The organism is Coprobacillus sp., from assembly GCF_984815275.1.
The window spans coordinates 1-43,253 of record NZ_CFJNYH010000032.1; the positions used below are offsets into that span (position 1 = coordinate 1).

Sequence of the window (43,253 nt, forward strand, 5' to 3'; positions counted from 1 at the left end):
ATATTTACCCTCATAGTGTCCTAAATAAATATCACCTTGATCATATAATTTCTTAAATATCTTTTGGACTTGCTTAATATGATACTCATCTGTTGTTCTCATAAATTTATCATATGATGAATCCATTAAATCCCAAATATTTTTAACAACCGCTGCTTTTTCATCAACAAATTGTTTAGGAGGGATTCCTGCTTCTTGCGCTTTCAATTCAATCTTCTGGCCATGTTCATCAGTTCCAGTTTGAAAATAAACATTATATCCTTCTTGTCTTTTACTTCTTGCAATAGCATCTGCTAATATAATTTCATATGTATTCCCAATATGTGGTTTTCCTGAAGTATAAGTAATTGCTGTTGTTAAATAATAATCTTTTGGATTTTTCATGTTTGTTCTCTCCTTCCAAATAAAAAAACGCCCCTATAAAAGGACGTTAAATACGCGGTACCACCTTTTTTACACCGAAGTGTCTCTCATTACTTTAACGCAGTTAACGTTTATCTCTAACTATTCAAGATAACAGCTCCCAGACCATTCTCATAAAATTTCTGTCCTGATTTTCACCAACCATCAGTTCTCTAAAACATCCTTTTAATCTCTTCTGTTCTTTGCTTTTTCTATCTTTAACCTTAACAAATATCACTTTTATTGTCAATATCATCTCATATATTTTTAACGCTTTTTTATCTTTTAGACAATTTATTAATTCTATTCAAGATATAAATGAATACCTTCTATTGAGAAACTGTATTTATCTTTGTACTTTGTTTTATATGCTTCATAATTGAAGATTTCATCATCAAGTCTTGTTGATAAGTCCTCAATTCTTATGTACAAAATCTTATCTCCTTTCAATAAACATTTTAACCTTGTTTCATCACCACGTTGTGGCGACAATATGATATCACTTATTTCATTTTGCATAAGTGTAGGAACATCTTTGAATCCTTCAGCGAATTGTTTTAGTAATTTTTCCTCTTTAAATTCACTGACATAAGGTAATGATTTTAATAAACTTATTCTATCTTGATCAGTCGTTTTAATAATATTTCCAATATTATTAATTTCATATATATCTTTATTTATTTTTGCATATGCAATTGGCTGTGCTTCTTGCACTTCAATCTTTATATTCCCTACCCAGTCACATTGAACTGTAGCTTCTTTAATAGCCGGTAATAGTTTTATTTGCTTTTCTATTTTATGAGTATTCATAAACATATAGTATGATGATTGACTGATTGTAATATGTTCAAGTATTTCTTCTTTCTCAGTAAGAGAATTACCACTTATATGTATAGATTTTACTTTTGAATAATCACTTATTAAATAAAATGCAAGTATGATCAAAAGACATAATACTAATAAGATTTTGACTTTTCTTTTCAGTTTCTTTTTCTTTCTTTGTTTTAATGTTTTACGAACTGGATTTTCGTCATATTCATGATATACTGCATTCATTCTTGTTTCACCCTTTCCTGTTGTTTTATTCTAACACAAATCGTTTTGAAAGACTATGCGAATTACGCTATAATGAAAATAACTATTAATAGGAGGAATATTATGGATATTACACAGTTAGTTGATTCCCAACGTCAATATTTTATGACACATGATACGAAAAATATTCAAATGCGTATAAAAACAATTCAGAACATAAAACAATGGATAACTCAAAATGAAGATAAGATTATAATAGCTTTAAAGAAAGACCTCAATAAGCATGCTACTGAATCTTATATGGCTGAAATTGGATTGGTTTTAAGTGAAATAAATTATCAATTAAAACATATAAAAAGATGGTCGAAAAATAAAAAAGTATGGACTCCCTTGGCTCAGTTTTATGGAGTTAGTTATGAAACTTATGAACCTTATGGCGTTACACTTGTTATGAGTCCCTGGAATTATCCTTTTATGTTATCAATCGAACCTGCTATTGGTGCTATTGCAGCTGGAAACACTGTTATTATTAAACCAAGCGCCTATGCACCTCATGTCTCTCATATTATTAAACAAATGATTCATGAAACTTGTCATGAGAAATATGTAGCTGTTGTTGAGGGTGGTCGAGAAGAAAATATAGCATTACTTGAGCAACGTTTTGATTATATCTTTTTTACTGGAAGTGTTGAAGTTGGTAAACAAGTGATGGCTAAAGCTAGTCGCTATTTAACTCCAGTGACATTGGAACTTGGTGGAAAGAGTCCTTGTATTGTTGATGATGCTCATAGTTTAAAATTAGCTGCCAAGAGAATTGCCTTTGGTAAGTTTTTAAATGCTGGACAAACATGTGTCGCGCCAGATTATTTGTTAGTGAGAGAGAACTTAAAAAAGCCGTTTATAGACTATATAAAACAATATATTTTAGAATTCTTTGGTGATAACCCACTTGAAAATGATCAACTTGTTAAGATTATTAACCAAAAACATTTTGAAAGACTCACCCACCTTCTTGAAAATCAAGATATTATTATTGGAGGAAAAGGAAATCTACAAACTTTGAAGATTGAACCTACACTTGTTGATCATATTGATAGTGATAATCCCTTAATGAAAGAAGAAATCTTTGGACCAATTCTTCCTATTATCACATATCATTCAATTGATGAAGTCATAGATTTCATCAACAAAAGAGAAAGACCTCTTGCCTTCTATATATTCTCAAGTCATAAAGATGTTCAAAACAAACTTTTAAACTCTTGTAGTTTTGGAGGTGGATGTATTAATGATACCATTATCCATCTTGCAACAAGCCAACTTGGATTTGGTGGTGTTGGACATAGTGGCATGGGTTCATATCATGGCAAAAAGAGTTTTGAAACCTTCTCTCATACGAGAAGTCTTGTTAAGAAAGCAACATGGATTGATCTCCCATTTAGATATTACCCTTATACGACATTTAAAGAAAAAATGATTCGTCTATTTGAAAAGTAAACGAAACCTTAAAAGCAGTTCAAAAATCTCTCAAATTGAACTGCTTTTTATATTAACTTACTTATTTAATTATTCACTTTATGATGTGGTGCATAGCTATTATCATCTATACCTTTAAAGGTATAACCTAACCCTTGATAATATTCAATAATCTTTGGTAAAGCCTGCACTGTTGTTGATTTTGCCTTTGTATCATGAGCAAGAATCATAATATTATGAGCATGACTTGATGTTGCTTCTTTGACCAATTTATGAACTGCAATATTGTTTCCATTGGCATCCCCTGTACTTGCATTCCAGTCATAATATTGATATCCTCTGTTTTGCACTTCTGACACAAGAACACTCATAATACCTGGTGTGTATTTTTTAGAAACCATGTTAGAACCTCCACCAGGAAATCTTATATACTTAGGAACAAAACCAATTAACCCCTTTACCATTTTTCCTACTTTATTCAAATCATTAAAATATGCATCAACTGAAGCATATACTTTAGAATAATTATGTGTATATGTATGTAGACCTATTGTATGCCCTTTATTATGTGCTTCTTTAATAAGGTTATTATACTTTTGTCCATTACCTGTCACAAAGGATGTTGCTTTGGCATTATATTTATCTAAAATATTTAATATTTGTGCTGTATTTTCAGATGGACCATCATCAAATGTCAGATAAACAACTTTATCTCCACTTTGACCATGATTTGCTACTGATTTCTGAGAAACAGTGACTTTTTTTGTATAAGAGTTGCTATTTCCTGAACGATCAGTAACTGTATATATAACATTATATACTCCTACCTGATTTGTATCAACCTGAGATGAGTTGACATCAATTTGAGGATGCGGATCACGATTATCTTTTGCTGTAACACCTGTTAAATAGTTAATTTTACCATTTTTAGTAACACTTATATCATGTAATCCGCTTAATGTTGGTTTTTCTTCATCTTTGACAATCTTTACATTCGCTGATTTTTCTGTCTTGTTACCACCTGCATCTTCAACAACCACAATGACTTCTTGTTCTCCTTCTTTACTAAAGTCATATGTTTCTTTAAAATATGATTTTGTTTCAGTTTGATCATTGATATTTTTAACAATATCTTCTACTGATACATTCCTACCAAGGTCTATATCCAATGAATTGACTTCAAACGTTGGAGCAACAGTATCTACAACTTCAACCTTTAAAATATATTCCTTATCATTTAATTTATAGATCAATTCATATGTACCTATCTTTTCTATATTGACTTGAGATTTATCAACATCTATATCATCAATATCATGACCTCTCACCTGAGAAATAAAACTTTTAGGATCATACTCCCCTTTAATCTCAATCTTTCCAATATCATCCTTAAATTCAACAACAGGCCTATCCATAAACATAAAAAAGATTACTGCTCCAATAATAGCTATAGCAATTCCTATGATGATATAAACCCTCTTTTTAATCTTCATAATATCCCAGCTTTCTTCATCTCTATTATACATAATTCGACAGTTAATGTATACTCATACATCCTTAATAAATTCCTATATCAACAATACTTTTTAAAATAAACTCAATCTTGTAAATGAAAAGAAGAAGTGCTAATTATGAACTTCTTCTTTTTACTCCATATCATTATTTTTAATCTCAAAACATCTTACCATAAGTATATCTACTTTTTATGAACTTGATCTACTATTCCTTTTGCAATAGCTTCACCTATCTGTTCTAATTTTTGATTATCACTCAAATAATTATAATCTTTTCCCTTAATATAACCTAATTCTACTAATATAGATGGGACAGTATTCGCTTTTAGAACAACCAAACTCTTTCCATCTTGAATACCCCTATTTTTAGAATAATTTAATTTTTCTATGTATGTACCAACAGAAGTTGCTAAAGCTGTACTTTCATCATTTTTAGTATAAACTTCAAACCCTGAAACATCAGTTGTTTTATCAAAATCATTAACATGTATAGATACAAAATACTTAGCTTGATTTGTTTTACTTATTGCTGCTCGCATTTCCAAGTCTGTTTTTTTATCATCATGTAACTCAATATCTTCTGTTCTTGTATAAATAACTTTAATATTTTGATTTTCTAAATATTTGCCAACTGCTTTAGCAGTTGTAAGCGTAATATCTTTTTCAAATAGATTTTTTGTATTTGCACCAGCATCATATCCTCCATGTCCTGGATCAATAACAACTGTTGCAATATATTCTTTCTCTTTTTGTTCAACTTGTACTGGCTTTTCTTTAGCAAAAAATCCAGAAACCTGATCTACTGCAAACATAATTCCTTTATATAGTCCAAAAAGGATTATTATTGCAATGATAGCAACCAAAATAACTCTGTCTATTCTTAATTTTAATTTCTTCTTTTTTGCCATTATCTCACATCCTCGCAAGTTTTATTCTAACATGTTTCGACACAATAACAAATCTTTTTTATATTTTGTTTAACAGATTATTGATTGTATTATCATCCTTTTGAGACTTATCCTGGTTTTTTTCTTATTTTCTTTCTCAATTTTTTAATAATCTCATACTCCTGTATTTTTCTAGATACTCTTTTTGTTCAGGATTCTCATGTTATATGACTTCTCATTGCAACATACTTACTTAACTTCTCTCTTCAATTTTCATCCTGCATAAACCTTATCTCTATATGTATCTCAGTTATTTCATTCTACCTAAATATCTGCAATATGTTCAATTATTTCCATAATCAGCTCATTTTCATTATAATGCAGGAAAGAAAAAAAGATTTGAACCAAATCAAATCTTAATTCCCATTTTTAACATGTATTCTAGTTATTGCTTTTCTCAAAGCCATTTCAGCTCTTAAAATATCGCCATCTTTATCTTGCAAACGTTTTTCTGCTCTACGTTTTGCTTCTTCAGCACGACGTAAATCAATTTCTTCTGGTGATTCTATTGCATTAGCAATAATTGTGGTTTCATCTTCATTGACATAAACAAAACCACCAGATAATGCAAATCTATTTCTTTGCCCATTCGCATCTTTATAGTCCATTTCTGCAATTTCAAGTCCACTTGCAAGAGGCAAGTGGTTTGCAAGAATACCAATTTGACCTGCTGTTGTTCTTAAGTTGAGTAACTCTACTTCTGTTTCTTTGTAGATTCCTCTTGGTGTCACTATCTTCAGCTTAAACGTTTTCATCAGTTAAAGTCTTTGCTTTCTCAATAGCTTCTTCAATCGAACCTACATTATGAAATGCTTGTTCAGGTAAATGGTCACATTTTCCTTCTAAGATTTCTTTAAATCCTCTGATAGTATCCTCAACACGAACATATTTTCCTTCCATTCCTGTAAATTGAGAAGCTACAGTAAATGGTTGTGATAAGTAATTACGGATACGTCTTGCACGAGCAACAGTTATCTTGTCTTCTTCACTTAATTCATCCATACCTAAAATAGCAATAATATCCTGTAATTCTTGGAATTTTTGGAGTATCTGTTGCACTCCATGCGCTACTTCATAATGAACTTGTCCTACAACTAAAGGATCAAGAGCTCGTGATGATGAGTTTAATGGGTCAACAGCTGGATATATTCCTAATGCTGCAATAGAACGATCCAATACAACTTTTGCATCTAGATGAGCAAAGGTTGTGGCTGGAGCAGGGTCAGTCAAGTCATCAGCAGGTACATAAACTGCTTGTACTGATGTAATTGAACCTTTTTTTGTTGATGTAATACGTTCTTGTAATTGTCCCATTTCTGTAGCCAGTGTTGGTTGATAACCAGCTTGTGAAGGAACACGTCCTAGTAAAGCTGATACTTCTGAACCAGCTTGTGTAAATCTAAAGATATTATCAATAAATAATAAGACATCCTGATTTTGTTCATCTCTAAAATACTCAGCCATTGTCAGTCCTGTTAATGCAACTCTTAAACGAGATCCTGGTGGTTCATTCATTTGTCCGAAGACAAGTGTTGTTTTATTTAAAACACCACTCTCTTTCATCTCATAATAAAGATCATTACCTTCTCTTGAACGTTCACCAACTCCTGCAAAGACAGATAATCCACCATGCTGAGTTGCAATATTATTAATCAATTCTTGGATTAATACTGTTTTCCCTACTCCAGCACCACCAAACAGCCCAATCTTACCACCCTTAATATAAGGACAAATTAAATCAATAACCTTGATTCCTGTTTCCAAGATTTCTGTTTCAGTTCTTTGTTGTGCATAAGTAGGTGCACTTCTATGTATTGGCATAGCCGTCACATGAGAATCCAACGGTTCTTTACCATCAATTGGATGACCTAAAACATTAAACATTCTTCCTAATGTTTCATTTCCTACAGGTACACTAATAGGTGCTCCTGTATCGATTGCATCAAGTCCTCTGATTAATCCATCAGTAGGCCCCATTGCAATACAACGTACGATATCGTCACCAATATGTTGTGCAACTTCCACTGTTAACGATTCACCCTGATTATCAATTTGAATCGCAGTATTTAAAGCTGGTAAAAAATCAGCATTAAATGCAATATCAACAACTGGTCCAACAGCACGTACGATTTTACCTATATTAGACATAAGGCACCTCCTTTTCTATTGAGCATTCGCTCCTGCAACGATTTCTGATATCTCATTTGTAATCGCTGTTTGTCTTGCCTGATTATATTTTAACAATAAGTCTTCAATTAATTCTTGAGCATTGTCAGTAGCATTTTCCATAGACACACGTCTTGATGCATTTTCACTTGTGACTGACTCTACTAAATAACCATATATTACTGACTGTAAATACATAGGTATCAAATGATTGAGTACATCACTTGGACTTGGTTCAAAGATAGTAAATTTCTTTGTGACCTCAATATCTGTAAAATCAGCGGTATCAACAGGCAATAGTGTGATAACTCTTGGTGTGAATGTAAGATTATTTACAAATTGAGTATAGATAATCTTAATTTTAGAAATCTCCTGATCTCTATACATTTGTGTTAATTCACCCACAAGTCTTACAATTTCTCTAAAATCCATAGTTGAATTTAAATGTAAATATTCATGATTAAATTCAATCTGTCTATGTGTTAAATATGCTGCTCCCTTAGAACCAATCATATAAACAAGATCATTATCATGAATCTCATTTGCAATCGTTTTTAAAACATTAGCATTATATCCACCACATAGCCCCAAACTTGATGTCATTGCAATATAAACAGTCTTTCCTTGAGTATTCTCTTTCAAATATGGATTATCAATTAAATTCTTATTACTGGCAAGAATCTCAGCAACTGTTTCTTGAACCATACTATAGTAAGGTTTGAGTTCTTCTAATTGTTTTCTAGTCTTTTGAAGTTTAGAAGTGGCAACAAGTTGCATTGCTTTAGTGATTTTTTTTGTAGATTCAACGGACTTTATACGTCTTTTAATAGACTGCATATTACTAGCCATTGTTCTATCCTTCCTTATTCACTTTTAGAAATTTTTCTACAAACTCACTCATGACTTCTTTTAATTGTTTTGTAAGTTCTTCACTAATTGCTTTTTCAATACGAATATCTTCAATCATATCTGCATGATTTAACTTCATTTCTTCATATAATTCACTAACAAACTGTGATACTTTTGTCACTGGGATTGTTTTTGTAAATCCATATTTTAATGCAAACAATGAAATCACCTGTTCTTCTACAGAACGAGGGGAATATTGAGCCTGTTTCAAGACTTCACGAACTTTTTCACCATGATCCAATGTTGCCTTTGTTGCTGCATCTAAATCACTACCAAATTGAGCAAACGCCTGCATTTCAGCAAATTGTGCCAATTCTAGTTTTAATGATCCTGAGACTTGCTTCATTGCTTTAATTTGAGCAGAAGAACCTACACGGCTTACTGATAATCCAGTATCAATGGCAGGTCTAAATCCAGCATTAAATAAATCCTGCTGTAGGAAGATTTGCCCATCTGTAATTGAAATAACATTTGTTGGGATATATGCTGAGATATCTCCCGCCTGTGTCTCAATAATTGGTAAAGCTGTAATTGAGCCTCCACCATTTTCTTCATTTAAACGACATGCTCTTTCCAGTAAACGAGAATGTAAATAGAAAACATCTCCTGGATAAGCTTCACGTCCTGGTGGTCTCTTCAATAAGAGAGAGACAGTACGATAAGCAACGGCATGTTTAGATAAATCATCATAAACAATTAATACATCTTTTCCTTGTGCTAACCACTCTTCTGCCATTGCACTCCCTGCATATGGCGCAATATATTGAACTGGAGCAAGTTCACTTGCACCTGCTGAAACAATCGTTGTATATTCCATTGCTCCACCCTTACGTAATTTCTCTACGATTTGAGCAACAGTAGAATTCTTCTGTCCAATTGCAACATACACACAATAAATATTTTGACCTTTTTGATTTAAAATTGTATCAATAGCAATAGCTGTTTTTCCTGTTTGTCTATCACCAATGATTAACTCACGCTGTCCTCTACCAATTGGAATAATAGCATCAATAGATGTAATTCCCGTTTGCAAAGGCTGGTCTACAGACTTTCTTGTCATAACTCCACTCGCAACTCTTTCAATTGGTCTTGTTTTAGAAGAAACGATTTCTCCCTGACCATCTATTGGTTGCCCTAATGGATTCACAACACGCCCTAATAAACCATCACCAACAGGAACTTCAATAATTTTTCCTGTTCGTTTCACTTCATCGCCTTCCTTAATAGTTCCTTCACTACCAAGTAATACAGCACCAACACTATCCTCTTCAAGATTCATAACCATTCCATAAACATCATCAGGGAACAACAACAATTCTCCAAGCATAGCATTATCTAAGCCATGAACAAGTGAAACACCATCACCAATCGTCATAACTGTTCCAATATCTTTAGATTCAATCTGATCATTAAAATGCTTAATCTGTTCTTTAATTAATGCACTAATTTCATCTGGTCTTAGATCCACTACCTTCACCTACCTTCTCAATAACTCTTGTTTCAGTGATTCTAATTTATAAGAAAGTGAATCATCATAAACATGATTATCAATTTCTACTTTAATTCCACCGATTAAACGTTCATCAATAACCACACGTAACTTAACTTTCTTTCCTTCTTTTCTACCAATAGCGTGTTCAATCTTTTGAACTTGCTTATCATCTAAAGGATAAGCGCTGACTACCTTACCAACTTTAATGCCAAAATAATCATTACATAAAGATTGGAACTGCTGACAAATCTCTCTTATATATTTGATTCTTCTTTTCTTAATGAGTAACAATAAGAAATTATAGACATATAAAGAGACTTGTCCTTCAAAACTCTTTTTCAAGACATCAACTTTGATTTCATCTTGTAATGCAACATGGCTAAAGAACTTCACAATCTCTTCATTATCAAAAACTTCTTGAATTTTTGTGATATCTTTTTGATAAGTCTCAATGGTCTTTTCATCTTTTGCTAAATCAAATAATGATTCAGCATATCTCATTGCAATAATGTCCATTAATTGACAACCTTTTCAACAAAGTCTTCAACCATTTGTTGATTTTCTTTGGTATTCATTTCTTTACTTAGAACTTTTGCAGCAACTTCTATTGCAATACCAACCATTTCTTCTTTCATTTCTTCTTTAGCTTGTTGTTTTTCTGCTTCAATTTCTCTTTCAGCCTGTTGTAATTTATTAGCAGCTTCTTTTTTCGCATCTGCTACAATATCATCACGGACTTTTAAAGCATCGGCTTTTGCTCTTTCAACAATTCCACGATATTCTTTAGCAGATTCACGTGCCTGTTCTTCGCTTTCTACCATAAATGTCTTTGCTTTTTCATTCATTTCCTTTGCTTCATTGATTGTTGATTCAATGAAATTAGCTCTTTTTTCAAAATAAGCCTGCATAGGAGTCCAAAGAAATTTCTTGAAAAAGAATAGCATTATTCCTGTTGAACACAATTGAATAATAACTGTTGTTATATTGGGAAATAACTTTCCAGCAATATCAATATTCATTTCTTGTTCCTCCTTCTTTATCTACTCATTCTCCAACTTTTATCCAATAAAGCTTGGGAAAACGAACATTAATAAGAAAGAAATTAATAAACCATAAATAGCAACTGTTTCAGATAAAGCAATACCTAAAATCATCATTGTACGAATTTTTCCTTCAGCTTCTGGATTTCTACCTACAGCCTCAACTGCTTTACTCGCTGCAATCCCTTCACCAATTCCTGTTCCTAAACCTGCACATACAGCGATACCTGCTGCAATTGCAATTAAACCATAATCTGTCATTTTTTTATTCCTCCAAATAATTTTTTGTTTTTTTATTCTTCACCAGTTATTCTGCTTCTATTGATATCAGAATACTAGATAAAGTCACAAATACTAATGTTTGAATACATCCTGCAAAAACATCAAAATAAGCATGTAATACAGGTGCTAAAATAGGACCCAAAATATTGACTGGTAAGATAAAACTTGATAACCAGCCAGTAAATTGATAAACCAGTCCCATTAAAATTGTTCCACTCAATATATTACCAAACAAACGCATTGATAACGATATTAATGGTGATACTGCTCCAAGTATATTGGTAGGTGGCCATATTAATTCTTTAACATATGTTAATCCACCTTTTTTCTTTAACGCATTATACTGAATTAATGTAAATGTAATTAATGTCATTGCCAAAGTAATCGAAAAATTTGATGTTGGTGCATCAAAACCAATCAAACCACTTAAATTAGCAACAATTAAATAAACAAACAACATCGCAAAATAAGGATAATAACGTTTCTCAAATCGTGATGGCATGATTGATTTCATATAGTTATAAACCATCTCTATACCTGTTTCACATACTAACACAATACCTTTTGGCTTCTCTAACGGATCAGCTGCCATAACCTTTTTCCCAGCAAATACAAAGAATAGAATTAACGCTGACATTATAATTAAAGAGAATACCAGTTCAACTTGTAATTGAATATGTACTGTAGAAAGTATTGTCGCACTAAGCATCAACTTCACCTCCTTTATGAATAAATCCTTCTACATATATTGTTACCTTGGTAACCATATATCCTAAAAATACACCGAGTAAATGAAACCATGGTGATTTTACAGATATATAAAACCCTAATGCATATAAAGCTAACTTTGCCAGAAACATAACTGCAATAATTGCAGTAGACATTGAAAACTTTAATATTCCTTCAGACATTTTCATAATCATTAAAAAGACAATGATATTTATAATATACCCCAAAATAAACCCTAATATATAAGATATATTTTGAATACATAAGCTTAGTAATCCGAGCCCTAAACATCCAACAAGAAAGACATAAATAGAACTTTTTAATACAGTTTTCTCATTCATGTTTACCCACTCCTAACAATAATCTTATAACATAGACAAAAGCCAATAATAGACATATTAATAATATAATTGGCTGACTATGAAAATACTGATCAAGTTTAACACCTACGAATGAACATATAATGAACGTTCCTATAACTCTTAAACCTAATTCTAATGCATAGACCAAGTCTTTTAACATCGTTTTTTATTCATCTGTTCCAAAAAGACGATCACCAGCATCCCCTAAACCTGGAACAATATAACCTTTTTCATTTAATTTTTCATCTAAAGCCGCAACAACTAAATCAACATCAGGATGATCGCGTTCGATAACTGCAATACCTTCTGGTGCAGCAACCAAACATGCCAGTTTAATATACTTTGCCCCACGTTTTTTAATATTGACAATAGCAGCAGATGCACTTCCACCAGTTGCTAACATTGGGTCAACGACAATAACATCAGCAGTATCTAAACATGATGGAAATTTAGCATAATATTCCTCTGGTTCTAAAGTTGATTCATTTCTAGCCATTCCAATATGACCGACTTTTGCAGTTGGTATAATTGTTTTGAAACCATCGACTAAACCAAGACCAGCTCTTAAAATAGGAACAAGAATAATTGGTCTTACAAGTTCTTTTCCTGTCATTTGACATATTGGTGTGACGACTTCGATATTTTTGGTTGGTAATCCTTTTGTCACTTCATAAGCCATTAACATAGCAATTTCATCTAAGTTCTGTCTAAATTCTTTTGTTCCTGTATCTTTATTTCTCATAATTGTTAATTTATGATCAATTAAAGGATGATTTAATATTGTTGTTGCCATAATTTGTCCTTCTTTCTATTTGATATAAGTGAAGTCATGATACATAGTCACTTTATCAGTTAATGCTTTCACTCTTTTTATACACTCTTCTTTAATTTCGTCAGTTTCTTCATTCTTTAAACGATAAGCTATAATTTTTCCAACTTCTTTGAAATCTTCTTCTTTAAAACCTTTTGTTGTCATAGCTGGTGTTCCAACACGAATACCACTTGCTTTAAATGGTTTTTCTGTGTCAAAAGGTATAGCATTCTTATTTGCAGTAATGTTAATTTCATCAAGTAATCTTTCAGCTTTTTTTCCACTCATTCCACAACTTGCTTTCACATCAATTAATAACAAATGATTATCAGTTCCATCTGCAACCAATCTAAATCCCTCTTCTTTTAAAGAGTCTTCAAAAGCCTTCGCATTTTTAATAACTTGAGTTGCATAGTCTTTAAATTCAGGTTGTAATGCTTCATAGAAACATGCAGCTTTAGCTGCGATAATGTGCATTAATGGACCCCCTTGCATACCAGGAAAAACAGCACGATCTATATCAGCAGCTAATTCCTCTTTACACATAATGACCCCACCACGTGGTCCTCTTAATGTTTTATGAGTTGTTGTTGTGACAATATCAGCATGTGGGAATGGAGATGGATGTAATCCAGCAGCAACCAAACCAGCAATATGCGCCATATCAACCATAAACAATGCTCCATTTTCATGAGCAATACGAGCCATAAATTCAAAATCAATTGTTCTTGAATAAGCACTTGCCCCTGCTACAACTAACTTTGGCTTGATATCTTCAACTTTTCTCTTAAAATCATCATAATCAATTGTTTCAGTTTCTTTTGTGACTCCATAACTATGAAATTCATAATTTATTCCTGAATAGTTTAATGGATGTCCATGCGTTAAATGTCCGCCATCAGCAAGAGACATTCCTAGAACTTTATCACCATGTTTTAAAACAGCTAAATAAACCGCTGTATTTGCCTGTGCCCCAGAATGAGGCTGCACATTTGCATGCTCACATCCAAATAATTCTTTTAAACGATTTCTTGCTAAATCTTCTACTTCATCAACAAATTGACATCCACCATAGTATCTCTTTCCAGGATAACCTTCAGCATATTTATTTGTTAAAACAGTTCCAGCTAATTCTAAAATTTGTTCAGAAACAAAGTTTTCAGAAGCAATTAATTCAATATTATTTCTTTGTCTGTTTAATTCTCTCTCAACACTTTCAAAAACTTCAGTATCTCTCATTGTTTTATTCCTCCTCTAAAGCCATAACTTTTTGAATTCTTGCATCATGTCTACCACCTTCATAATCAGTACTTAACCATGCATTTAAAATTTCCAAAGCTAATCCTTCTCCAATAACTCTTTGCCCCATTGCAATCATATTAGAATCATTATGAGCTCTTGTCGCTTTAGCACTAAATACATCATGTACCAATGCACAACGAATTCCATTGACCTTATTACATGTAATAGAAACACCAATGCCAGTTCCACATACAACAACACCTTTTTCACATTCCCCCAACGCTACTGCTTTTGCAGCTTTTGAAGCATAATCAGGATAATCACAACTTTCCTCATTATAAGTTCCAAAATCAACAACTTCATATCCTTGTTTCTTCATCTCTTCAACAAGAACATTTTTTAATCGTAATCCTCCATGATCACATGCAACTGCTATTTTCATTTCAATACCTCCTGTATATCCTCTTTTGTTATTTTACCCTCACGTAATATTTTGATTTCATTTCCACTTACATCCACAACAGTACTTGCAACATTGTCATTTGTATGTCCATCTACTACCAAGTCAATACGACCATCCAATTGATCTAAAACTTCCTTTGTTGATGTAGTATTGGGGTGATTTGATAAGTTTGCACTTGTCACTAGCATAGGTCCAGCTTTCTGTAGCAAAGTCAATACATATTGATTATCTGGTATACGAATTCCAATTGTCTCTTTTCCATTCGTCATAATCGAATCAACATTGCCTTTTTTCTTAAAAACAAGTGTAATCATGCCTGGCATAAAAGCCTGAATAATCTTTCTTGCATCATCACTCACATAAGCATATTTTTCGATATCTTTTTTATCTGCTACCATCAATGTAATGGCCTTAGAATAATCTCTATTCTTAGCCTCCATTAACTTATCTAATGCTGTTTTTGAGCCAAACTTCACACCAACTCCATAGACTGTTTCTGTTGGAAATGCGACCACACCATTACATTCAACAATATTACAAACTTCTTCAATCTCATCAATTGATACAACCTTTGTCATCACACATCACCCTCTGTGAGATATTCTACCATAAAACGGTTAAAAATTATAGAAATATAGGTAGAAAACAAGAAAATTCAAAATATAAAAAGAAAGACACAAAATTTTGTGTCTCCTTCTCTAAATTCGTATTCTACAATCATAACTCCACATTGTACCACTTGTCATTTCTCTAACATTAAATGAGACCTTTACACTGTCTCCAGTTATTTTTTTACCAACAGCAGGGTCAGATTTGACTCCACCAATTGTTAAAAAAGGATAAGCTATTGAAAAATGAGGCTCACATGTTGCTGATATGACAGTGAAGCTTGAATCTAGCGAACTATATTCAACAACAACTTTACAAGTCACATATCCCATATTAATACCATTCTTACTTAAACCAACATCTTCCTTAACTGTATATCTTTCTATAACTGCATATGGAGTTGTTTTATTATCTAAAGCTCTAACTCGATTTGTTGTGACTAAAGATATTATACAAATAAACATACAAACTAAACAAAGCAATATTTTTTTTAATGTTATTCTTCTCATGTTTTTTCCTTCTTTCTTTATTTTAATAAAATCTCTGGTGTATACCGCTTAAGAAATAAAATATAAATAATGAGATTAATAATTAATAGAATGGCTGCATTTATCAAAATAACCACAATAAAGATTGGTAGCATCTCTAATAATTGAGATGCGAACAAGAGTGTTAGAACTGTAGATAAACTAAAGGCAATCAAACTCATAGTTAATAATAGGATGCTTTCCTCAAATATTTTCATATTTACTAATTGAGAATGATTAACACCTAAGGTTTGAAGTAATGCAATATTGCGCTTATCTCCAATGACATTATATATTTTATATATACTCAAAATAACAATCATAAATATCCATATAAATACAAGATAAATTGAACCAAATACTTGAATAAATTGTGATTGAGTAGATATATCTAAAGAAGTTGTAAAAATATAAGAATTAGATAGATTCTTTAAAATATCATGATAATCTTCCAAAGAATTTAATTCTACTATCATTTTTATAACAGGTACGTTTCCTAATTCAACACCCTTGTTTGCTAATTTGTCCTTTAACATATTATAAGGAACATATATAGATTTCTCTTGATCATAATTGGGTTTCAATACACCTTTTACGTCAACTTTTTCAAAATCTTCTATATTGAATGTTTTAAATATTCTTTCTTTATAATAATGATAGATTTCATAACTTACATATATAGAACTATTAGTCATATGATTGTTTTTAAGAAGAATATCACTTTCTTGAATAGATTGTGGATAATATGCTTTCATTTCGACATTATTTAAATATATATTATCAATTAATAAATGGCATTGAATTGTTGTATAAGGATATATTTGATAAGAATTAAATTGTTGTTTTATTCTTGCCTGTTCTGTCACGTTTATATATTTATTGTCTTTTCTAACTATTTGACCTTGATAATGTATATTTGATAAGAGCATTAATTCATCCTCTTTTTGATAAAAGTGACCATAAATGAGTGATAATGTAAATCCAGCTAATAAAACTCCCAAGAAAATACCCAAAATTAATGATGATCTTTTATTTTTTTTATAGACATATTTCCTCAATACTTTCTTATCTAATACCTTTCCCTTAAATTCGAGATTTGTTATTTGATACTGAGATTCTTTTAAAGGAATAACCTTTAAATCTATGATTGTATAAATTTGATCAGCTATGTTTAAAAAGCTATCATCATGTGATGCGACTATCACCATTTTATTAAAGTCATATGCTAATTGTTGTATTATTGATAATATAATTTTTTTATTATCTTCATCTAAATAAGCTGTTGGCTCATCAAAAATAAACAACTTAGCATTTTTTACGATGCCACAAACAACAGCTAACCTTTGTTTCTCTCCTCCAGACATAGATTTTATATTTGTATGAAAATCCAAATCAAGTTTGACAAAGTCTAAATATTTTCTAATCTCATCTTCACTCATTTTGTTGCCTGCCAAATCTGCATGAAATTGAATATTTTCAATAAGTGTTAAATGTTCAAAAAGATAGTTTTCTTGAAATATAATTGATATATCATTTTGACGTATTAAACACTGTTCTTTTTTATCAATTTTTAAAACATTTAACTCATCAAAATTATAGTTCATTGACATTTGAGTATGAAGTAAAGCGATGCTCATTAATAATGTTGTTTTTCCACATCCACTTTCTCCCTGTAATAGTGTTACTTGAGAATAGGGTATATTTAATTTACCACTTTCAATAAGTCTATGCTCACCAAAGGATAGATTGATATCAGTTAAACTTATCATAGTGTATCATCCCTCGTAGTATTCTGCTTATTGCATAATAAGCTGTTAGCACAAAACTCACTATTAAAATAACTGTAGTTCCACTCCATATTAAAGATAATGTCATAAAATCCAATAATCCTTTTGTAACATAATGATATATGCACATGACTATAATAGATAATACAACCCACATAATGCTTAAGTTCCAATAATCTCTCATATAATATTTTCTTAATTCTAAAATAAGACCTTCTCTTCTGAGTATTAACATTTCTGCTTTTCTTAGATATAGAAGATAATAAGATAATAAAATAGTTATCAAAAATAGAATTATACAAATAAAAACCATGATATATTGTGTTGAATGGCTTGTTTCAATCAACACACTTGCATTAAAATTCTGATAATTAACTCTATATAATTCATTCATACTTTCTATTTCCATTTTAATCGTATCTTTTTTATCTTCATCACATAAAACAAGATATGTCATAGGGTGGTTGTATATATGCTTTGTATGAATATCAGCGTGTTCTTCAAGTAATTTTTTCACATCTTCAATAGGCATATATATTCTTACAAAATTAGCAGAATCAATGCTTTTATTAGAATCACCATAAACTGAGTTTGGTAAAACACCATTAATCTTTAATGTAATAGGAGTCTCTTCACTCTTATAATCGATTTTTCTAATTTCTTCTTCCATCCCCGTTGCACTACTTTTTGTTTCAAAATAATGAACAGGAAGATAAAAATGAAATGTAATACTTTCTCCACCTTGAATATTCCCACCTAAAAAATCAGCAAAGCCATCATCAATATATATTCCCTCTATCTCTTTTCCATTGATTTGAATATGTTGTAATGGGTCATAAGAGAAAATAGCAATCTTAAGGTACCAATCAGTACCATAGACTTTGCTCATCTTCTCCCAATAATAAGATATTTGTTGACTTTGACCATTAGATTTCATTAAATTTAATGAACGATTTTCACCATTTCCATAATCTCCTAATGCATAATAAGGAGTAACAGATTGAACTCCATTAATCTTTTGTATTGCAGCAACATCTTCTGATTCAATATAATCGTACTCTTCTAAATCTAACCATCTTGCATCAGGAAGTTTATAATAAATTAAACCATTAGACTGTAATGAAGCTTTTTGATTATCTATATTTGCTTTTAATGCTATATTTGAACTTAACGAAACAGAAATTAGATTAATACAAATAACACCTACTAAAAATAGAATAATAAACAAAAATCTTATTTTTAAATTCTTATATTTATAGTATTTTATATAAGATGGTTTGTCTTTACAAATATGAAGATTGTTTTCTTTAGATATAATGCTTTTTTCTTCTATCAATTGTAAATTTGAAATTTCATAAACTGAATCTGCTTTTTGAATCAGTTGATTATCATGAGATGTACAAATAATAAGCATTGTTTTTGATAATTCTTTAAGAACATCTAAAAGTATTTCTTTATTCTTTGTATCAAGAGATGCAGTTGGTTCATCTAACAACATAATGCTTTTATTCATCATAAGAGCTAATGAGATAAGGAATCTTTTTCTTTGACCCGTAGAAAGATAAGATGGATATTTCTTCAAATCAATATTCTCTAAATTAACTTTCTGGAGATACTCATTCATACTATTTGTTGAAATAGTTATATTGTGTAAATTTGCATAGAATTCGAAATGATCAAATATTGTCATATTATGTAAAAACTGACCTTCTTGATCAATATAACTGACATTTTGAAATAAAAAATCATTTAAATTATCTTTATTTATATCATTACCCATATAACTTATAGAACCACTTTGAAGTGGTAATTCAAAAGATAATAATTTTAATAATGTTGTTTTTCCACATCCACTTTTTCCATGAATACAAACAAGAGATGAATCATTAAGTCTTAAATTTGCATTTTTGAAAATCTATTTTTTATATTGAAAACATATATCTTTTAAAACCAACATGAAATCATCCCTTTCATAAACTCATTTAAACATTATTAGATATAAATAATATTATTTATATTTGAAAATTAAAAGTCATATACTTTACTAAAGTACCAACTGTTTTCATTTGATATGTGATTTTTACATAATCTCCTGTAATCTGTCTATAACCCTCTGGAGTTGTAACTACATTAACAACTTTTCATATTAATGTTGTTGTAAAGTGTGTTTCATATATCATATTGTTAAAAGCAAACATGGCATTATTATTTTTATATTTTATACTATTAACTAACTTGTCAAACTGAATAGAGATTATTTATTAACTTTGTACTCTTCCAGTCATGTTTTCTTCAAACATTTTAGCATCAAATTGATAATACTAATTATCATCTGATACTCAATGGTATTTTTTAATTGAATAGTTCCCAGTAATTAATATAATTAGAATCATAAAATTGTGTTAAAATGATTTTAACTGACAATCAATCTAAACTTGTAAATCATTAAAAGACTCTTTTATCTAAGCATAGTCTTTATTAGAAATTATATTAATGTCTATCTATTTTTAAAATAATAAACAACTGCAAAACCACTTATCACTAAAATACCTAGAATAAAAGCATTCTTAATTAAGGCTGCTAATACATCCATATTGTTTCCTCCTTATTATAAGACATAAAGATGAAGGTTATTTTATAAAATATAATCTTCTTATTTCTATCTATATTATAACAAATATATTATTTAAAGTTATGAAAATTTACACTTTTAATTATTTTATGATATGATAGGTACATACAGGAAAGGAATGTGATTGAAATGAAAAAGAAAACTCTTGCAACTGCAGCATTACTATCAGGAATTGCTGTTGGTTTTACAAGTATTATGGCAATTGATATTGCATGTAAGAAAAGACCTAAAGATGCTAAGAAACCAATTGATGAAAAAGATTCTCAATGGTTAAATCAACAAAATTTTGAAGATTTACAAATAACATCTCATGATGGGTTAAAATTACGTGCTAAACTATTGAAGGCTGAGACAGAAACTGATAAAGTTCTTATTGCTGTGCATGGTTATCGTAATTATAATTTAAGAGAATTCGCTTATTATGTGAAGTTCTATCATGAATTAGGCTTCCATGTTTTATTACCTAACAATAGAGCCCATGGTGATAGTGAAGGAACATATATTGGCTTTGGTTGGTTAGATAGATTAGATTGCATTCAATGGATTGAAGAAATAAAAGATTATTTTCATAAAAATTTGCAAATTGTTTTACATGGTATTTCTATGGGAAGTGCTACTGTATTAATGGCAAGTGGGGAGAAATTACCTGATGATGTCAAATGTATTATTTCAGATTGTGGTTTTACAAGCGTTCTTGATGAATTGGCACATAACCTTAAACAATCTCATATCCCACCTGCATTTATATTACCTACTGCAACCCTATTAAGTAAAAAACGTATAGGATATAGCTTTAAAGAAGCATCTACGATTGAACAAGTTAAAAAATCAAAAACACCAACTTTATTTATTCATGGTGATCAAGATGACTTTGTTCCAACTTATATGGTATATGATTTATATAATGCTTGTTCTGCTGACAAAGATCTATTAATCGTTGAAGGAGCAAAACATGCACAAAGTTATCTTGTTAACCCTAAACTTTGTGAAAAGACGATTATTGAATTTATGAATCAATATGTTCATCTTTAATTGTTGTCTCAAATATGCAAAAAGAGTTTAGATCAAAACTAAACTCTTTTTATATTTACATATCTCATTATTAAATATCAAATAAACTTCCATCATTGACTAATTGTTTAAGAATAGCTGTTATTTTTTTATCATATTGTTCAGGCAGATTTTCTAATTCATTTACTGCCTCCAAGTATGTCATATCTTTGTGATAATTGCGATGACTTGTCATTGCATCAAATGCATCTGCAACTGCTATAATTCTAACATCTAATGAAATTTCTTCTTCCTTTAACCCATATGGATATCCACTTCCATCTAATCGCTCATGATGTAATGAAGCCATTTTGGCAATATTTTCTTCAAAATGTTCCTTTAATAAATCATATGTATCTATAGGATGTTTTTTAATAATCTGATATTCTTCTTGTGTTAATTTTCCTGGTTTTTGTAAGATTTCTTTTGGAACTTTAACTTTTCCAACATCATGAAGTCCTGCAGCAGTTGCTAGAGGAATAATATCATAGGCTGGATCTAATGCTAAGGCAATCGCACTTGAGTATTTACGTACTCTATGACTATGTCCAATTGTATAAATATCTTTTTGCTCAATTTCATCAATAATTTTACGAAATACTTTGGCAGTATCAATATGCTGTACTTTTTCTGTATTTGTAAAAACAAGTAATTGAGAAACTTCATTTGCGACCAACATATATGTATGCTGGATATTATCTAGAACTATGCTTGTGTGTGATGAAACCTTCATTTTACCATCAGGCGTTGTTATAAAAATACTTCCTGAAATCACATAGATAATCATGATAACATCTTCTGTTTCAGCTGTAAAACCCATCATTCTATCTGGATTAATTTCATAATAAGCAAACTGTAAAGAGTCATTACTATAAAGTTCTTTGACATTTGTATTATTTAAAGAGGGGTTGGGTATAACTTGAAACTCAGACATATATATAACCTCCAGCATTTAATATTAGAGATATTTTATCATATAATTAATGAAATTGTACAGATATCCTTAAATTAATTTTAAATAAACAAAATTTAATATATAATAACTCTTTCTATAAATTAAACATATTCACAACAGTTCTTACCATAGCACCTGTTGCTGCAGTTCCATTATTATCCGCTGTCCCTGCAATATCAAGATGAATCCATTTAGTGCCTTCTTCAACAAATGCTTCTAAAAAATTGGCAGCTACACTTGCACCAGCACCAGGTTTTCCAACAGAATTCTTAAAGTCAGCACTTGATGATTTTAGTTTTGCAAAATATTCAGGATCAATTGGTAAACGCCAAGCCTTTTCATCACTTTGTTTTGCAATCTTTTCAAACTCTTTGTAATAACCTTCACTATTAGAAAAAACGCCTGTATAAATATCTCCTAAAGCACTGACACAAGCACCCGTAAGTGTCGCTAAATCAATAAGCTGTGTTGCTCCAAGTTGTTGAGCATAAGTGATTGCATCACATAAAATCAAACGACCTTCAGCATCTGTACTCACTATTTCTACAGTTTTACCTGATAATGTCGTAATGACATCTTGAGGTTTATAAGCTTTATCACTCACTAAGTTTTCTGTTGTTGGAATAATACCATAAACATTCGCTTTTGCTTTTGTTGCACCAAGAATTTTCATAATTCCCAAGACATCAGCACCACCACACATATCATATTTCATTCCATAACTGTTTCCTTTAAGATTATAACCACCTGAATCAAAAGTAAGTCCCTTTCCAATAACTGCTGAATAAGGTGTATCTGCATTTGTATATTTTAAACAAATCATATATGCTGGAATATAACTCCCTAGATTGACAGATAAAATACCACCAGCTTTCATTTCTTCTAAAGCCTTCTTATCCAAAATAGTACATTCCATACCATATTGTTGTGCAACTTTTTTAGCCTCTTCTACCAAATGTTCAGGTGTCATTAAATTTGATGGTGTATCAGCTAATTTTCTTGCATAATTAATTCCTTCACCATACGCAACTGCTTTTGCAATATGACTTGAAACGTCAGTATCTTGTACCATAATATCAACTTGTACAATCTCTTTAATATCATGTCCTATTCTATGTTCTTGATATTGAGAAATAATATGACTTTCTACAAATAATTCTGTTATTTTTTCTATTGATATATTGTCTGTAACTGCTTTTTTAGCTATAAATACAGACTCTTTTTTTATTCCATGAGAAACATGTTCAAAAGCTTTTCTCAATTTTAATGTTGTTATATCTTGTGTTAAACCTAACCCAATAAATGTTATGGTTTCAAAAGGAAGTTTTCCTAAAGTATGAATTTGTGTAATTTTATTTAATTCCTTATTGATACTATTGTTGAAATCATATCCTAAAGTTTCTATCAATCCTTCACAGATATCTTGATCTTTATAAATTGGATATATAATATCCTTTTGACATTCTTTAATATTTTTATATTCTGATTGTTTCATAACTAATCCTCCTGTATGCTATATATCGTAGCACTTTTTAATAAGAAAGAAAAGAAAGAGGCATTCCTCTTTCTAAATAACTTTATCTATCCATTGTTTGATTTGAAAAGTGAGCCAGCCAGATGTTAGAACATAAACAATACTGCCAATACCAATCATTCCACCTAATAAATATCCAATTATAAAATAGACAACATCAAAGATAAAATGAATTTTAATATAACTTAAGTGAGTTTTGTCTACGACACCATAGATAAAGGCATCTGCTGTTGCCATGCCTGAAGATAATTTTTGCATTAACGCAAATCCAAAGGCAAAACACAGTTCAGCTAATAAAACACCTAAACATCTGACCAGAAAAGATTGTTTTGTTAATTCTAAGGGAGATATAAACATACTAGCAAACATAATCAATATACCAATTGTCACTGTATGGATAATTGTACATACCCCTATATTGTGTTTATTCATAAGATAGGCTGTAAGAAACATAAACACAACTAGGAGTTGATCAATCAATGAAATAGATAAACCTGTTTTTTTATTCATTCCATCTAAAAAGACTGTGATACTATCACCACCTAACTGGCAATCTGTATAAAGACAAATACCTGTGGCCACACAAAAAGTTGCACTTAAACAAAGAAGTATTTCTTTATGAAGTCTCATATCATTTTATTATAAGTCTTCTCCATTGCTAGCGATAACCTTTTGATACCAATAATAACTATCTTTTAATGATCTTTTACCTGTTCCTTTTAATTCATTATCTAAATCAACATAGATAAAACCATAACGTTTTTCCATTTCAGATGATGAACAGCTGACAAGATCAATAGGTCCCCAAGGATAATATCCAATAACATTGACACCATCATGAATAGCTTCTTTAATTTGGATAATATGTTCTTTGATATAATTGATTCTATAATCATCATGTACTGTTCCATCTTCATTGATTTTTTCATAAAATCCCATACCATTTTCAGATATAATAATAGGGAGATGATAACGATCATAATATTGATTTAAAGCAATTCTTAATCCTAATGGGTCCATTCCCCAACCCCAATCATTAGTGACTTTAATATGGCTATTGTGGAATCTTCCTTGACTCTGACTATTTATATTTGAAGTGTAGTAATATGAGAAACTGACATAATCAACTGTATTTTTTAAATCTTCTTTGTCTTGGTCTGTGATTTCGATATTGAGATGATTATCTTCATAGAAGCGATACATATAATAAGGAATTTCTCCATTGACTGCCATGTCAGTAACATAATACTCTTGTTGACTATATTTTAAAGCAGCTAAATTATCTTCTGAACTTCCTGTTTCTGGATATGGAATGCCATAACTTGCCATAACTCCTAATTGGAAATTTGGATTGATTTCTTTACCAATTTTAACTGCTCTCGCACAGGCAACCAATTCATTATGCAAACCCTGGTATTTGGCTTCCATTAAATTATCGACACAATCACTAGGAATTCCTAAATGATTAAATGATTCAATATGAATGAGATTAATCTGATTGACTAAAATCCAATATTTCACTTTATCTTTATAACGTTTAAATAGAACCTCACAATATTTTGTAAACATGTCCATTGTTTTGCGATTATACCAGCCATTATATTGAATGGCTATATTGAGTGGCATCTCATAGTGTGAAATTGTCATAAGAGGTTCTATACCATATTTTAAGAGTTCATCAATAAGGTCATCATAAAATTTTAAGCCTTCTTCGTTAGGTTCTGCTTCATCACCATTAGGAAAAATTCTTGCCCAGTTAAATGATGTTCTAAAAGATTTGATATTTAATCCAGCTAATAATTGAATATCTTCCTTGTAGTTATGATAAAAGTCAATGCTATAACGTTTCGGAAAGTTACCATTTTCTTTATTTAATAATTCATTAACTTCCTCAAGAGACATTTCTTTATTCTCTCTTTTTTCTGGAGGTAGATCTCCTTTAAACTCATTGATATCTGCAATACATAAACCTTTACCACCAACATCAAAAGCTCCTTCTATTTGGTTTGCAGCGACTGCTCCTCCCCATAAAAAATCTTTTGGAAATTTATGCTGACACTTTTTCATTTTCTAATCTCCCCTCTTCCTGTAAACTTTTCTTCTCATAGATTTTAAAGAATGGATAATAAATTGCAAAATAAACCAAGAAATTCACAACAACTAACGCAACGCCTGTCCATGAATTTGTGCACAAGAATCCTGCCAAGAATGAAGGAAAATTCCATGCCGCTGCAAGAGGATTACCCATTCCTGCAACAATACCTGTTGTAAAAGCAAAATATGTAATAAAAACATTAACTAATGGTCCTAAGAGTAATGGAATAAAGAATGTAGGATTTAAGATAAATGGTACACCAAATAAGATAGGTTCATTAATGTTAAAAAGACTTGGTGCTATACTCAATCGACCTAAACTTTTAATAGATTGACTCTTTGAAAAACACATCATAAGACATAAGGCAAGTGTTCCTCCGCCACCACCAATCCATAAGAATGTGAAGATAAATGGTTCAACTCCCACATGAGGAATAGGTGTTCCAGCAACAAATGCATCCATATTGGCAACTGCATTGATAGTCCATATTGGTAAAACAATAGCTTTTAATACTCCTGGATGAATACCACCAAACCACATTAAAGCAGTTAACACAACATAAATGATTGGCAATAACAACGAATCTGCTGATGCACTTAATAAAGGTGTTAATGCAGATGCTATCACAGTATTAATATCGAATCCTAATAAGTGAACAATAATTGTCACAACAGACACTGAAATAGTAATTGGTATCAACGCATCAAAACTACTTCCAATATTTTGAGGAATTGAATCTGGCATTTTAATTCTTAAATTATGCTTATCACAAAAACGCATAACTTCTACAGCAAATACTGAAGTCATAATAGCACTAAACATACCTTCCCCACCTAAATAGGCTTTATTAATATAAGAACCATCTTCTATAGAAGTCACTCCTATTGTAGTTAAAAAGCATAATGTTGCAGCAATTCCTCCAATTAATGGAGAAATATGATAAGTTTTTGCTAATTGATAACCGATACTAAAACTTACATAAATAGATAATAAGCCAATAGTAAGTGTGAATGGAATCATTAAAGCATTTGTAAGTGTTGGATTATTTGCCATAAAATCAACATAAGCCTGTGGGAATGGAAATGTTGCAATGAGTAAGAAAATAGCACCTATAATCGTTAATGGAATTGTAGCAACCAAGCCATCTCGAATAGCTGAAAGATGTCTCTGATTAGAAACCTTGCTCATTATTGGAACAAGTTTTGCATCTAACATTGCAGATAATTTATTCATTGTGTTTGTCCTCTCTCTTTTTATATTTGTATAATCATGATTACCACTATCATTATAGCATGCCCTTTATCATGCCTATTTTCCAGTTTTGGAAAATGAATATTATGAAAGAAAATAGTGAGAAATATGTTATAATTTGTAGAGATTAAAAAAAGGAGGCTATAATAATGCTAAAAAAGGATTTTAAAAAGAGTGGATTGCAAGTTATACTATCTGAATATCTCTTTAATATAAAAAAGTTTGATACCAACTTTATTATTGCTAAAGTGATGTTAGATCGTTTATCTGAATTTCCTGATATATCTATTGAGAAAATTGCCTATTTAGCCAACACAACTCCTGCTACTGTCACAAAATTCTGTAAAAAATTAGGCTATGATGGTTTTCTTGGTATTAAACAAGAAAATTACATTAACTTTTATGGTATTACACAGGAATTTATCAATGAAATCAATGATCCTATTGATCTTTATAATGCATACACAAATCAGATTAAGAATATCTATGATGACCTTTATCCACTTTACAATCATGAACAAATTGCAAGGATAGCCTGGCAATTATCATATTGTAAAAAAATTACTGTCTTAACAGGACATCATGGTTTTACTGCAACCAATTTATTTAGTGAGATGTTGCGTTCATTTAACATCCTTTGTTATGAAATTGATCGTCACTCAGATATCTCAATAATTGAAAACACACTAGAACAATCTGATATGATTTTTATTATTAGTCTCTCTGGGAAATGGATGAAAAAAGAATTAATGGAAATAAATGAAAACGTTTTTGAAAAAAATCAAAATAAGATTGTTGTTTTATCATATGATTCTTCTTTAGATTTATCAAATTTAATAGATTTTTCTTTTATACCTGATTTTTTTGATTCTACATTTATATCAAATAATTCTATACAGGTTTTCTTTATCCTTTTGATTTCTTATCTTGCTGTTGAAATGAAAAAAAGAAAAAATTTATAATATCAAAAAAAGATTTCAAACGATTATATAACAGTTTAAAATCTTTTATTTTACTTAAAAAATATTGGTTGTTTGAGATGGATTGACATTATGAACTATATCTTCTTGACTATCAAAAATAACCTGACCATCTTTAATTGTTTTTAAAACTTTAATATCCTTGATCTTCTTTTGATCAACTGTTAATGGATTGTCACTTAAAATAACCATATCTGCCTTCTTACCAACTTTCAAAGACCCTTTTTCATTTTCTTCAAAGTATTGATATGCTCCATGAATTGTTAAAGCCTTAAGGGCTTCTAATGGTTCAATACATTCATCTTTACCTAAAATATCACCACTTTGCGTTTCTCGATTGACAGCAATATGTAAACTTTCAATCATATTAGGTTGAATAACTGGAGCGTCAGTATGCATTGTAAAGCAAAGATGATGTTCTAAAGCAGAATGTAAAGGACTAATCATCTGGGCTCTTTGTACACCCATATTTTCCTTATGGATATCACCAAAATAATAAACATGTGATAAGAAAAATGATGGAATCATATGAAGAGCTTTAGCCTGATTCATTTGTTCTGGTCTCATCATCTGGGCATGTATAATCACTGGTCTTATATCTTGTTGATGAATTCTTTGATACTGATCCATATAATGTTGAACAGCTTGGTCACCATTACAATGTACCAGAACTTGCATATCTTCCTGTACTGCTTTGATAAGATTGTTCTTAAGTTGTTCATCTGTTAATGTTGGATATCCATATGTTCCATCTACATAAGGAGAAATTGTCCATGCTGTTTTATTTTGTGGTGAACCATCTAAAAACATTTTATATCCACCAATTTTAAAATGATTGATATATTTTTTGACATGATTTTGAAAATCTTTCATAAAATCAGCAGCATCAAAACCAGGATAACCAACAACATCTAAATAAAATATATGATCTTGAATAAGCATTTGATATATACTCTTTAATGCGTCAACAATCATTCCATCCTGTGCTGTTGTTATTCCATAACTCGCATATGTCTGTTGTGCTTTCAGATAAGCTTTTTTTAATGATTCCAGTGAAGCCATTGGTGCTTTTTGAAGATAATAAGTAAAGGCTGTCTCTTCTAAAAAGCCAGTATCAAAATCAATCTTTCCACCTTCTGGACTCTTTGTTTCCTTTTGTATATTTAGTTTTTGAAGAGCTTCGCTATTCATAACACCACAATGTCCTGTTTGATGTTGAATAATAATCGGAATATCTTGAGAAAAAGTATCTAATTCCTGTTTTGTCACATGTCTTTTTTCTTTTAATTTATGATGATCATAACCTTTACACATAACAAATTCATCACTCTTTATGTGATTTTCCTCTATATATTTATGAATAACTTTCTGAATATCCTGAATGCTTTGACAATCATCAAGAGCAACCTGTAACAAAGACGTTGCATAACCACTTATATGACTATGACTATCAATAAAGGCTGGAATTAATGTATGACCCTTTAAATCTACAATCTTCATACCTTTTTTATAGAGTTTCTGATAATCTCCAATATCTATAATTTTTCCATTTTCTTCAACAAGAGTATTTCCACTATAATCTTCTAAAGTGATAATGTTTCCATTTGTATATATAGTTTTCATATTATTGCCTCCATATAATGATTATCTTCCTTATTTATGAATGCAATATTAAAACAACCAATCAAATAAAAAAGATTTTGTTTCAATATCCTTTGTAGATTCACAATAATTAACTTTCATTTCACCACTTAGAGACTTTCCTTTTCCTTTACCAAGAACAATTTTATAAACACCTTGTTTATATGTTGCCTGATAATCACTTTGATGATCTGCTAAAACCTGGTCCTTATTATCAACACCCTTGACCCACGTTTTAAAATCTTCTAAAAGTTTTCCTTTAACTTCATACATTTCTTTTATATCAGATTCTTGATTAGAATTTGCTATTATTTTATACTGTGGTTCTTGACTCTTGGCATGAACGCTTACACCTAACATGAATCCTAAAACAATAAATAAACATACTTTTTTCATTTCTGTCACCTCACAATTGAGTATGAACAGTTTTTTTTATTTTATACAAATATTGGAAACAAATGAAATATATATTAAAAATCTTATCTCATTTTCTCTGCTATCAAAAAAAAGGACTATTGATAGTCCTCGTTCACATCATAATATATTAAATCATCAAATGTCTGTCTTCTAATAACGAGTTTAGATTTTCCCTTATAAGTAAAGACAACTGCGGGTTTAGGCAATTGATTATAGTTTGAAGCCATTGAATAATGATATGCTCCAGTAGAGAATTGAGCAAAAATATCTCCTGGTTCTGGTTTTGCTATTTTTACTTCTTTAATGACAATATCACCTGACTCACAAACTTTTCCAGATATTGTTGCATTTAATGTCTTTGGCTCTTCTGCTTTATTAACTATGATTCCATCATAATCAGCATCGTATAAACAAGTCCTAATGTTATCAGTCATCCCACCATCAATACTTACATATGTACGAACATCAGGAATTTCTTTCACTGTCCCTATTGTATATAAAGTGATACCAGCATTCCCAACGACATATCGTCCTGGTTCAACCAATACCATTGGCATATCCCAGCCACGTTTTTCATACCCTTCTTGAATTGTTTTCATAATTTCAGTTGTAATGACTTCAAAATCAAGTGGTTCATCTTTTTTTGTGTATGCAATTCCATATCCACCACCAGCATTGATTTTAGTTACCATAACCCCTAATTTATCATAAATTTCATATGCAAATCCAACAAATCTCTTCATTGCACTTACATATGCATATAAATCAAAAACTTGTGATCCTATATGACAGTGTATTCCTTCAAAATGAATAGATTTGGAAGTAACAATCTTTTGAATTGCATCTAAGTAGATACCATGTCTAGCACTAAAACCAAACTTTGTATCTTTATGTCCAGTTTGAATAAAACCATGACCACCTGCTTTGATTTCAGGAACTACTCTCACAGTCGCATAAATTGTTTTATTAAATTTTGTTGCAATTTCTTCTACTAAATCAATCTCATGGAAATTATCAATAACAAAATGATCAACATCATGTGTAATTGCATATTCGATTTCTGAAGGGAGTTTATTGTTTCCATGAAAATAAATCTTATGTGGATCAAACCCAGCTTTTAAGGCAATTGAAATTTCACCAGCACTAACACAGTCAATTCCAATTCCATATTCCTTTGCTAATTTATAAATTTCTAAACAACTAAATGATTTGGATGCAAATAAAGGCAATACATTTTCATATTTATCTAAAAACTTCTCCTTTAATTCATTCATTTGATGACGAATATGCCCCTCACTCATCACATAAAGTGGTGTTCCATATTGCTTAACCAAGTCCATAACATCTACATCATCTATGTATAATGTCTTATTTCTAATCTGTGCAAACTCTGTTTGTAAAACCATTCTTTTTCCCCTTTAATATAAATTTTTCAAAGTATACAATCCATAATCTTTATCTATAATTGTTTCACAAGCAGCAATAGCGCCTTGAACAAAAACATCTTTTGATAATGCTGTATGTTTTAGCTCAATAACCTCATCGTGTCCAGCAAGAAGAACTGTGTGTTCTCCAAAAATTGTACCTGCTCTCACTGATTGAATACCTATTTCATTTTTCTCACGTTTATGATGAACAAGGCTCCGATCATAAACTTCTTTTGTTTCATCTATCTCTTCATGAATAACATCATAAAGTAATTTTGCAGTTCCTGAAGGAGCATCAATTTTTTGATTATGATGCTTCTCTATAATTTCAATATCATATCCTTGATCATAAAATTCTTTAGCAGCTTCTCTCACAATTTTAATTAACATAGAAACTCCAAATGAAGTGTTATAAGATTGGAAGATAGGAATTTGCGATGATGCTTCTTCAATTCTTAATAACTGTTGTTCATTAAAACCTGTTGTTGCTATAACAAGAGCACAATGATGCTTAATTCCAAACTTCAATAAATCATCTAAATTGTTTGGATGAGAGAAATCAATAATAGCATCAATATGATCATGAACCTCTTGAAAAGAAGAATACATATTCTCCTTAATTGTCTCATCAAAGATTGGAGAAACAACACCAATAAGATTCATTTTTTCATTATTTCTCACAGCTTGAGTAACCTTTTTACCCATTAAACCAAAACCACATACCAATATATTCATACTAATATCCCTTTTCTTCAAATTTTATCATTGCATCAAATAACAATTTCTTATTCGCTTCTGTTGTTTTAATAAGTGGTCTTCTTACCATTTCACCACATACCCCTAATTTTGCTAGAGCAACTTTTGGCATAATCGGATTCACATCAACAAATAAATATTTGCTGACATCATTAAAATCATATGCCATTGCTTTTGCAAGTTCCATATCACCCTTTAGTATAGCCTGTGCAAATTTCTCTGTTTCTCTAGGATAAACATTAGATAAAACCGAAATCACACCCTTACCACCAGCAGCAATAAATGGAAGAATATTATCATCACATCCACTATACATATCAAAATCTAAGTCTCTTGTTTTTGATAGTACATCCATTGCATATGCAATATTATCAGTAGCATCTTTCATTGCTTTAATATTTCTATGCTTTGCTAATTCAACAACAGTATCAACAGCAATATTCATACCAGTACGCCCTGGAACATTATATATAATCATAGGTATTTCCACTTGGTCAGCTATATACGTATAATGATCAATAAGCCCTCTTTGACTCGTTTTATTATAATATGGTGTCACAACAAGAATAGCATCTGCACCAACTTCTTTTGCAAATTTGGCCTTTTTTAAAGCTGTTTCTGTATCATTTGAACCAGCACCAGCAATAACCTTTACACCTGTTCCTTTAGCCATTTCAATAACAATTTTTGTTAACTCAAATTCTTCTTCAATTGTAATTGTAGCAGTTTCACCTGTTGTTCCATTGACTAATAAAGCTTGAACACCTCCATCAATCATTCTTTGAACTTGTCTTTTAAATCCCTCAAAATCTAAACTTCCATCATCATGCATTGGTAATACCAATGCAACTGCACTTCCTTCAAAAATTGGTTCCATAAATATCCTCCTTATAATTGATAAGCCTTTTTTATTTCTTGAACTGCAACTTCTTTTAATTCACCTGGAATAACAAATGAAATAGATGTGTCAGAAGTTGTTACCTGACTAAATGGAATTTGGAATTGTCCAAATATTTCAAAAACATTTGCAGCAACACCTATTTCATCCTTCATCTTTTCACCCTCAACCATAACTTTTGCAACATTTCTATTTTGAAAAATCATTATTCTGTCATGTTTCCGCTTGATCTCCTCTAATGCTTCATTTAGTTTTCTTTGATCTGAAAGTGGACAAGTAAAATCAATTCTCATATCATCCTCTAACATAACTTGTGATATCATATCAACATTAACACCTTTTGATGAAATTTGTCTAAAGATATTCCCAACAAATAAAGGATTTTTTTCTACATTTATAAACTTGACTTGAATAATTTCATGATCACTTTCAACCTTTGTAATTGGACTTTTATTCATCGCATTCGCCTTCTTTCTATAAAAAAATTGCAATGAGACCATTGCAATTAATAAGTGTTTATCAACGCAATAGCACCCCACTTTAATATTATAAAGTGACAGTAGCATAGATATTCTCTATACTCCCAGGATATAATAACATGCAAATCATTACTCCTTCGGCAATCGCCCCGCCTTCTTCTCAGTTGCATCTTTTGAATGAAGAATTTTTGACTTTTGCGCCTCTATCTTGACATAATACTATCACAACAACTATATGAAAGCAACCTTTATTTAATTAGCTTTTTTAGCACTTTTTTTTTTTTTGTGATATACTTGTTGCCAAGAAATGAGGTATGTCTATGAAAATTATTTTTATTCTTATGTTTCTCTTTATTATTATAGCACCTTTTATTTATTTTCTTTATATATTTCGTCATCTTTCTAAGATTACCAAAATAAGTGCAGCAGGCATAACAATCTTTTCACTTATAACGATAATGATTAAACTTTTTGTTCATCCTTATTCTCTCACTTTTTTAATACTTACAACAATTGTCCAATTTTATATAATAACAGTATTCATCATTTTTATTCTTTTTGGAATTTATCAACTTATTTGTTACTGTTTTCACAAACCTTTTGTTTATAAAACCATCTCTGTTTTAATCATTTTCTCAATTTTATTAACAGGTATAAGTTATTTGACACACTATACTAAAGTAGAAACCAATTATGAAGTGACTATTCATAAAGATACAACTCTTAAACAATTACATATTGGAATGATTAGTGATGTTCACTTGGGAACAGGAACTTCTCTTTCTGATTTAAGAACTCTGGTAGATAAGTTTAATCAGAAACAGTATGATTTGGTATGTTTTGTAGGCGATATATTTGATGAGTCAACTCCTAAAGATATGATAGAAGATGCACTTAGCATATTCTCACAAATAAATACAACTTATGGACTCTTTGCAGTCAATGGTAATCATGAGCATTATGCAAATATTTTACAAACCGAACTTTATCAAAAATATAATATTCACCATCTAAGTGAAAATTATGTATGTGTAGATGGCTTATTTAATATAGTAGGGAGAGAAGATATTGTTGCACACCTTGACAACATTATGAATAATATATGTCAGGGAATGAATACAAATTTACCAACAATTTTACTTGATCATAATCCTAAACGTTATCAGGATGCGCTTAATTATGCTGATTTACAGTTATCAGGACATACACATGCTGGACAATTTTTTCCAGTCACTCTTCCAACTGCTCCACTCTATGATAATGTTTATGGATTACTTCAAAAAAATCATTTTTCTTTAATTGTCACAAGTGGTTATGGTTCATGGGGATTCCCAATGCGTTTCTTAACAAATTGTGAATTTGTAGATATAAAAATAGCGTTTACAAAAAAGTAATATTTATTATAGACTTTTTCAGACAAATAATATATCATATGAAAAGCGAGGTAAGGTATATGGTTATAGAATTAGACAGTCAATATGAAAAAAGAAAACAAGAAATAGAAAAAATTGTGAAAAATGTTATTGAAAAACATAATATTGAAATTTCACAAACTGCTTTTGATAATTTAATTATTCATTTATCACTATGTATTTCAAGGGAGTTAAATGGAACGTATATCACAACAAGTGAAAGTCAAATTAATCATTTAAAGGAACATGAATACTATCCTGCTGCTGTACAAATCATTGAAATACTTGAAAAGGAATTTGATGTGACAATTGACCAAAATCAAATTAGCTATACAACTATGTATTTAGCCAATATTAATTTATTAGATATTGATTTTAATTGTGAATTTGATTTATGTGATGATGAAATGGAAGAAGTCATTAATGAAACAATTGTCAAAATTAAAGAAATTTTAAATCTAGACTTGAGAAAAAACAAAGAGTTTTATACTGGTATGACATTACATTTCTATCCTGCATTAGATCGTTTACAAAATAATCAACAACTCACAAATAATCCTTTAAAAGATCAAATTCAATCACAACATGAAACTGAATTTGAATGCGCAAAAATCTTTAACTCTATTGTTGAAGAACATTATAAAAAGTCATTCAATGAACACGAATTAGCATATATTGCACTACATTTTGGTACTGCATTTAGACAACAATAAAAAAGCTTAGCGAAATAACTTATATAAAGTTAACTCGTTTAGCTTTTTCTTTTTAGATAAAATTTATAATAATGAATATATCATTTATCAACAGGATTGCCCTGGAAATAAATATTCTAACTCCTACATAATAAATACTTACTTATTCTTAAACACAATATAAAGTATATAGAGAATCACACATTCAAATAAACATGAAAGCATAACAACCATGAAAATATAGCTAATGATTGTTAATATGTCATTATTTGTATTAAATGCAGTGACACCTAAAAAAATAATAAGACTAATTAAACCTATGGTTCTTAAATATTTAAAAAATCTATAAAATCTTTGTGATAATACATTATATTTATCCATCTTATTTTCCTATACAAAAGCGCTTAAATAATTCATCTAATAAATCTTCTTTTGCTCTTTCTCCAAGTATTTCTTTTAAGTTTTCCCAACTTTCATATAAGTCAGTCACAATTAAATCAGTTGGTATATTATTTTCCATTGCTACAATAGCATTTTCTAATGATTGGCTTGCCTTTTCTAATAATTGAATCTGTCTAGCATTGGCTAAAATATCTTCTTGTCCTGCAGTTATTTTTCCTAATTCAAACATTTTTTTAATTTCGTTAATTAAAGATTCTATTTCATTATCTTTTGCACTAATAAAAATCCCATCTAATTCATATTTAATGCCTTGATCTTTTTTATTCATAACAATAATTCTATTCGTATCTTGAGATAATTCTAATAATTCATAATCTTCTTTTGTAAGTTCTGAAGAACTATCAAGCACCAATAAAACCAAATCAGCCTTATGTATTAATTCTTTAGATTTATTAACACCAATATTCTCAACTATATCATTTGTTTCTCGAATACCTGCAGTATCAATCATATTTAATACAATATTATCAAGACGAATCGTTCCCTCAACAATATCTCTTGTTGTTCCTGCAATGTCTGTAACAATAGCTTTATCTTCTTGAAGTAATGCATTTAATAAACTTGACTTTCCAACATTAGGTTTTCCAATGATAACTGTTGATATTCCATCTTTTAATAGATGGACATTTTGAGATGATTCAATAATATGATTCATTTTTGTTTTTAATGACTGACTTTTTGGAAGTAAAGAATCTGCTGTTAATTCTTCAACATCTTCATATTCTGGATAATCAATATTAACTTCTATTTGAGTTATAATTTTAATTAAATCTTCTCTTAAATCCTCAATAAAATGACTGATATTCCCTTGAATTCCTTTTAAAGCCAATTCAGTTGCATAATCATTCTTAGCTGTAATTAAATCACTAATAGCTTCAGCTTGTGACAAATCTATACGACCATTTAAGAAGGCACGCTTAGAAAACTCACCATGTTCTGCCATCCGTGCTCCTTTTTTTAAACATAAATTTAGAACCTTTTGAGTAATAAAAATACCACCATGGCAATTAATTTCTACCATCTCTTCACCTGTAAATGTACGATGACCACGATAAATATTAACCAGAACTTCATCTACTCTCTTTTGATCATCTTTTATATATCCATATGTTATTGTATGACTTTCTTTATTTGTAATTTGACCTGTAAAAAAACTTTGAACAAATGCTATGCAATCTTTACCACTCAAACGAATAATAGAAATTGCTGCTTCTAATCTTGAAGTTGCAATAGCAACAATAATATCATCATTCATAATTTCACCACTTCTTTCTTATATAGTATAACAATATCTCTCTAAAATATCTATAATCCAAAAGAAAAAGAATAATCTCAGTTAGATTATTCTATAAATGACTCATAATATAAAGCATACTATTTATCTTTGATCTTTCCCTTGTGGTACAAAATCTGCTGTTTCCATATAATAATATAGAATACGTTCTTTAAATTTTAGCACAATGTCTTGATAATCAGGATTATCTATTTGATTAATTAATTCTAATGGGTCTTTATCTAAATCATATAATTCATCTTTTTCATACAATCTCATTGTATATTTTATATTTCCCATTCTACACATCAGTGCTTTTGTATGTTCTGGTCCTTCACTTGATTGAGTGCTTAATCGTGGCCAATATGGTGAAGTTGGATCATGTCCTTTTTCCATTGCTTGAATTTCTCCGTGAATGCGACCACCTTCACAGAAAACTGCATCTTTGTGAATCTCATCTCCTGATAAAATGTGTACTAATGATTTCCCAAATTGTGTGTATGAAAGTTTTATATCACACATTTCTGCTATAGTTGCTGGTATATCTAAAAGTTCAGCGAGGGCTTTTGTTTTTCGGGGTTTTACTTTTAAGTTTTTAGCAGGTTTCATTAATAGTGGAATATTGCTAATGGGATTTTCAAAACAGTTTTGAACTTTCTCTGTAATATTATAATCTCCAGTATAATCTCCATGATCACTATATACAAATATATTTGTATTATCATAAAAATCATGTTGTTTTAACTTATCACAAATCATTCCAAACTGATAATCAAATCTTGAAACCATTGCCAAATAAGTAGCTCTTAATTCAGTAAATCGTTCTTCACTCCAATTTTGAAGATTTTGTTTTGACTCTATACTATATAACATACTGGCACGATCTTTGAGGGTAGATATATTGGGCCTCCTTGCTGGTACAAGATGTCTTTTGATCATCGAATACCAAGGCTCTTCACATGCATATGGTGGATGTGGAAATGAAATTGTACAATACAAAAAGAATGGTTTACTATTAGGATTTTTACTTTTTCTTTCAATATAATCTAAGGCACTTTGAATACAATTCCAATCTTGTTTACCATAACCTTCTCCATCTTTTAATTTACCAATATAAAATGAATAAAAATTATCATTTTTTATATCTTCATCAGTGACTTTATTCAAATCTCCTTTTGGATAAAAGTAATTATTTATATTATCTCTTTGATTTTCAAAAGAAATACCATCATAGTATTCATCACAGTAAATTGTTTTTGGATGGTCTCCTGGTATAACATCATTACGTCCTATCCAAATAACTTCATAACCATTTTGTTTCATTTCTTTTAATATATTAGGTTCATCTTCATGTCTTTGTAAATAATGCATTGTACGATGTCCTGTTGTATGAGGATAAAGTCCAGTTAAGAAACTGCAGCGAGATGGAACACAAACAGGATTTTGACAATAAGCATTTTCAAAAGAAATACCTTCCTCTAAAATACTATCTAAATGAGGAGTAACAGATGCATCATTTCCCATATGGTGCATTGAATCACATCTCATTTGATCTGCTACAAATAATACAATATTTGGTTTATTATTCATATAATAACCTCCTATTTTCCTATATTTATTGCATCTTCTTCTAAACAAGCCTGTTTATCAATAACTTTGAAAAATGGATAATAAATAAGGAATGTTAAGAATAGACTAAAAACTTGATAAAGGGCAACCTGCCAACCCCCTTGAATAAATCCACTGATAATAGGTGGCATTGACCATGGAATCTGATATCCAATTAGAACTGGTAATATTCCCATTACAGTGAGTCCATAAGCTAAAACTTGAGTCACTAATGGAGCTAAAATAAATGGAATAATCATTGTTGGATTTAATACCATAGGTGTACCAAAAATGATAGGCTCATTAATATAGAAAATATTAGCTGGTAATGCTAATTTACCTAGTGCTTTATATCTTTGTGATTTTGCTACAAAGATCATAAGAACACATAGAGAAATAGTCATACCTGCTCCACCAAATTGGTATGTGTTCTTAAATGCAGTTGTATAAATAAACTCAGGTGTTCCTCCAGCCTGATAAACTGCCAAATTTTCTAATGCCAGTGGTAATAAAAATGTATTGCTTATAGAATTAACTATATTTCCACCATGGATCCCAAAGAACCATAAAATATGAAGAGCTAATGTAAAGACAATCATACCACCAAAACTTCCTCCAACTTTTTGTAAAGGTGAAGCAATAAAAGTATAAATTAAACTATGTAAACTGCCATATGATGTTAAACTAAATAAATATGCAATGACTAAGAATAGACTTCCTACTAAAAACATTGGAATTAATGAACTAAATGATTTTGTAACCATTGGTGGAACACCTTCTGGCATCTTAATAATCCACCCCTTCTTATTAAAAAATATAAATAACAATGAAGACAAACAACCAATAATCATTGCTACAAAAAGACCTCTTGCCCCCAGCCAGTCAAATCCAATTGCTGTGATTATACTATCTTGTTTTGTTGTAATTTGTAGTAATGGTGTCACAATAATAAATGAAACTAATGCAGTTAATCCTCCAGCAAATCCATCAAAACCTTCTTCTTTTGTAAATACATAGCCTAATGAGACAACTGTATATAATGAAATTAAATCAATTGTCAATTTAGAAGGTAAGCCTAACCATGTTGCCAATCCAGTTTCATTTAACCAATTTGTCCATGCAGTGACTGGAAAACTAGAAATTAAAGTAAAAATAGAACCAAAAATTGTTAAAGGTAAAATAATCATAAAACTTTTATTGATCGCTTTTAAATATCTATTATTTCCCAATTTTATACCAATAGGCATAAGTTTAGCCTCTAAGATATCCATAAATTTTTGCATTTTCTTTCCTCCTTTAAAATGAACTTTTTTCAGCTGTATACAGTTAATAATGAAACTTGTTTCAATTATATTATACATACTTTAAAACTATTTTCAATACAATATAGAAACTTTTTTTAGTTTATATTAAAAAACATTGAAACTTATTTCATATTTTTGACATTATTCTCTTATTCTTGTATGATATATTTAAGAGTTATAATATTGGAGGAACTGTATGAACCCTTTTGAACGTTTAGATTTTTATAAAAGTAACTATACAAAAAGTGAAAAAATCATATATGAATGGATTAAAAAAAATCCTACTACTGTTATGAAAGATAGTATTGAATCTTTAGCAGAGGAAATTTCTACATCTAAAGCAGCAATTATAAGATTTAGTAAGAAGATTGGTTATTCAGGATTTGCTGAATTCAAGTTTGAATTATCCCGTTACATTATTTCTGGTATTAGAGAAAATAAAAATGAGAATATGGATATATCAAGGTCTATTACATCTTTATATGCTGGATATATTAAGCAGATTAATGATTTTATTGATTTAAAAAATATTAAAACTATAGCAAAAACATTATCTAATGCTAGACGTGTCAAGATATTAGGTAAAAACAGAACAGGGTTATCCGCTTTACAATTTCGTTATCGTTTAACTAAAATTGGTTTTGATGCTGAGGCAATAACAGATGGTATATTAATGAATCAAATGCAAGAAAGCTTAACAAAAGGTGATGTTGTATTAATCTTTACAACTCGTGCTGAAGATTTACAATATTACGAGCTTATTAGAAATATTTCAAAAAATGGTGCCACAACAATTGTTGTCACATGTACGGAGACAAAATTAATTAAACAGTCAAATTATCATATTTTATTACCTTCTATTGAAAATGCTTCAACCTCATCATTTTTAGATAATCAAACAATTATGTTTGTCTTTATAGAAATATTATTAGCTGAATTGGCTTATAAAGTTAACGGAAATTATAATCATGAATTAAAAAATCAGGTAAAATAAATGTATCATTACCTGATTTTTCCTTGGCCAATGCTATAAAATATTTGATAAGTTTCTTTTAAAAATTCTTGATATCCACAATAATTATCATCAAAATAAACTATATTCATTCTTTTACATTGTCCATGGCAAATATTTTTAAATTGACATTCTTTACATATTGATGAGGTTCTTTTTTCTTCCTTTAGAAAAATTTGACCTGATTTAAATTGTCTTAATTCATCAATATTATTAACTGTTATATTTCCAAGGCAATACTGATCTAATGCATAAAAATCACATGGATAGACTGTGCCATCTCCTTCTATAACCAATTGGATTTGACATTTACCTATCATTCCACATGTTCTTGGATAACGTCCCTGAAAGATCATTAATAAATCTTCAAAGAAAGATATTGAGATATAATGACCATGTTTTAAATCTTCATACCATAATTCAAATATATCATGATAAAAATGATAAAAATCTTTTGGATTTAAGTTATATTGTTCTGTTGAATGATCCAATTCAGGTAAACAGGGAATAAACTGTATATATTGAAAACCTTGTTTTTTATAAAACTTATAAATCTCTTTAGCAAATGGTACCATTTGTGATGTCACAACAGTCAAAATATTATAGTCAATATTTCTTTGTTGGATTTTTTGTATATGATTAATTATTTTATCAAAAGTAGGTTGTGTTCCTTTTAATCTAACTTGATCATGTATATTTTTATAACCATCAAGGGATATACCTACTAAAAATTGATATTTATCAAAAAACGATATCCATTCATCATTTAAACAATATCCATTTGTTTGAATTGAATAATGAATAATATGATTTTTTTTTATTTTTTCAACATATTCAACAAAATGAACAAAATAATTAAGACCAGCCATTGTTGGTTCTCCACCCTGAAATGAAAAAGTTATTTCTTGTGCATCATTCAATGCCTTATCTATAAGCAATTCAACAGTTTCCTTAGCCATTATTCCTTTTGAATAATCTTTTCTTTGTTTAGAAACATCGCTATAAAAACAATATTGACAATTCATATTACATATTGATGAGGCCGGCTTAATTAAATATGAACTGGTTCTCATTTTATCACCTACTTTAGATATAGTATAACAATATCTCTCTAAAATATCTATCCTTTCATCTCATAAATCATAAGAACTCTTTTTACATTAACAATATGATGATAGATACATATGAGGATTATTTTTATACTTTTTAGCTTCCTCTTGGGTAAAAAAAACAGTTCGGTGAATTTGTCTATAGGAGATAATATGTGGACCAGCACAACCTGCATATCCTTCAATACTAAAATTATAATCTTTATCATTTCCTTTAACATTTATAACTCTTCCTGACATGATATAACCATTTATTAAGAAAAATACTTCTGTACCTTCTTTTAACATATTATATGCCCTTCTTTCTTAGATAATTATTTGTTGCAATTTCATATATCTATTCTTAACTATAAACTTATTTATAAACCTCATCAAAACATATGCCTTTTAACTTTTGATATCATAACCACGCCTAAAAGACGTGGTATGTACAGACCCTATAAGGGTCTTTTGTTGCGGAGGTCTTCACCTATCGA

The 43,253-nt window shown here is 30.1% G+C and carries 43 protein-coding genes, 1 riboswitch and 1 other annotated feature; of the genes, 6 read left to right on the top strand and 37 right to left on the bottom strand.

Going from position 1 to position 43,253, the window contains the following annotated elements; translation table 11 throughout:
* Both AC5M21_RS11605 and AC5M21_RS11610 read right to left on the bottom strand, forming a co-directional pair.
* The coding region (locus tag AC5M21_RS11605) for a class I tRNA ligase family protein (RefSeq protein ID WP_493531495.1) at positions 1-384 on the bottom strand (384 nt) is incomplete at its 3' end.
* A gap of 36 nt (positions 385-420) precedes the next feature.
* Positions 421-615: a binding site (T-box leader), on the bottom strand.
* 90 nt (positions 616-705) lie between these two features.
* Positions 706-1,458, bottom strand: coding sequence for a cell division protein FtsQ/DivIB (locus AC5M21_RS11610; RefSeq protein ID WP_008788978.1), 753 nt, complete (start codon positions 1,456-1,458; stop codon positions 706-708).
* Between the two features lie 72 nt (positions 1,459-1,530).
* Between AC5M21_RS11610 and AC5M21_RS11615 the strand changes: the two genes are divergently transcribed.
* A complete protein-coding gene (locus tag AC5M21_RS11615; protein ID WP_083806996.1) occupies positions 1,531-2,931 on the top strand; it encodes an aldehyde dehydrogenase in 1,401 nt (466 codons plus the stop codon).
* A gap of 65 nt (positions 2,932-2,996) precedes the next feature.
* Here the strand turns inward: AC5M21_RS11615 and AC5M21_RS11620 are convergent, their stop codons facing one another.
* The 19 genes from AC5M21_RS11620 to AC5M21_RS11710 form a co-directional block, all read right to left on the bottom strand.
* A complete protein-coding gene (locus AC5M21_RS11620) occupies positions 2,997-4,403 on the bottom strand; it encodes a polysaccharide deacetylase family protein (RefSeq protein ID WP_008788980.1) in 1,407 nt (468 codons plus the stop codon).
* A gap of 203 nt (positions 4,404-4,606) precedes the next feature.
* Positions 4,607-5,332, bottom strand: coding sequence for an N-acetylmuramoyl-L-alanine amidase family protein (locus AC5M21_RS11625; RefSeq protein WP_008788981.1), 726 nt, complete (start codon positions 5,330-5,332; stop codon positions 4,607-4,609).
* Positions 5,333-5,727: 395 nt separating this feature from the next.
* Positions 5,728-6,126 (bottom strand): F0F1 ATP synthase subunit epsilon, encoded by a 399-nt coding sequence (locus AC5M21_RS11630; RefSeq protein WP_008788982.1) that lies wholly within the window; start codon positions 6,124-6,126, stop codon positions 5,728-5,730.
* Positions 6,113-7,519 (bottom strand): F0F1 ATP synthase subunit beta, encoded by a 1,407-nt coding sequence (gene atpD, locus AC5M21_RS11635; protein ID WP_302280578.1) that lies wholly within the window; start codon positions 7,517-7,519, stop codon positions 6,113-6,115. Before atpD ends, AC5M21_RS11630 begins: the two co-directional genes overlap by 14 nt.
* Positions 7,520-7,534: 15 nt before the next feature.
* A complete protein-coding gene (gene atpG / locus AC5M21_RS11640; protein WP_302280577.1) occupies positions 7,535-8,386 on the bottom strand; it encodes an ATP synthase F1 subunit gamma in 852 nt (283 codons plus the stop codon).
* Positions 8,387-8,390: 4 nt separating this feature from the next.
* Positions 8,391-9,914: a F0F1 ATP synthase subunit alpha gene (gene atpA / locus AC5M21_RS11645; protein ID WP_302280576.1), complete on the bottom strand. Its 1,524-nt coding sequence runs from the start codon at positions 9,912-9,914 to the stop codon at positions 8,391-8,393.
* Between the two features lie 9 nt (positions 9,915-9,923).
* Positions 9,924-10,454 carry a F0F1 ATP synthase subunit delta gene (locus AC5M21_RS11650; RefSeq protein WP_302280575.1) on the bottom strand — a complete coding sequence of 177 codons (531 nt, stop codon included), beginning with the start codon at positions 10,452-10,454 and terminating at the stop codon, positions 9,924-9,926.
* Positions 10,454-10,957 carry a F0F1 ATP synthase subunit B gene (gene atpF, locus AC5M21_RS11655; protein WP_302280574.1) on the bottom strand — a complete coding sequence of 168 codons (504 nt, stop codon included), beginning with the start codon at positions 10,955-10,957 and terminating at the stop codon, positions 10,454-10,456. Before atpF ends, AC5M21_RS11650 begins: the two co-directional genes overlap by 1 nt.
* Positions 10,958-10,996: 39 nt before the next feature.
* The gene (atpE, locus tag AC5M21_RS11660; protein ID WP_008788988.1) at positions 10,997-11,239 is read right to left on the bottom strand and encodes an ATP synthase F0 subunit C; all 243 of its coding nucleotides are present in this window, start codon (positions 11,237-11,239) and stop codon (positions 10,997-10,999) included.
* A 46-nt stretch (positions 11,240-11,285) separates the two neighbouring features.
* Positions 11,286-11,969: a F0F1 ATP synthase subunit A gene (locus AC5M21_RS11665; RefSeq protein WP_008788989.1), complete on the bottom strand. Its 684-nt coding sequence runs from the start codon at positions 11,967-11,969 to the stop codon at positions 11,286-11,288.
* A complete protein-coding gene (locus tag AC5M21_RS11670; protein WP_008788990.1) occupies positions 11,962-12,330 on the bottom strand; it encodes an ATP synthase subunit I in 369 nt (122 codons plus the stop codon). Before AC5M21_RS11670 ends, AC5M21_RS11665 begins: the two co-directional genes overlap by 8 nt.
* On the bottom strand, positions 12,323-12,511 hold the full coding sequence (locus AC5M21_RS11675; protein ID WP_008788991.1) for an AtpZ/AtpI family protein: 189 nt from the start codon (positions 12,509-12,511) through the stop codon (positions 12,323-12,325). The genes AC5M21_RS11670 and AC5M21_RS11675 overlap by 8 nt, the downstream gene beginning before the upstream one ends.
* Positions 12,512-12,517: 6 nt before the next feature.
* A complete protein-coding gene (gene upp, locus AC5M21_RS11680) occupies positions 12,518-13,144 on the bottom strand; it encodes a uracil phosphoribosyltransferase (RefSeq protein ID WP_302280572.1) in 627 nt (208 codons plus the stop codon).
* A 15-nt stretch (positions 13,145-13,159) separates the two neighbouring features.
* Entirely contained in the window at positions 13,160-14,401 is a 1,242-nt protein-coding gene (glyA, locus tag AC5M21_RS11685; protein ID WP_302280571.1) for a serine hydroxymethyltransferase, read from the bottom strand.
* A gap of 4 nt (positions 14,402-14,405) precedes the next feature.
* Positions 14,406-14,846: a ribose 5-phosphate isomerase B gene (rpiB, locus tag AC5M21_RS11690; protein WP_302280570.1), complete on the bottom strand. Its 441-nt coding sequence runs from the start codon at positions 14,844-14,846 to the stop codon at positions 14,406-14,408.
* Complete coding sequence (locus AC5M21_RS11695) at positions 14,843-15,445, bottom strand: L-threonylcarbamoyladenylate synthase (protein WP_302280569.1); 603 nt, start codon at positions 15,443-15,445, stop codon at positions 14,843-14,845. The genes rpiB and AC5M21_RS11695 overlap by 4 nt, the downstream gene beginning before the upstream one ends.
* Positions 15,446-15,565: 120 nt before the next feature.
* Entirely contained in the window at positions 15,566-15,985 is a 420-nt protein-coding gene (locus tag AC5M21_RS11700; RefSeq protein WP_302280568.1) for a hypothetical protein, read from the bottom strand.
* A 17-nt stretch (positions 15,986-16,002) separates the two neighbouring features.
* Positions 16,003-17,772, bottom strand: coding sequence for an ATP-binding cassette domain-containing protein (locus tag AC5M21_RS11705; protein WP_302280567.1), 1,770 nt, complete (start codon positions 17,770-17,772; stop codon positions 16,003-16,005).
* Positions 17,756-19,705 (bottom strand): ATP-binding cassette domain-containing protein, encoded by a 1,950-nt coding sequence (locus AC5M21_RS11710; protein WP_302280580.1) that lies wholly within the window; start codon positions 19,703-19,705, stop codon positions 17,756-17,758. The genes AC5M21_RS11705 and AC5M21_RS11710 overlap by 17 nt, the downstream gene beginning before the upstream one ends.
* An 846-nt stretch (positions 19,706-20,551) precedes the next feature.
* Between AC5M21_RS11710 and AC5M21_RS11715 the strand changes: the two genes are divergently transcribed.
* Positions 20,552-21,454, top strand: a complete 903-nt coding sequence (locus AC5M21_RS11715; protein WP_302280566.1) for an alpha/beta hydrolase — start codon at positions 20,552-20,554, stop codon at positions 21,452-21,454.
* A 70-nt stretch (positions 21,455-21,524) separates the two neighbouring features.
* Here AC5M21_RS11715 and AC5M21_RS11720 read toward each other — a convergent pair whose 3' ends face one another.
* From AC5M21_RS11720 to AC5M21_RS11740, 5 genes are all read right to left on the bottom strand, one after another.
* A complete protein-coding gene (locus tag AC5M21_RS11720) occupies positions 21,525-22,406 on the bottom strand; it encodes an HD-GYP domain-containing protein (RefSeq protein ID WP_302280565.1) in 882 nt (293 codons plus the stop codon).
* A 115-nt stretch (positions 22,407-22,521) separates the two neighbouring features.
* Entirely contained in the window at positions 22,522-23,922 is a 1,401-nt protein-coding gene (locus AC5M21_RS11725; protein WP_302280564.1) for a M17 family metallopeptidase, read from the bottom strand.
* A gap of 72 nt (positions 23,923-23,994) precedes the next feature.
* On the bottom strand, positions 23,995-24,591 hold the full coding sequence (locus tag AC5M21_RS11730; protein ID WP_302280563.1) for a DUF6198 family protein: 597 nt from the start codon (positions 24,589-24,591) through the stop codon (positions 23,995-23,997).
* Between the two features lie 9 nt (positions 24,592-24,600).
* Positions 24,601-26,028: a glycoside hydrolase family 1 protein gene (locus AC5M21_RS11735; RefSeq protein WP_302280562.1), complete on the bottom strand. Its 1,428-nt coding sequence runs from the start codon at positions 26,026-26,028 to the stop codon at positions 24,601-24,603.
* The gene (locus AC5M21_RS11740) at positions 26,009-27,289 is read right to left on the bottom strand and encodes a PTS sugar transporter subunit IIC (RefSeq protein ID WP_302280561.1); all 1,281 of its coding nucleotides are present in this window, start codon (positions 27,287-27,289) and stop codon (positions 26,009-26,011) included. The genes AC5M21_RS11735 and AC5M21_RS11740 overlap by 20 nt, the downstream gene beginning before the upstream one ends.
* Positions 27,290-27,456: 167 nt before the next feature.
* Between AC5M21_RS11740 and AC5M21_RS11745 the strand changes: the two genes are divergently transcribed.
* Positions 27,457-28,269: a MurR/RpiR family transcriptional regulator gene (locus AC5M21_RS11745; RefSeq protein ID WP_302280560.1), complete on the top strand. Its 813-nt coding sequence runs from the start codon at positions 27,457-27,459 to the stop codon at positions 28,267-28,269.
* 54 nt (positions 28,270-28,323) lie between these two features.
* On the opposite strand, the gene AC5M21_RS11750 is transcribed toward AC5M21_RS11745, so the two are convergent.
* From AC5M21_RS11750 to AC5M21_RS11775, 6 genes are all read right to left on the bottom strand, one after another.
* Positions 28,324-29,910 (bottom strand): amidohydrolase, encoded by a 1,587-nt coding sequence (locus AC5M21_RS11750; protein ID WP_302280559.1) that lies wholly within the window; start codon positions 29,908-29,910, stop codon positions 28,324-28,326.
* 48 nt (positions 29,911-29,958) lie between these two features.
* Positions 29,959-30,324: a hypothetical protein gene (locus tag AC5M21_RS11755; protein ID WP_302280558.1), complete on the bottom strand. Its 366-nt coding sequence runs from the start codon at positions 30,322-30,324 to the stop codon at positions 29,959-29,961.
* 116 nt (positions 30,325-30,440) lie between these two features.
* Positions 30,441-31,751 carry a diaminopimelate decarboxylase gene (lysA, locus tag AC5M21_RS11760; protein ID WP_302280557.1) on the bottom strand — a complete coding sequence of 437 codons (1,311 nt, stop codon included), beginning with the start codon at positions 31,749-31,751 and terminating at the stop codon, positions 30,441-30,443.
* Between the two features lie 12 nt (positions 31,752-31,763).
* On the bottom strand, positions 31,764-32,507 hold the full coding sequence (gene dapB / locus AC5M21_RS11765; RefSeq protein WP_302280556.1) for a 4-hydroxy-tetrahydrodipicolinate reductase: 744 nt from the start codon (positions 32,505-32,507) through the stop codon (positions 31,764-31,766).
* A 1-nt stretch (position 32,508) separates the two neighbouring features.
* Positions 32,509-33,405, bottom strand: a complete 897-nt coding sequence (dapA, locus tag AC5M21_RS11770; protein ID WP_278666245.1) for a 4-hydroxy-tetrahydrodipicolinate synthase — start codon at positions 33,403-33,405, stop codon at positions 32,509-32,511.
* An 11-nt stretch (positions 33,406-33,416) separates the two neighbouring features.
* A complete protein-coding gene (locus AC5M21_RS11775; RefSeq protein WP_117599003.1) occupies positions 33,417-33,884 on the bottom strand; it encodes an ACT domain-containing protein in 468 nt (155 codons plus the stop codon).
* A gap of 62 nt (positions 33,885-33,946) precedes the next feature.
* A riboswitch (Lysine riboswitch) is annotated at positions 33,947-34,119 on the bottom strand.
* 106 nt (positions 34,120-34,225) lie between these two features.
* Between AC5M21_RS11775 and AC5M21_RS11780 the strand changes: the two genes are divergently transcribed.
* Together AC5M21_RS11780 and AC5M21_RS11785 are read left to right on the top strand one after the other, a co-directional pair.
* Entirely contained in the window at positions 34,226-35,299 is a 1,074-nt protein-coding gene (locus AC5M21_RS11780; protein WP_493531496.1) for a metallophosphoesterase, read from the top strand.
* A 59-nt stretch (positions 35,300-35,358) separates the two neighbouring features.
* Entirely contained in the window at positions 35,359-36,030 is a 672-nt protein-coding gene (locus tag AC5M21_RS11785; protein ID WP_117598993.1) for a BglG family transcription antiterminator, read from the top strand.
* Positions 36,031-36,391: 361 nt separating this feature from the next.
* Here AC5M21_RS11785 and mnmE read toward each other — a convergent pair whose 3' ends face one another.
* The 3 genes from mnmE to AC5M21_RS11800 form a co-directional block, all read right to left on the bottom strand.
* Positions 36,392-37,726 carry a tRNA uridine-5-carboxymethylaminomethyl(34) synthesis GTPase MnmE gene (gene mnmE / locus AC5M21_RS11790; RefSeq protein ID WP_117598991.1) on the bottom strand — a complete coding sequence of 445 codons (1,335 nt, stop codon included), beginning with the start codon at positions 37,724-37,726 and terminating at the stop codon, positions 36,392-36,394.
* A gap of 123 nt (positions 37,727-37,849) precedes the next feature.
* Positions 37,850-39,334: a sulfatase family protein gene (locus AC5M21_RS11795; RefSeq protein ID WP_117598990.1), complete on the bottom strand. Its 1,485-nt coding sequence runs from the start codon at positions 39,332-39,334 to the stop codon at positions 37,850-37,852.
* Between the two features lie 11 nt (positions 39,335-39,345).
* Complete coding sequence (locus tag AC5M21_RS11800) at positions 39,346-40,635, bottom strand: PTS sugar transporter subunit IIC (RefSeq protein WP_117598989.1); 1,290 nt, start codon at positions 40,633-40,635, stop codon at positions 39,346-39,348.
* Positions 40,636-40,852: 217 nt separating this feature from the next.
* Here AC5M21_RS11800 and AC5M21_RS11805 point away from each other — a divergent pair, with 217 nt between their 5' ends.
* Positions 40,853-41,650, top strand: coding sequence for a MurR/RpiR family transcriptional regulator (locus AC5M21_RS11805; RefSeq protein ID WP_302280555.1), 798 nt, complete (start codon positions 40,853-40,855; stop codon positions 41,648-41,650).
* An 8-nt stretch (positions 41,651-41,658) separates the two neighbouring features.
* Here AC5M21_RS11805 and AC5M21_RS11810 read toward each other — a convergent pair whose 3' ends face one another.
* The gene (locus AC5M21_RS11810) at positions 41,659-42,741 is read right to left on the bottom strand and encodes a radical SAM/SPASM domain-containing protein (RefSeq protein WP_117598987.1); all 1,083 of its coding nucleotides are present in this window, start codon (positions 42,739-42,741) and stop codon (positions 41,659-41,661) included.
* 87 nt (positions 42,742-42,828) lie between these two features.
* The gene (locus AC5M21_RS11815; protein ID WP_117598986.1) at positions 42,829-43,065 is read right to left on the bottom strand and encodes a hypothetical protein; all 237 of its coding nucleotides are present in this window, start codon (positions 43,063-43,065) and stop codon (positions 42,829-42,831) included.
* Positions 43,066-43,253 lie beyond the last annotated feature (188 nt).

What these genes read in the sequence shown, in the direction of transcription:
- AC5M21_RS11610 (WP_008788978.1), bottom strand. Translation starts at nt 1,458, where the DNA reads ATGAATGCAGTATATCATGAATATGACGAAAATCCAGTTCGTAAAACA.
- AC5M21_RS11615 (WP_083806996.1), top strand. Translation starts at nt 1,531, where the DNA reads ATGAAAATAACTATTAATAGGAGGAATATTATGGATATTACACAGTTA.
- AC5M21_RS11620 (WP_008788980.1), bottom strand. Translation starts at nt 4,403, where the DNA reads ATGAAGATTAAAAAGAGGGTTTATATCATCATAGGAATTGCTATAGCT.
- AC5M21_RS11625 (WP_008788981.1), bottom strand. Translation starts at nt 5,332, where the DNA reads ATGGCAAAAAAGAAGAAATTAAAATTAAGAATAGACAGAGTTATTTTG.
- AC5M21_RS11630 (WP_008788982.1), bottom strand. Translation starts at nt 6,126, where the DNA reads ATGAAAACGTTTAAGCTGAAGATAGTGACACCAAGAGGAATCTACAAA.
- atpD (WP_302280578.1), bottom strand. Translation starts at nt 7,519, where the DNA reads ATGTCTAATATAGGTAAAATCGTACGTGCTGTTGGACCAGTTGTTGAT.
- atpG (WP_302280577.1), bottom strand. Translation starts at nt 8,386, where the DNA reads ATGGCTAGTAATATGCAGTCTATTAAAAGACGTATAAAGTCCGTTGAA.
- AC5M21_RS11650 (WP_302280575.1), bottom strand. Translation starts at nt 10,454, where the DNA reads ATGGACATTATTGCAATGAGATATGCTGAATCATTATTTGATTTAGCA.
- atpF (WP_302280574.1), bottom strand. Translation starts at nt 10,957, where the DNA reads ATGAATATTGATATTGCTGGAAAGTTATTTCCCAATATAACAACAGTT.
- atpE (WP_008788988.1), bottom strand. Translation starts at nt 11,239, where the DNA reads ATGACAGATTATGGTTTAATTGCAATTGCAGCAGGTATCGCTGTATGT.
- AC5M21_RS11665 (WP_008788989.1), bottom strand. Translation starts at nt 11,969, where the DNA reads ATGCTTAGTGCGACAATACTTTCTACAGTACATATTCAATTACAAGTT.
- AC5M21_RS11670 (WP_008788990.1), bottom strand. Translation starts at nt 12,330, where the DNA reads ATGAATGAGAAAACTGTATTAAAAAGTTCTATTTATGTCTTTCTTGTT.
- AC5M21_RS11675 (WP_008788991.1), bottom strand. Translation starts at nt 12,511, where the DNA reads ATGTTAAAAGACTTGGTCTATGCATTAGAATTAGGTTTAAGAGTTATA.
- upp (WP_302280572.1), bottom strand. Translation starts at nt 13,144, where the DNA reads ATGGCAACAACAATATTAAATCATCCTTTAATTGATCATAAATTAACA.
- glyA (WP_302280571.1), bottom strand. Translation starts at nt 14,401, where the DNA reads ATGAGAGATACTGAAGTTTTTGAAAGTGTTGAGAGAGAATTAAACAGA.
- rpiB (WP_302280570.1), bottom strand. Translation starts at nt 14,846, where the DNA reads ATGAAAATAGCAGTTGCATGTGATCATGGAGGATTACGATTAAAAAAT.
- AC5M21_RS11695 (WP_302280569.1), bottom strand. Translation starts at nt 15,445, where the DNA reads ATGACAAAGGTTGTATCAATTGATGAGATTGAAGAAGTTTGTAATATT.
- AC5M21_RS11700 (WP_302280568.1), bottom strand. Translation starts at nt 15,985, where the DNA reads ATGAGAAGAATAACATTAAAAAAAATATTGCTTTGTTTAGTTTGTATG.
- AC5M21_RS11705 (WP_302280567.1), bottom strand. Translation starts at nt 17,772, where the DNA reads ATGATAAGTTTAACTGATATCAATCTATCCTTTGGTGAGCATAGACTT.
- AC5M21_RS11715 (WP_302280566.1), top strand. Translation starts at nt 20,552, where the DNA reads ATGAAAAAGAAAACTCTTGCAACTGCAGCATTACTATCAGGAATTGCT.
- AC5M21_RS11720 (WP_302280565.1), bottom strand. Translation starts at nt 22,406, where the DNA reads ATGTCTGAGTTTCAAGTTATACCCAACCCCTCTTTAAATAATACAAAT.
- AC5M21_RS11725 (WP_302280564.1), bottom strand. Translation starts at nt 23,922, where the DNA reads ATGAAACAATCAGAATATAAAAATATTAAAGAATGTCAAAAGGATATT.
- AC5M21_RS11730 (WP_302280563.1), bottom strand. Translation starts at nt 24,591, where the DNA reads ATGAGACTTCATAAAGAAATACTTCTTTGTTTAAGTGCAACTTTTTGT.
- AC5M21_RS11735 (WP_302280562.1), bottom strand. Translation starts at nt 26,028, where the DNA reads ATGAAAAAGTGTCAGCATAAATTTCCAAAAGATTTTTTATGGGGAGGA.
- AC5M21_RS11740 (WP_302280561.1), bottom strand. Translation starts at nt 27,289, where the DNA reads ATGAATAAATTATCTGCAATGTTAGATGCAAAACTTGTTCCAATAATG.
- AC5M21_RS11745 (WP_302280560.1), top strand. Translation starts at nt 27,457, where the DNA reads ATGCTAAAAAAGGATTTTAAAAAGAGTGGATTGCAAGTTATACTATCT.
- AC5M21_RS11750 (WP_302280559.1), bottom strand. Translation starts at nt 29,910, where the DNA reads ATGAAAACTATATATACAAATGGAAACATTATCACTTTAGAAGATTAT.
- AC5M21_RS11755 (WP_302280558.1), bottom strand. Translation starts at nt 30,324, where the DNA reads ATGAAAAAAGTATGTTTATTTATTGTTTTAGGATTCATGTTAGGTGTA.
- lysA (WP_302280557.1), bottom strand. Translation starts at nt 31,751, where the DNA reads ATGGTTTTACAAACAGAGTTTGCACAGATTAGAAATAAGACATTATAC.
- dapB (WP_302280556.1), bottom strand. Translation starts at nt 32,507, where the DNA reads ATGAATATATTGGTATGTGGTTTTGGTTTAATGGGTAAAAAGGTTACT.
- dapA (WP_278666245.1), bottom strand. Translation starts at nt 33,405, where the DNA reads ATGGAACCAATTTTTGAAGGAAGTGCAGTTGCATTGGTATTACCAATG.
- AC5M21_RS11775 (WP_117599003.1), bottom strand. Translation starts at nt 33,884, where the DNA reads ATGAATAAAAGTCCAATTACAAAGGTTGAAAGTGATCATGAAATTATT.
- AC5M21_RS11780 (WP_493531496.1), top strand. Translation starts at nt 34,226, where the DNA reads ATGAAAATTATTTTTATTCTTATGTTTCTCTTTATTATTATAGCACCT.
- AC5M21_RS11785 (WP_117598993.1), top strand. Translation starts at nt 35,359, where the DNA reads ATGGTTATAGAATTAGACAGTCAATATGAAAAAAGAAAACAAGAAATA.
- mnmE (WP_117598991.1), bottom strand. Translation starts at nt 37,726, where the DNA reads ATGAATGATGATATTATTGTTGCTATTGCAACTTCAAGATTAGAAGCA.
- AC5M21_RS11795 (WP_117598990.1), bottom strand. Translation starts at nt 39,334, where the DNA reads ATGAATAATAAACCAAATATTGTATTATTTGTAGCAGATCAAATGAGA.
- AC5M21_RS11800 (WP_117598989.1), bottom strand. Translation starts at nt 40,635, where the DNA reads ATGCAAAAATTTATGGATATCTTAGAGGCTAAACTTATGCCTATTGGT.
- AC5M21_RS11805 (WP_302280555.1), top strand. Translation starts at nt 40,853, where the DNA reads ATGAACCCTTTTGAACGTTTAGATTTTTATAAAAGTAACTATACAAAA.
- AC5M21_RS11810 (WP_117598987.1), bottom strand. Translation starts at nt 42,741, where the DNA reads ATGAGAACCAGTTCATATTTAATTAAGCCGGCCTCATCAATATGTAAT.
- AC5M21_RS11815 (WP_117598986.1), bottom strand. Translation starts at nt 43,065, where the DNA reads ATGTTAAAAGAAGGTACAGAAGTATTTTTCTTAATAAATGGTTATATC.